At 68.5% G+C, this 56128-nt stretch carries 57 protein-coding genes and 1 riboswitch (2 of these 58 cut by a window edge); of the genes, 37 read left to right on the top strand and 20 right to left on the bottom strand.

Going from position 1 to position 56128, the window contains the following annotated elements:
- Positions 1–1419 carry the start of an ATP-binding protein gene (locus ACWDUN_RS11240; RefSeq protein WP_449928441.1) on the bottom strand. Its footprint begins 1599 nt before the window's first position, so only the first 1419 of its 3018 coding nucleotides appear in the window; it begins with the start codon at positions 1417–1419; its stop codon lies off the left edge, out of view.
- 171 nt (positions 1420–1590) lie between these two features.
- Here ACWDUN_RS11240 and ACWDUN_RS11235 point away from each other — a divergent pair, with 171 nt between their 5' ends.
- From ACWDUN_RS11235 to ACWDUN_RS11220, 4 genes are read left to right on the top strand one after another with little or no spacing between them, the layout of a single operon-like run.
- On the top strand, positions 1591–3183 hold the full coding sequence (locus ACWDUN_RS11235; RefSeq protein WP_449928439.1) for an aldehyde dehydrogenase (NADP(+)): 1593 nt from the start codon (positions 1591–1593) through the stop codon (positions 3181–3183).
- A gap of 40 nt (positions 3184–3223) precedes the next feature.
- Positions 3224–4153, top strand: a complete 930-nt coding sequence (locus tag ACWDUN_RS11230) for a 5-dehydro-4-deoxyglucarate dehydratase (RefSeq protein WP_449928437.1) — start codon at positions 3224–3226, stop codon at positions 4151–4153.
- 3 nt (positions 4154–4156) lie between these two features.
- Entirely contained in the window at positions 4157–5428 is a 1272-nt protein-coding gene (locus ACWDUN_RS11225) for a glucarate dehydratase family protein (RefSeq protein ID WP_449928435.1), read from the top strand.
- Positions 5429–5443: 15 nt separating this feature from the next.
- Entirely contained in the window at positions 5444–5917 is a 474-nt protein-coding gene (locus ACWDUN_RS11220; protein WP_449928433.1) for a hypothetical protein, read from the top strand.
- 22 nt (positions 5918–5939) lie between these two features.
- Here the strand turns inward: ACWDUN_RS11220 and ACWDUN_RS11215 are convergent, their stop codons facing one another.
- Entirely contained in the window at positions 5940–6566 is a 627-nt protein-coding gene (locus tag ACWDUN_RS11215; RefSeq protein ID WP_449928431.1) for a TetR/AcrR family transcriptional regulator, read from the bottom strand.
- Between the two features lie 82 nt (positions 6567–6648).
- Between ACWDUN_RS11215 and ACWDUN_RS11210 the strand changes: the two genes are divergently transcribed.
- Both ACWDUN_RS11210 and ACWDUN_RS11205 read left to right on the top strand, forming a co-directional pair.
- Positions 6649–7617, top strand: a complete 969-nt coding sequence (locus ACWDUN_RS11210; RefSeq protein ID WP_449928429.1) for an oxygenase MpaB family protein — start codon at positions 6649–6651, stop codon at positions 7615–7617.
- 53 nt (positions 7618–7670) lie between these two features.
- Positions 7671–8600: a LysR substrate-binding domain-containing protein gene (locus tag ACWDUN_RS11205; protein ID WP_449928428.1), complete on the top strand. Its 930-nt coding sequence runs from the start codon at positions 7671–7673 to the stop codon at positions 8598–8600.
- Here ACWDUN_RS11205 and ACWDUN_RS11200 read toward each other — a convergent pair.
- A complete protein-coding gene (locus ACWDUN_RS11200) occupies positions 8597–9586 on the bottom strand; it encodes a 2-hydroxyacid dehydrogenase (protein ID WP_449928426.1) in 990 nt (329 codons plus the stop codon). The two genes, ACWDUN_RS11205 and ACWDUN_RS11200, sit on opposite strands and share 4 nt — an antisense overlap.
- Positions 9587–9935: 349 nt before the next feature.
- Between ACWDUN_RS11200 and ACWDUN_RS11195 the strand changes: the two genes are divergently transcribed.
- The 10 genes from ACWDUN_RS11195 (at position 9936) to ACWDUN_RS11150 (ending at position 20094) form a co-directional block, all read left to right on the top strand.
- Positions 9936–11486, top strand: coding sequence for an ABC transporter substrate-binding protein (locus ACWDUN_RS11195; protein WP_449928424.1), 1551 nt, complete (start codon positions 9936–9938; stop codon positions 11484–11486).
- Between the two features lie 30 nt (positions 11487–11516).
- Positions 11517–12446, top strand: a complete 930-nt coding sequence (locus ACWDUN_RS11190) for an ABC transporter permease (RefSeq protein ID WP_449928422.1) — start codon at positions 11517–11519, stop codon at positions 12444–12446.
- 15 nt (positions 12447–12461) lie between these two features.
- Positions 12462–13445 carry an ABC transporter permease gene (locus ACWDUN_RS11185; protein ID WP_449928420.1) on the top strand — a complete coding sequence of 328 codons (984 nt, stop codon included), beginning with the start codon at positions 12462–12464 and terminating at the stop codon, positions 13443–13445.
- Positions 13445–14464, top strand: coding sequence for an ABC transporter ATP-binding protein (locus tag ACWDUN_RS11180; protein WP_449928418.1), 1020 nt, complete (start codon positions 13445–13447; stop codon positions 14462–14464). The genes ACWDUN_RS11185 and ACWDUN_RS11180 overlap by 1 nt, the downstream gene beginning before the upstream one ends.
- Positions 14457–15452: an ABC transporter ATP-binding protein gene (locus tag ACWDUN_RS11175; RefSeq protein WP_449928416.1), complete on the top strand. Its 996-nt coding sequence runs from the start codon at positions 14457–14459 to the stop codon at positions 15450–15452. Before ACWDUN_RS11180 ends, ACWDUN_RS11175 begins: the two co-directional genes overlap by 8 nt.
- Positions 15449–16177 (top strand): sulfite exporter TauE/SafE family protein, encoded by a 729-nt coding sequence (locus tag ACWDUN_RS11170; protein ID WP_449928414.1) that lies wholly within the window; start codon positions 15449–15451, stop codon positions 16175–16177. Before ACWDUN_RS11175 ends, ACWDUN_RS11170 begins: the two co-directional genes overlap by 4 nt.
- Entirely contained in the window at positions 16174–16983 is an 810-nt protein-coding gene (locus tag ACWDUN_RS11165; RefSeq protein WP_449928412.1) for an IclR family transcriptional regulator, read from the top strand. Before ACWDUN_RS11170 ends, ACWDUN_RS11165 begins: the two co-directional genes overlap by 4 nt.
- 96 nt (positions 16984–17079) lie before the next feature.
- The gene (locus ACWDUN_RS11160) at positions 17080–18429 is read left to right on the top strand and encodes an enolase C-terminal domain-like protein (RefSeq protein ID WP_449928410.1); all 1350 of its coding nucleotides are present in this window, start codon (positions 17080–17082) and stop codon (positions 18427–18429) included.
- 2 nt (positions 18430–18431) lie between these two features.
- On the top strand, positions 18432–19409 hold the full coding sequence (locus tag ACWDUN_RS11155; protein ID WP_449928408.1) for a 2-hydroxyacid dehydrogenase: 978 nt from the start codon (positions 18432–18434) through the stop codon (positions 19407–19409).
- A gap of 136 nt (positions 19410–19545) precedes the next feature.
- Positions 19546–20094 carry a hypothetical protein gene (locus ACWDUN_RS11150; protein ID WP_449928406.1) on the top strand — a complete coding sequence of 183 codons (549 nt, stop codon included), beginning with the start codon at positions 19546–19548 and terminating at the stop codon, positions 20092–20094.
- Positions 20095–20150: 56 nt separating this feature from the next.
- On the opposite strand, the gene ACWDUN_RS11145 is transcribed toward ACWDUN_RS11150, so the two are convergent.
- The 3 genes from ACWDUN_RS11145 to ACWDUN_RS11135 form a co-directional block, all read right to left on the bottom strand.
- Positions 20151–21317 carry a serine hydrolase domain-containing protein gene (locus ACWDUN_RS11145; protein ID WP_449928404.1) on the bottom strand — a complete coding sequence of 389 codons (1167 nt, stop codon included), beginning with the start codon at positions 21315–21317 and terminating at the stop codon, positions 20151–20153.
- A 34-nt stretch (positions 21318–21351) separates the two neighbouring features.
- Positions 21352–21867 (bottom strand): 2-oxo-4-hydroxy-4-carboxy-5-ureidoimidazoline decarboxylase, encoded by a 516-nt coding sequence (locus tag ACWDUN_RS11140; protein WP_449928821.1) that lies wholly within the window; start codon positions 21865–21867, stop codon positions 21352–21354.
- Between the two features lie 66 nt (positions 21868–21933).
- A complete protein-coding gene (locus ACWDUN_RS11135; RefSeq protein WP_449928402.1) occupies positions 21934–22422 on the bottom strand; it encodes an inorganic diphosphatase in 489 nt (162 codons plus the stop codon).
- Positions 22423–22489: 67 nt separating this feature from the next.
- Here ACWDUN_RS11135 and dacB point away from each other — a divergent pair, with 67 nt between their 5' ends.
- The 5 genes from dacB to ACWDUN_RS11110 all read left to right on the top strand — a co-directional run bounded on the left by dacB (position 22490) and on the right by ACWDUN_RS11110 (position 28113).
- Positions 22490–23869, top strand: coding sequence for a D-alanyl-D-alanine carboxypeptidase/D-alanyl-D-alanine endopeptidase (gene dacB / locus ACWDUN_RS11130; protein ID WP_449928400.1), 1380 nt, complete (start codon positions 22490–22492; stop codon positions 23867–23869).
- A complete protein-coding gene (locus tag ACWDUN_RS11125) occupies positions 23866–24921 on the top strand; it encodes a zinc-dependent metalloprotease (RefSeq protein WP_449928398.1) in 1056 nt (351 codons plus the stop codon). The genes dacB and ACWDUN_RS11125 overlap by 4 nt, the downstream gene beginning before the upstream one ends.
- Positions 24900–25850 carry a tRNA lysidine(34) synthetase TilS gene (gene tilS, locus ACWDUN_RS11120; protein ID WP_449928396.1) on the top strand — a complete coding sequence of 317 codons (951 nt, stop codon included), beginning with the start codon at positions 24900–24902 and terminating at the stop codon, positions 25848–25850. The genes ACWDUN_RS11125 and tilS overlap by 22 nt, the downstream gene beginning before the upstream one ends.
- A 13-nt stretch (positions 25851–25863) precedes the next feature.
- On the top strand, positions 25864–26439 hold the full coding sequence (gene hpt, locus ACWDUN_RS11115; protein ID WP_449928394.1) for a hypoxanthine phosphoribosyltransferase: 576 nt from the start codon (positions 25864–25866) through the stop codon (positions 26437–26439).
- Positions 26440–26784: 345 nt separating this feature from the next.
- Complete coding sequence (locus ACWDUN_RS11110) at positions 26785–28113, top strand: DUF222 domain-containing protein (RefSeq protein ID WP_449928393.1); 1329 nt, start codon at positions 26785–26787, stop codon at positions 28111–28113.
- A gap of 59 nt (positions 28114–28172) precedes the next feature.
- On the opposite strand, the gene ACWDUN_RS11105 is transcribed toward ACWDUN_RS11110, so the two are convergent.
- From ACWDUN_RS11105 to ACWDUN_RS11080, 6 genes are all read right to left on the bottom strand, one after another.
- Positions 28173–28913: an SIMPL domain-containing protein gene (locus tag ACWDUN_RS11105; protein WP_449928391.1), complete on the bottom strand. Its 741-nt coding sequence runs from the start codon at positions 28911–28913 to the stop codon at positions 28173–28175.
- A 148-nt stretch (positions 28914–29061) separates the two neighbouring features.
- Entirely contained in the window at positions 29062–30210 is a 1149-nt protein-coding gene (locus tag ACWDUN_RS11100) for a TDT family transporter (protein WP_449928389.1), read from the bottom strand.
- A gap of 68 nt (positions 30211–30278) precedes the next feature.
- Entirely contained in the window at positions 30279–31238 is a 960-nt protein-coding gene (locus tag ACWDUN_RS11095; protein WP_449928387.1) for a LysR family transcriptional regulator, read from the bottom strand.
- Between the two features lie 25 nt (positions 31239–31263).
- The gene (locus ACWDUN_RS11090) at positions 31264–32280 is read right to left on the bottom strand and encodes a zinc-binding dehydrogenase (RefSeq protein ID WP_449928386.1); all 1017 of its coding nucleotides are present in this window, start codon (positions 32278–32280) and stop codon (positions 31264–31266) included.
- Complete coding sequence (locus ACWDUN_RS11085; protein WP_449928819.1) at positions 32280–33461, bottom strand: LLM class flavin-dependent oxidoreductase; 1182 nt, start codon at positions 33459–33461, stop codon at positions 32280–32282. Before ACWDUN_RS11085 ends, ACWDUN_RS11090 begins: the two co-directional genes overlap by 1 nt.
- Before the next feature lie 26 nt (positions 33462–33487).
- A complete protein-coding gene (locus tag ACWDUN_RS11080) occupies positions 33488–34459 on the bottom strand; it encodes an alpha/beta fold hydrolase (protein ID WP_449928385.1) in 972 nt (323 codons plus the stop codon).
- A gap of 108 nt (positions 34460–34567) precedes the next feature.
- Between ACWDUN_RS11080 and ftsH the strand changes: the two genes are divergently transcribed.
- The 14 genes from ftsH (at position 34568) to clpC1 (ending at position 48853) form a co-directional block, all read left to right on the top strand.
- A complete protein-coding gene (gene ftsH, locus ACWDUN_RS11075; RefSeq protein WP_449928383.1) occupies positions 34568–36934 on the top strand; it encodes an ATP-dependent zinc metalloprotease FtsH in 2367 nt (788 codons plus the stop codon).
- A 17-nt stretch (positions 36935–36951) separates the two neighbouring features.
- Positions 36952–37569 (top strand): GTP cyclohydrolase I FolE, encoded by a 618-nt coding sequence (gene folE / locus ACWDUN_RS11070; protein WP_449928381.1) that lies wholly within the window; start codon positions 36952–36954, stop codon positions 37567–37569.
- A gap of 29 nt (positions 37570–37598) precedes the next feature.
- Entirely contained in the window at positions 37599–38402 is an 804-nt protein-coding gene (gene folP, locus ACWDUN_RS11065; RefSeq protein WP_449928817.1) for a dihydropteroate synthase, read from the top strand.
- Positions 38395–38775 (top strand): dihydroneopterin aldolase, encoded by a 381-nt coding sequence (folB, locus tag ACWDUN_RS11060; protein ID WP_449928379.1) that lies wholly within the window; start codon positions 38395–38397, stop codon positions 38773–38775. The genes folP and folB overlap by 8 nt, the downstream gene beginning before the upstream one ends.
- Positions 38772–39275 (top strand): 2-amino-4-hydroxy-6-hydroxymethyldihydropteridine diphosphokinase, encoded by a 504-nt coding sequence (gene folK, locus ACWDUN_RS11055; protein WP_449928377.1) that lies wholly within the window; start codon positions 38772–38774, stop codon positions 39273–39275. Before folB ends, folK begins: the two co-directional genes overlap by 4 nt.
- Positions 39275–39760 carry a DUF3180 domain-containing protein gene (locus ACWDUN_RS11050; protein WP_449928375.1) on the top strand — a complete coding sequence of 162 codons (486 nt, stop codon included), beginning with the start codon at positions 39275–39277 and terminating at the stop codon, positions 39758–39760. Before folK ends, ACWDUN_RS11050 begins: the two co-directional genes overlap by 1 nt.
- A gap of 58 nt (positions 39761–39818) precedes the next feature.
- Positions 39819–40982 (top strand): DUF6779 domain-containing protein, encoded by a 1164-nt coding sequence (locus ACWDUN_RS11045; RefSeq protein ID WP_449928373.1) that lies wholly within the window; start codon positions 39819–39821, stop codon positions 40980–40982.
- 79 nt (positions 40983–41061) lie between these two features.
- Complete coding sequence (locus ACWDUN_RS11040) at positions 41062–41979, top strand: Rossmann-like and DUF2520 domain-containing protein (protein WP_449928371.1); 918 nt, start codon at positions 41062–41064, stop codon at positions 41977–41979.
- Complete coding sequence (panC, locus tag ACWDUN_RS11035) at positions 41976–42911, top strand: pantoate--beta-alanine ligase (RefSeq protein WP_449928369.1); 936 nt, start codon at positions 41976–41978, stop codon at positions 42909–42911. The genes ACWDUN_RS11040 and panC overlap by 4 nt, the downstream gene beginning before the upstream one ends.
- Complete coding sequence (gene panD, locus ACWDUN_RS11030; RefSeq protein WP_449928367.1) at positions 42911–43318, top strand: aspartate 1-decarboxylase; 408 nt, start codon at positions 42911–42913, stop codon at positions 43316–43318. Before panC ends, panD begins: the two co-directional genes overlap by 1 nt.
- Positions 43319–43320: 2 nt before the next feature.
- Complete coding sequence (locus tag ACWDUN_RS11025; RefSeq protein WP_449928365.1) at positions 43321–44124, top strand: type III pantothenate kinase; 804 nt, start codon at positions 43321–43323, stop codon at positions 44122–44124.
- Between the two features lie 15 nt (positions 44125–44139).
- Positions 44140–45639, top strand: a complete 1500-nt coding sequence (lysS, locus tag ACWDUN_RS11020) for a lysine--tRNA ligase (RefSeq protein ID WP_449928363.1) — start codon at positions 44140–44142, stop codon at positions 45637–45639.
- 107 nt (positions 45640–45746) lie between these two features.
- The gene (gene lsr2, locus ACWDUN_RS11015) at positions 45747–46088 is read left to right on the top strand and encodes a histone-like nucleoid-structuring protein Lsr2 (protein ID WP_449928361.1); all 342 of its coding nucleotides are present in this window, start codon (positions 45747–45749) and stop codon (positions 46086–46088) included.
- A gap of 239 nt (positions 46089–46327) precedes the next feature.
- Positions 46328–48853, top strand: coding sequence for an ATP-dependent protease ATP-binding subunit ClpC (gene clpC1 / locus ACWDUN_RS11010; protein ID WP_449928359.1), 2526 nt, complete (start codon positions 46328–46330; stop codon positions 48851–48853).
- 59 nt (positions 48854–48912) lie between these two features.
- Here clpC1 and ACWDUN_RS11005 read toward each other — a convergent pair whose 3' ends face one another.
- The 6 genes from ACWDUN_RS11005 to mhuD form a co-directional block, all read right to left on the bottom strand.
- The gene (locus tag ACWDUN_RS11005) at positions 48913–49695 is read right to left on the bottom strand and encodes an energy-coupling factor ABC transporter ATP-binding protein (RefSeq protein ID WP_449928357.1); all 783 of its coding nucleotides are present in this window, start codon (positions 49693–49695) and stop codon (positions 48913–48915) included.
- Positions 49688–50431: a CbiQ family ECF transporter T component gene (locus ACWDUN_RS11000; protein ID WP_449928355.1), complete on the bottom strand. Its 744-nt coding sequence runs from the start codon at positions 50429–50431 to the stop codon at positions 49688–49690. Before ACWDUN_RS11000 ends, ACWDUN_RS11005 begins: the two co-directional genes overlap by 8 nt.
- Positions 50432–50440: 9 nt before the next feature.
- A complete protein-coding gene (locus tag ACWDUN_RS10995; RefSeq protein ID WP_449928353.1) occupies positions 50441–50788 on the bottom strand; it encodes an energy-coupling factor ABC transporter substrate-binding protein in 348 nt (115 codons plus the stop codon).
- Between the two features lie 2 nt (positions 50789–50790).
- Complete coding sequence (locus ACWDUN_RS10990) at positions 50791–51510, bottom strand: energy-coupling factor ABC transporter permease (RefSeq protein WP_449928351.1); 720 nt, start codon at positions 51508–51510, stop codon at positions 50791–50793.
- Between the two features lie 37 nt (positions 51511–51547).
- Positions 51548–51747: riboswitch (cobalamin riboswitch) on the bottom strand.
- 31 nt (positions 51748–51778) lie between these two features.
- Positions 51779–53131 carry a serine hydrolase gene (locus tag ACWDUN_RS10985; RefSeq protein WP_449928349.1) on the bottom strand — a complete coding sequence of 451 codons (1353 nt, stop codon included), beginning with the start codon at positions 53129–53131 and terminating at the stop codon, positions 51779–51781.
- The gene (gene mhuD / locus ACWDUN_RS10980) at positions 53112–53423 is read right to left on the bottom strand and encodes a mycobilin-forming heme oxygenase MhuD (RefSeq protein ID WP_449928348.1); all 312 of its coding nucleotides are present in this window, start codon (positions 53421–53423) and stop codon (positions 53112–53114) included. The genes ACWDUN_RS10985 and mhuD overlap by 20 nt, the downstream gene beginning before the upstream one ends.
- Before the next feature lie 42 nt (positions 53424–53465).
- Here mhuD and ACWDUN_RS10975 point away from each other — a divergent pair, with 42 nt between their 5' ends.
- On the top strand, positions 53466–54236 hold the full coding sequence (locus ACWDUN_RS10975) for an alpha/beta fold hydrolase (RefSeq protein WP_449928347.1): 771 nt from the start codon (positions 53466–53468) through the stop codon (positions 54234–54236).
- Here the strand turns inward: ACWDUN_RS10975 and ACWDUN_RS10970 are convergent.
- Positions 54210–54464, bottom strand: a complete 255-nt coding sequence (locus tag ACWDUN_RS10970; RefSeq protein WP_449928346.1) for a hypothetical protein — start codon at positions 54462–54464, stop codon at positions 54210–54212. The genes ACWDUN_RS10975 and ACWDUN_RS10970 overlap by 27 nt on opposite strands.
- Before the next feature lie 71 nt (positions 54465–54535).
- Between ACWDUN_RS10970 and ACWDUN_RS10965 the strand changes: the two genes are divergently transcribed.
- A complete protein-coding gene (locus ACWDUN_RS10965; protein ID WP_449928344.1) occupies positions 54536–55504 on the top strand; it encodes a GlxA family transcriptional regulator in 969 nt (322 codons plus the stop codon).
- On the opposite strand, the gene ACWDUN_RS10960 is transcribed toward ACWDUN_RS10965, so the two are convergent.
- Positions 55501–56128, bottom strand: partial view of an A/G-specific adenine glycosylase gene (locus tag ACWDUN_RS10960; protein ID WP_449928342.1) — the 3' portion only. 257 nt of this gene lie beyond the right edge of the window; only the last 628 of its 885 coding nucleotides appear in the window; its start codon lies beyond the right edge, outside the window; it ends in the stop codon at positions 55501–55503. The genes ACWDUN_RS10965 and ACWDUN_RS10960 overlap by 4 nt on opposite strands.

Below are 56128 nucleotides of genomic sequence, written 5' to 3'. Positions count from 1 at the left end.
GAGCAGGTCCAGCAGCTCGAAGGGCTCGACGCCCGCACCTGCGCAAACTGTCTGCGCCGCAACCAGATCAAAGCCGCCCATGAACACCGAGCAGCGGCGGAACACGATGCGTTCCGGTTCGGACAGCAAATTGTGTGACCAGTCCACCGAGGCGTGCAACGTCTGCTGGCGATGCGCGGCCGAGCGCGGCCCGCTGACCAGCAGCCGGAACCGGTGTTCCAGACCGTCGAGGATATCGGCGAGCGACATCGAGCGGACCCGGGCGGCGGCCAGTTCGATGGCCAGCGGCACCCCGTCGAGCCGTCGGCAGATCTCGGTGATGATCGACCGGGCCCGCGGGGTGGGGGTGAAACCGGGGCGGGCGGTGGTGGCGCGGTCGACGAACAGTTCGACGGCCTCATCGTCCACCGACAGCGACGGCACCCGCCAGATCACCTCGCCCGGGGTGCCGATGGGTTCGCGGCTGGTGACCAGGAATCGCAGGCCCGGGCAGCTGCTCAGCAACTCGACGATCAAATCGGCGCTCGCATCGAGCAGATGCTCGCAGTTGTCGAGCAGGACCAGCATCGACCGGTCCGAGACGGACTGCACCAGAGTGTCGATCGTGGACCGGCCGGGACGGTCGGGCGCACCCAGCACCCGGGCGACGGTGCTGGCCACCAGGGTCGGGTCGGCGATCGAGGACAGGTCCACGAACTGGGCGTCCTCGAAGCCGCTGACGACCTGCAGGGCGAGCCGGGTCTTGCCCGTCCCGCCGGCGCCGGTGAGGGTGACCAGCCGGCTCTCCTTGAGCAACCCGGCGACCTCTTCGATCTGCGGTCGACGCCCGACGAAGGTGGTCAGCTGCAGCGGCAGGTTCGGTGCGGCCGCGGGCACGGAGGTGCGCAGCGCGGGGAAGCTGAGTCGCAGGTCCGGATGGCAGAGCTGGTGCACGCGCTCGGGCCGGTGCAGATCACGCAGGGCGTGGGTGCCCAGGTCGGTCAGCCAGGTGTTCGGCGGCAGCACATCGGCGACGAGCGCCTCGGTGGCGCCGGAGAGCACCGTCTGGCCGCCGTGCGCGAGATCTCGCAGCCGGGCGCACCGGTTGATGGTCGGGCCTGCGTAGTTGACGGCGTCGCGCAGCTGGATCTCCCCGGTGTGGACGCCGACGCGCAGCGAGATCGGCTGCAGCGGGGCGAACTGCAGCGCCAGGGCGCAGGCCACCGCGTCCGACGGTCGCTGGAAGGCCACCACGAAGCTGTCGCCCTCGCCCTGTTCGAGCGGTCGGGCGCCGTGATGATCGGCGACGGCCCGCGACAGCGCGAGCTCCATTGTTGCGACCGCCGCGGTCATCTCCTCGGGTTGGGTCTCCCAGAGCCGCGTCGAACCCTGGACGTCGGCCATCAACAACGTCACGATGCCGGTGGGCAGTTCGGTCACGTGCGGCGCTCCCCATCAGGTCAGATGCGATCATGGTGACACGCCGAAACCGCAGGTGTGGCGGATGCATCGCGGTAGTTGATGCGCAGGCGGCAACTGATTCACATCCTGCATTAGTCGAGGCCGAATCGGTCTTGGACAGGAATGGATTGCGGTCATACCGTTGCTGATGTGACTGCGACTCTTCCCACCCAGTTGACCGGCCAGATGATCATCGCCGGAACGCCCGTGACGGGCACCGGCAAGGAGATCCAGGGCTTCGATCCGGCCATCGGCAAGCCCCTGGAACCGACCTACCGGCACGGTGGCGCCGAGAACGTCGCCGCCGCCGCTGCCGCCGCCGCCGAGGCGTTCCCCGTCTACCGGGCCACCACCTCCGAGCAGCGTGCCCAATTCCTGGAGGGCATCGCCACCCAGATCGAGGCCGTCAGCGAATCGCTGATCGCCCGGGCCTCCGCCGAGACCGGCCTGCCGACCGCCCGCATCACCGGCGAGGTGGGCCGCACCACCGGACAGCTTCGGCTGTTCGCCGGCGTGCTGCGTGAGGGCAGCTGGAACGGCGCCCGCATCGACACCGCGCAGCCCGACCGCGCCCCGCTGCCCCGCCCCGACATCCGTCAGCGCTTCATCCCGCTGGGCCCGGTGGCGGTGTTCAGCGCGTCCAACTTCCCGCTGGCCTTCTCCGTCGCCGGCGGTGACACCGCCTCGGCGCTGGCCGCCGGTTGCCCCGTCGTGGTCAAGGGTCACGACGCCCACCCGGGCACCTCCGAGATCGTCGCGCGCGCCATCACCGCCGCCGTCGCCGAGGCCGGGCTGCCCGCAGGCACCTTCTCGCTGCTGTTCGGCTCGGGCCCGGACCTGGGCGTCGCCCTGGTCACCGACCCGCGGATCAAGGCCGTCGGCTTCACCGGATCCCGTTCGGGCGGAACCGCTCTGGTCGCAGCGGCGGCCGCGCGGCCGGAACCGATCCCGGTCTACGCCGAGATGAGCTCCATCAACCCGGTGTTCCTGCTCGACGGCGCGCTGGCAAGCCACGGTGCCGATCTCGGCAAGGCGTTCATCGCGTCGCTGACGATGGGCTCCGGACAGTTCTGCACCAATCCCGGCCTGGTCATCGCCATCGACGGCCCCGGCCTGGACGCATTCGTCGCCGCCGCCAGTGAGGCCATCTCCGGCGCACCGGCCACCCCGATGCTCACCCCGAACATCGCGCGCAGCTACGCCGATGGTGTGGAGAGTCTCGGCGGGGCCGCCACGCTCGTCGCCCGCGGCGAGGCCTGCACCAGCGACACCGGATGCCACGCGGCGTTGTTCACCACCGACGCGCAGAGCTTCCTGGCGTCGGAGGTGCTGCAGGCCGAGGTCTTCGGATCGTCGAGCCTGATCGTGCGGTGCGCCGACACCGCCGAGGTGCAGACCGTCGCCCGCGGTATCGAGGGACAGCTGACCGCGACCGTGCACGCCGACGACTCCGATGTCGAGGCCGCGGGCGCTCTGCTGCCGCTGCTGGAACTCAAGGCGGGCCGGATCCTGTTCAACGGCTGGCCGACCGGTGTCGAGGTGTGCCACGCGATGGTGCACGGCGGCCCGTTCCCCGCCACGTCCGACTCGCGCACCACCTCCGTCGGCGCGCGGGCGATCGAGCGCTTCCTGCGCCCCGTTGCCTACCAGGACGTCCCGAAGTCCTTGCTGCCCAGCGCTGTTGCTGACGGCAATCCCGATCACCTGTGGCGGCGCATCGACGGCCGGCTCACACAGGACTGACACCTCCCACCCCACCACCTCATCTCAAGGAGCCATCCCGATGCGTCCCAACTTCCAAGGCGTGCTGTTCTTTCCCGTCACCCCCATGACGGAATCCGGCGCCGTCAACCTGGAAGCCCTGTCCCAGCACCTGAAGAAGGGCGCGGAGGCCGGACCCGGCGGCGTCTTCATCGCCTGCGGCACCGGTGAATTCCACGCACTGGAGCTCGAGGAGTTCCGCGCCGTGGTGCGCACCGCGGTCGAGGTGATCGCCGGCCGCGTGCCGGTCTACGCCGGCGCCGGCGGCTCGGTCGCCCAGGCCAAGGCGTACGCCGTGGCCGCGCAGGAGGAGGGTGCCGACGGCATCCTGCTGCTGCCGCCGTACCTGGTCGAGGTTCCGCAGGCCGGTCTGGTCGATTACGTGGCCGCCGTGGCGGGGGTGACCACGCTGCCGGTCATCGTCTACAACCGCAACAACGCCAAGTTCACCGAGGCGTCCGCGGTGGCCGTCGCCAAGATCGGCAATGTCATCGGATTCAAGGACGGCACAGGCAATTTCGATCAGGTCGCCCGCATCGTCGCCGCGGTCACCACCCAGGTCGACCCGGATTTCCTGTTCTTCAACGGGCTGCCCACCGCCGAGACCACCCAGCTGGCGTTCCGCGCCATCGGTGTGCCGCTGTACTCGTCGGCGACCTTCGCCTTCGCGCCGGATCTGGCGCTGGCGTTCTACAATTCGCTGGAATCCGGCAATGTCGAGCTGACCAACGCGCTGCTCAATGCATTCTTCATCCCGCTGGTGCAGCTGCGTGACACCGTCCCCGGCTACGCCGTGTCGCTGGTCAAGGCGGGCGTGACGATGGAGGGTGTGCCCGCCGGTGGAGTCCGTCCGCCGCTGGTGATGCCGACCGCAGAAGATGTCGAGAAGCTGGCCTCGATCGTGGCCGCGGGCCGCGCGGTGGTGGCCGGCGCGCTGAGCGGGGCCGTCTAGACCATGACTCGACATCCGACGGCGATCCGTGTCACCGGCGCACGGGTCACCCCGGTCGCGTTCGCCGATCCGCCGCTGCTGAACACCGTCGGCGTACATCAACCGTACGCACTGCGGGCGATCATCCAGCTGGACACCGATGCGGGTCTGGTCGGTCTCGGCGAGACCTACGCCGACACCCGGCACCTGGCCCGGTTGAACGCCGCGGCCGAGGCCATCACCGGCCTGGATGTCTTCGCGCTCAACGAGATCCGTGCCGCCATCGCGGTGCGGCTCGCGGGTGACGACGCGGCCGTCGGCACCGCAGGCATGATCACCACCGCGAGCGCGACCGATCAGGTGTTCTCGCCGTTCGAGGTGGCCTGTCTGGACGTGCAGGGCCATGTGCTGGGTCGGCCGGTCTCAGACCTGTTGGGCGGCAAGGTCCGCGATGAGGTGCCGTTCAGTGCCTACCTGTTCTACAAGTGGGCCGCCCACCCCGGTGCCGAGCCGGACCGGTTCGGTGCGGCGCTGGACCCGGACGGCCTGGTCGCGCAGGCCCGGCGCATCGTCGACGAGTACGGCTTCACCGCGATCAAGGTCAAGGGCGGGGTGTTCGCGCCCGAGGAGGAGATGGCCGGTATCGAGGCGCTGGCCAAGGCCTTCCCGGGGGTCCCGCTGCGACTGGATCCCAACGCCGCCTGGAGCCCGCAGACCTCGGTCAAGGTGGCCTCCGGTCTGGCCGGGATCCTGGAGTACCTGGAGGATCCGACACCCGGGCTCGACGGGATGGCCGAGGTGGCCCGGCAGGCTCCGATGCCGCTGGCGACCAACATGTGCGTCGTCGCCTTCGATCAGCTCAAGCCGGCCGTGCTCAAGGATTCGGTGAAAGTCGTTCTCTCCGATCACCATTACTGGGGCGGTCTGCAGCGCTCGCGGCTGCTGGCCGGGATCTGCGAGACCTTCGGGCTGGGTCTGTCGATGCACTCGAATTCGCACTTGGGCATCAGCCTGGCCGCGATGGTGCACCTGGCCGGTGCCACCCCGAATCTGACCTACGCGTGTGACACCCACTGGCCGTGGAAGACCGAAGACGTGGTCGCCGATGGTGCGCTGAGATTCGTCGACGGCGCCGTGCCGGTGCCGACCGGTCCCGGTCTGGGCGTGCAGATCGACGAGGACTCGCTGGCAGCCCTGCACGAGCAGTACCTCACCTGCGGTATCCGTGACCGCGACGACACGGGCTACATGCAGACCGTCGATCCGAGCTTCACGCTGGCCAGCCCGCGCTGGTAGCCCTAGGGTGAACCGATGGCAGACCGGCCGGCGGCCATCGATGTCGCCCATCCACCCGAGTTGATGCTCAAGATCGTCAATCCCACGCTGGGACTGGCGCTCAAGACCCCGCTGGGCCGTTTCGCCGGCGACTTCATGCTCGTCGAGTTCACCGGGCGCAAATCGGGCAGGCGGTACTCCACCCCGGTGAGTGCGCACCGCCTCGACGGTGATCTCTACGCCGTGCTCGAAGCGCAGTGGAAGTTCAACTTCAGCGGTGGTGCCGAAGCCGTCGTATACGTCGACGGCACGAAGTCGACCAGGCATGGCGAGCTCATCGGTGAACCCGCCGCCGTCGCCGCACTCGTCGAGCGCATCGCCACCGGCTACGGGCCCAAGAAGGCGCAACGTCAGATGGGGATGACGTTTCCCGGGGACCGGTTGCCGACCATCGCCGAGTGGGAAGAGGCGGTCGCGCGGTTGAAGATCGCGGCGATCAAGCTGAGCTGACGGGTTCGCCCGATCACGGGCCTCAGCCTGATCCCGCCGCGCGGATCGCCTCGAACAGGCTCACCAGGACGTCCACCAGATGATCGCGCTCGACCTCGACATCGCCGAGCAGCACCGCGCCGATGGTGGCGGTGACACCGCCGACCAGAAACTGGGACACCAGCCGCAGATCCGTCGGCAGCCCATCGGCCGCCAGGCCGGGATCGCCGCCGGCAGCGGTCGAGGCCAGCATGCCGGCGAACCGGCTCGACTCGGCCAGGCTGCGCCGGCCCAGCGCCGGCGACGCGGTGGCCTCCAGCACCAGGATCCGGCCCTTGCGCGGATCGCCGAGAATCAGATCGACCAACTCGCCCAGCACGGCTCGGGTGCGCGCGGTGTCGTCATCGGGCGCCTGTTCCAGGGCGCTGACCGACCGGCGCGCCGCCTCCTCGATGACCTCGGTGTAGACGGCCAGATGCAGGGCCTCGATATCGGTGAAGCTCTCGTAGAAGTAGCGGGCCGCGACCCCGGAGGCCTCGGTGACCCCGCGCACCGTGGTGCCGGCGATACCCCGGGTGCCCATCAGTTCCACGCCTGCGGCCAACAGCTTGGCGCGTCGTACGGCGACCCGGTCTCCCGCGGTCTGTCCGCCGTAGCGCCGGGTGACCATCGCACCATCTTGACACAGCCGGGAAGCGCTGATTTGCTCAAACTGCACACAGATGTTTCCTGTTTTGGGATGGGAGTCGGGGATGACGAGCACGGTGGTTCCGAGCGCGGCCGAAAAGGATCCTGAGCGGGAGCCCAAGCCCTGGGATCCGGGCCGACCGCACCGCGAGCTGGCCGCCGATGTGCGCTGGTGGATGGGGATGCCGCTGGCTTTCGGCCTGTTCGGCCGACTGGCCCTCGACCAGGTGGCCTACCGCCCGGTGGCCGCGGCCGTCGACGCCAGCGGACGGTTCGCGGCCAACTTCACCGACCGCGGCATCAACAGCTACCTGTGGAACGGACCGCTGGCGTTCAGCGACGAGGCCGACCGCCGGGCCGCCGCCGAGCGCCTGAAGAACAAGCACGGCGCGGTGCACGGGGTCGGCAAGGGTGACTTCGAGGGTGAACGGTTCAGCGCCCTGGATCCCAAGCTGTGGAAGTGGGTCGGCACCTCGTCGCTGCGCGTGTTCTACGCCGGCTATCTGGCGATCTACGGCAAGGACCTGTCCGCCGAACAGCGCGAGGTCGTGTGGCAGACGGTGTGTGCCATCGCCGATGTGGGCCTGCCGAGTTCGGCGGCCGACGTGGCCGAAACGGTGGCCGATATGCAGGCCTATTACGACGAGATCGCGGCCACCGAACTGGCTTCCAACCCGTTCCTGCAGTGGGCGGCCGACCAGTTCTCGGCCCCGCCGGTGCCGACGCTGTTCGGTCCGGCGTGGTTGCACCGGCTGGCTGCCCCGGCCTGGGCGCTGGCTGCGCCGGCTCTGGCCCGGCCGGCCCGCATCTGCGCCGAATCGACCACCCATCCCAAGATGATGGAACTGCTCGGAAGTCAATGGAATTCGCGCAAGCAGCTGGAGTTCGCCTGCTACCGCACGGTCATCCGGGTCGCCCGCCGCACACTGCCCAAGTGGGCGCTGTTGGAGCCGATGGCCTACAACCGCTACCGCTACGAGCAACTGCGCGCGTTTCACGACAAGTACGAGTTGGAGTCGTTCGCCGCCCGCTAGACTCATGCACTGGTGATGTCACGCAGCGGTGCGGTGATACGAGGAGTGCATCGATGTTCTCGCTGGCCAGGTTGTTCTGTTTCATCGCGGTCGCCGAGGAGCTGCACTTCGGCCGGGCGGCCGAACGGCTGCACATGACCCAACCTCCGCTGAGCCGACAGATTCAGCAGCTCGAGGCCGAACTCGGTGTGCAGCTCATCGACCGCACCACCCGCTCGGTCACCCTGACCCCGGCCGGGGTGGCATTCCTGCCCGATGCCCGGCGCATCCTGCAGCTGGCCGAGAGCGCGGCGCTGACGGTCAAGCGGGTGCCGGCGGGCGATCTCGGCACCGTCGTGGTGGGATTCACCGCGGCGTCGGCGCATGCGGTGTTGCCGCGGTTGCTGGAGCACACCCGCGACAAGCTGCCCGACGTCAAACTCGAACTGCGCGAGATGGTTTCGTCGGTGCAGCTGGAGGCGTTGATGAGCGGGGACATCGACCTGGGCATGGCCCGGCCACCGCTGAAGCGTCCCGGCATCGTGTCCCGCCCACTGCTGCACGAACAACTGGTGGCCGCGCTGCCCGCCGATCATCCGCTGGCCGGCCAGACCCGTCAGCTGACGCTCAACGACCTCGACGGCGAGGACTTCGTGATGTATTCACCGGTCCAGGCGCGGTATTTCAACGAGTTGCTGATCAGTACCTTCACCATCGCCGGGGCCACGCCGCGCTACGTCCAGTTCGTCACCCAGGTGCACACGATGCTGGTGCTGGTGCGCTCCGGTATCGGTATCGCCCTGGTGCCGGCCTCGGCGGCCACCCTGCATCCGGACGGTGTGGTGTTCCGGACGATCGGCGCCTTCCGTGAGCGGCCGGTCGAACTCGACGCCTGCTGGCGTCAGGACAGCACCAATCCGGCGCTGCTGCGGCTGCTGCGCGATGTGCTGCCGGCGCGGGAGTGGACCACCGACGATCTGCTGGACGGATTCGTCGGGGGTTAAACCCGGACCGCGGGCTGCACGACGGGTGTGACCAGCGACCCGTTGGCCAGGAACTCGTCGAGGTTGCGCAGGGTCAACGCCTCCATGGCCGCGCGGGTCTGCACGGTGCCGCTGCCGACATGGGGCAGCAGCACGACGTTGTCCAGCTCGAAAAGCTCGGCCGGAACCTCGGGTTCGGCGGCGAAGACGTCCAGTCCGGCGCCGGCCAGCCGGCCTTCCCGCAGCGCGGCCACCAGGGCGACCTCGTCGACGACGCTGCCGCGGGCGATGTTGATCAGATAGCCGTCGGCGCCGAGGGCCTCGAGCACCTCGGCATCGACCAGCTCGGCCGTCGAGCTGCCGCCGGCCGCGGCGACGACCAGGACGTCGACCTCGCGGGCCAACTCCACCGGGGTGCCGACGTATCGGTAGGGCGAACCCTGCACTTCGCGGCGGTTGTGATAGCTGATCGTGCAGTTGAAAGCGCTGAGCCGCTTGGCGATCGCGCTTCCGATGCGGCCCAGGCCGATGATCCCGACCCGGGTGTTGCTGACCTGTCGGGTCAGCGGGTAGTTGCCTTCGCGCACCCAGCGGCCGGCCCGCACGAAGCGGTCGGATGCCGAGAACTGGCGCATCGTGTCGATCAGCAGGCCGACGGCGGTGTCGGCCACACAGTCGGTCAGGACGTCGGGGGTATTGCTCACCCCGACGCCCCGAAGTTCAGCGGCCGCAACATCGGTGGTGTCATAGCCGACGCCGAAGTTGACGACGGCACCGAGGTTGGGCAGTGCGGACATCAGCGTGGCGTCCACGCCGGTGCGACCGGAGGTCACCGCGGCCGTGATGTCGGCACCGTGCTCGGCCAGGAAGTTGGCGCGTGCCGCGGCGTCATCGGGTAGCACCAGTGCGTCGTAGCGGGTGCGCAGGGTCTCGGCCAGGGATGGCTTGAGGGGGCCCACCTGCAGGACCGAGGCTTGTGCCGCCTGGGAAGGCGAGGTATCCGGCATTGTCGCTCCTTCGCTACGTGCTGCCACGGTAAGGAGACCTGCGGATACCTGTCCAACACGGAAATAGCATGGGTTGATGCAGAACCCGCATGGCTGACGATTTGGCGATTGCATCGCGGTATCAAAACCCCACCGTCGAGGTGATAACCGCAGTTCAACAGCATTTCCGCGATGACGCAAAGGTGCCGCGACCGTGCGCCATCCGGCTGTTTCCGCCGATTTCGTGCAGTTGACGCTGTCCAGAAAGCGCTCCTACGGTGTGTCTACCGTCACAGATGGTGTCCACATACGTAGACGTCTCATCCACTGACTCAGTTCGAACAGCCCACATCTCGATCTGGAGGTCCCCATGGCAGCGACGCGCACGCTCCTCATCCTCACCGGCGCCTGCGTGCTCAGTGCCGGGTGCACCGTCGCCAATTCCGGTGGCGGGGGGTATGACCCCGAGACGCTGCGCATCGTGTTGCAGCAGGAGCCGCCCACACTGGAACCCTGCGAGAGCTCGCTCACCTCCACCGGCATCGTGGTCCGGTCCAACATCACCGAGCCGCTGATCGAACGCGACGCCAACACCGGCGATCTGCAGCCGCTGCTGGCCACCGCCTGGGAACAGACCAGCCCCAACGAGTGGACCTTCACCTTGCGCGACGGTGTCACCTTCTCCGACGGCGCGCCGTTCACCTCCGAGGACGCCGCCTTCTCCATCGATCGCGCCGTGAACTCCGATCTGCAGTGCAACGTCGACGGATACGTCTTCGGTGACGAGAAGCTGGCGCTGCAGACCCCCGATCCCAACACCGTGGTGATCGGCACCACTGCTCCGGATCCGATTCTCCCACTGCGTATCTCGTTCGTGGAGATGGTTCCCCGCACCACCAGCTCGACCGAGAAGGTGCGCGAGCCCATCGGCACCGGCCCCTACGCGATCGCGGACTGGGAGTACGGCCAGAAGCTGACCCTGGCCCGCAACCCCGCCTACTGGGGCCAGCCGCCGGCATTCGCCAAGGCCGAATACCAGTGGCGCAGCGAGGGCAGCGTGCGGGCGGCCATGATCACCAACGACGAGGCCGATATCGCCGTCGGCCTGGGTCCCGAGGACGGCGCCGGCGATCTCGGGGTCCCGTTCCAGAACAACGAGACCACCGCACTGCGCATGCAGGCCACCGAACCGCCGCTGAACGACATGCGGGTCCGGCAGGCCATCAACTACGCCGTCAACCGCACCGGCATCGTGAAGGCCTTGTTCCGCGACCTGGGCAAGCCTGCGGCACAGCTCATCCCGTCGGGTGTGGTCGGATACAACGCCGAACTGCCACTCTGGCCGCACGATATCGACAAGGCCAAGGAACTGATCGCCGAGGCGAAGGCCGACGGCGTCCCGGTGGACACCCAGATCCGGCTGATCGGGCGCACCGCGCAGTTCCCGAAGATCACCGAGACCATCGAAGTGCTGCAGAGCGAATTCACCGAGATCGGCCTGAACGTCAAGATCGAGATGATGGACACCGCCGGCCAGTTGCAGTACCAGCTGCGCCCGTTCCCGGACAACACCGGGCCCTACCTGCTGATGATCATGCACGGCAACCAGGCCGGTGACGCCGCGTTCACCATGGACCAGTACATGCTTTCCGACGGACCGCAGGCCGCCTACGGCACACCGGAATTCGATGCCAAGATCCGGGCGGCCGAGGCGCTGACCGGGGACGCCCGCCAGGACGCCTTCGCCGAGCTGTTCGCCGAGGAACCGCAGGAGATCATGCAGATGGCCTACCTGGCGCACATGCAGGGCATCCTCGGCAAATCGCCCCGTATCGACTACACCCCTGATCCGGCGACCGGCGACGAGATGCGCCTGGCCGCGATGACCCCGGCCGCCAGCGACCGCACCGACCAGTCCTGACCCGACCGCACCCGAAAGAGGGCCCCAACCATGTTCGGATTCCTCCGGCGCCGGATGTACACCAGCACAATCCCTTTGATCATCGTGCTGCTCGGTGTCTTCCTGCTCGCCCGACTCACCGGTGACCCGACCAATCTGTACCTGCCCGAGTCCGCCACCCCCGAACAGCGCGCCGCCTTCGCCGAGGCCAACGGATTCAACGATCCGCTGATCACGCAGCTGTTCGACTACTTCTCCGGTGTCATCCACCTGGACTTCGGCACCTCGCTGCGCACCGGCGAGTCCGCCGCCGAGATGGCACTGCGCGCCTTCCCGGCCACCCTGCAGCTGGCCTTCGTCACGATGCTGCTCGCCATCATCGGCGCGGTCATCATCGGCTGCTGGGCCGCCTACCGGCCCAACTCGCTGGCCGACCGGTTCTCCAGCCTGCTGTCGATGACCGCGGCGTCCATCCCGGACTTCTGGTTCGCCATCACCGGCGTCTGGCTCTTCGCGGTGCTGATGGGCTGGCTGCCCACCTCGGGCACCGACGCCGGCATGCTGTCCTGGATCCTGCCGATCGCCACGCTGATGATCCGACCACTCGGTGTGCTGACCCAGGTGGTCCGCGGCGCAATGGTTTCCGCGCTCTCGGCACCGTACGTGCGGTTGGCGCGCAGCAAGGGCGCCGGCGATCTGCGGGTGGTCACCCACCACGCGCTGCGCAATGCCGCCGCCCCCGCGCTCACCGTCGCCGGTGATCTGACCGTCGCGCTGATCAACGGCGCGGTGGTGGTGGAGGCCATCTTCGGCTGGCCGGGTATCGGCAAGCTCATGATCGACGCGATCCTGCAACGCGACTTCGCGGTGCTGCAGGCGGCGGTGCTGCTCACCGCCGTCAGCATCTTCATCCTCAACATCGCCATCGACGCCTGCTACGCGCTGCTCGACGCCCGCGTCCGTGAACCCGCAAAGGTCTGAGGGAGCCAATCAAAGATGAGCACTCAAATCGATCTCGTCCCCGTCAAGCCCACCACCGCCATCGTCGGTGAACCGTCGTCCAAGAAGCGCTCCGCGGGCTCGGTCTGGTTCCGGCTGCTGATCAACGACCGGGTGGCCGCCGCCGCGGCCGTGGTCCTGAGCCTGGTGTTCCTCACCGCGCTCATCGGGCCGATGCTCGTCGGCGATCTGGCCACCCGTATCGACCTGGACAACTCCAATCAGGCGCCGTTCACGCTGGCCCACGGCTGGGCCAACGTCCTGGGCACCGACCCGCTGGGCCGCAGCATGCTGGCGCGCCTGATCGTGGCCTGCCAGACCACGCTGTCGGTGGCCATCCCGGCGGTCGTCATCTCGGCGGTGCTCGGTTCCATCATCGGCATGTGGGCCGGCTACTACCGGGGATGGCGGGAGACCGTGGCGATGCGCGTCGCCGACGTGATCATGAGCTTCCCGTCCCTGCTGCTGGCCGTCGTGGTGCTCTATGTGTTCTCGCCGAGCGCGGCCAACATCGTTGCCGTCCTGGCCATCACCCGCATCCCGGTCTATCTGCGCACCGCCCGCGCCGAATCGGCCGAACTGTCCAGCCGGGTCTTCGTGGATGCCGCGCGCACCTTCGGGGCCAGCGGACGGTCCATCATCACCCGCCACGTCGTGCCCATCGTGCTGCCCACCCTGCTGACCGTGGCCACCCTGGACTTCTGCTACGTGATGCTGGCCGAGAGCTCGCTGAGCTTCCTGGGCATCGGCATCCAGCCCCCCGATGTCAGCTGGGGCCTGATGGTCTCGCAGGGCCGCACCTACCTGCACACCGCGTGGTGGCTGTCGTTCCTGCCCGGCCTGGCCATCGTCATCACCACCGTCTCGGCGACCATCCTGGCCGCCTGGGCACGCATCGCGACCGACCCCGGTCAGCGGTGGCGCCTCACCGTCCCGCAGAAGCGTCTGTCCCGCTTCACCAAGTCCGGAAAGGCCATCTAATGACTGCTGTCGCAGAACATCTCCCCACGGACCAGGTGGACGCCGATCCCGCTCTGGAGGTCGATGGGCTCACCGTCGACATCCGCACCATCACCGGCACCGTCCGGGCCGTCGACCACGTCAGCTTCGCCGCCCGCAGCGGTGAGACCCTGGCGCTGCTCGGCGAATCCGGTTGCGGCAAGTCGATGACCGCCACCGCGCTGGTCGGCCTGCTGGAACCGGTCGCGCAGATCGCCGACGGCTCGGCGCGCATCGGTGATGTCGACATCCTGGCCGTCGACCGCAAGAAGCGTCGCGAGATGGCCGGCCCGGAACTGGCGATCGTCTTCCAGGACGCGCTGACCGCGCTCAATCCGCTGTACACCGTCGGCACCCAACTGGCCGAACCGTTCCGCATCCACCACGGTATGAAGGCCAAGGAGGCCAGGGCCAAGGCCGTGGAGCTGATGGCGCGCGTGGGAATCCCGCAGCCCGAGGACCGGATGAAGGCCTATCCGCATCAGTTCTCCGGCGGTATGCGCCAGCGCCTGCTCATCGCGATGGCCGTCGCGCTGAACCCCAAGGTGCTGATCGCCGACGAACCGACCACCGCGCTGGACGTGACCGTGCAGGCGCAGATCATGGCCCTGCTGAGCGACCTTCGTACTGAGTATCAGATGGCGCTGGTACTCATCACCCACGACCTGGCGCTGGTGGCCGAGGAGGCGGACCGGGTCGCCATCATGTACGCCGGTAGCATCGTCGAAACCGGGCCGGTGGTCGAAGTTTTCGCCAACCCCAGGCATCCCTACACCAAGGGTCTGCTGGATTCGGTTCCGGTGGACGCCGAACGCGGCGCCGAGCTGAAGTCCATCGGCGGTGCGCCACCGGATCTGCACTCGATCCCGGCCGGCTGCGTCTACCAGGATCGTTGCCCGCTGGTCGCCGACGTGTGCCGCAGCACCCGTCCCACCCTGGCAGCCGTCGGTGCCCGCCGGCAGTCCGCCTGCCACTTCCCCGAAGAGGTGTCCAATGACTGACACATTGCTCGAAGTCCGCGATCTCACCAAGTCCTTCCGGGTGGCCGGCGGCAAGAAGCTGACCGCGCTGGACGGCATCAACCTCGACCTCGCCCGCGGCGAAACCCTAGGGCTGGTGGGCGAATCCGGCTGCGGCAAGTCCACGCTGGCGCGCACGCTGATGATGCTCGAACGCCCGGACTCGGGGACGGTGAGCTTCGACGGGATCGACCCCTTCGCGCTGAAGGGCAAGGAACTGTTGAAGTTCCGCCGTCGCGTGCAGATGGTGTTCCAGGACCCGTACGCCTCGCTGAACTCCCGGATGACCGCCGCGGAGATCATCGCCGAGCCGTGGCGCACCCACCGGGGGCTGTACCAGAGCCGTGCCGACCGCGACATGCGGGTGCGCGGCCTGCTCGACCTGGTCGGGTTGGGCGCCAAGGCTTTCGGCAAGTACCCGCAGGAGTTCTCCGGTGGGCAGCGCCAGCGCATCGGCATCGCCCGCGCGCTGGCACTGAATCCCGAGGTCATCATCTGCGACGAACCGGTCTCGGCACTGGACCTGTCGGTGCAGGCGCAGGTGCTCAACCTGCTTAACGAGCTGCAGCGCGAGCTCAAGATCTCCTATGTGTTCATCTCCCACGATCTGTCGGTGGTGCGCCACGTCGCCGACCGGGTCGCGGTGATGTATCTGGGCCGCATCATCGAGAACGGCCCCACCGACGCCGTTTTCGACCGTCCCGAGCACCACTACACCGCGGCGCTGATGTCGGCGGCACCCAAGCTGCACGACGCGGCGCGCGGCGAGCGCATCCTGCTCTCCGGCGAGGTGCCCTCACCGCTGAATCCGCCCTCGGGCTGCCGCTTCCGCACCCGGTGCGCACACGCCACCGAGATCTGCGCGCAGCAGCGGCCACCCGTGGCCGTGGATCTCGTCGTGGCCGGACACTCCGCCGAATGTCATCACCCCATGCAACACGAGGCATCGGCGTTGTCCCACAGCGCATGAACCCCAGCTTGCCCGGATTCGTCGTCATCGTGATCGCGGTGATGTTGGCGTCCTGTCTGCAGGGCTCCATCGGATTCGGCATGGGCATGCTCGCCGCGCCGGTGGTCGCCGTCATCGATCCGGGCCTGGTTCCCGGCACCCTGATCATGCTGGCAACGCTGCTCACGCTGCTGGTGGTGCTGCGCGAACGCACCGCCATCGACCTGCGTGGCGCCGGGTGGGCGCTGCTCGGACGGGTGCCGGGCACCGTCGCGGGGGCGGTGTTGCTCACCGCGATACCCGAACGAGCGCTGGCGATCTTGATCGCGGCGGTCGTCCTGTGCGGGGTCGCGGTCACCAGCCTGGGGTGGATCCCCGAACCGCGGCGACGCAATCTCGTGTTGGCCGGCGCCACCTCGGGTGTGTTGGGGACGGCGACCTCCATCGGCGGACCACCGATGGCGCTGGTGTGGCAGCGCAGCACGGGCGCGCAGCTGCGCGCCACCATGAGCAGCTTCTTCCTGATCGGCTCGATCCTGTCGGTCGCGATGCTGGCCGTCACCGGTTCCGTCGATCGGCACACCGTGCAGATGTTCGCAGTGCTGATACCGGCGACCATGCTGGGATACGTATTGTCCCGCTATGCCAACCGCATCCTGAACCCGCAACGGCAGCGCTGGACCGCCATCACCGCGTCCACTGCGGGCGCGGTGGTGCTCGTCGTCCAACAGACAGGGCTGTTATGAGCGAATCGACCAGCCGGGCGGGCGTCAAATCGGCGGCGCGCACCGTGGAACTGTTGGAGTATCTCGCCGCCCGGCACGACAGGCCGGCCCGCATCCGGGAGATCAGCGAGGAGCTGGGCATGCCGCGCAGCAGCGCGCACGCGTTGTTGCGGACCCTGATGGCACAGGGTTGGGTGCGGGCGGTGGACACCGGACCGGACGAAGCAGGGACCATGTACGGCATCGGGATCCGGGCACTGCTGGTCGGAACCAGCTATCTGGACGGCGATCCCTATTTGCCGATGATCGCGCCGTTCCTCGACGATCTGCGCAGCGACTGGGATGAGACCTTCCATCTGGGCCGCCTCGACGGCACCGACATCGTCTACCTGGCCACCCGGGAATCCCCGCAGTACCGCCGCGCCACCAACCGCGTCGGCAGGCGACTACCCGCCTACGCCACCGCGCTGGGCAAGGCGCTGCTGGCCGAGCGGGTCGGTGCCGAGCGGCGCCGCCACCTGCCCACCGAACTGGAGGCACTGACACCGCGAACGCTGACCTCGCACGCCGTGCTGGATGAGGAGTTGGCCACCGTGCGCATCCGCGGGTACGCCGGTGACGACGAGGAGAACACCGAGGGGGTGCGGTGCTTCGCGGTGGCCCTGCGGTACTGCTGGCCGGCCCAGGACGCGATCAGCGCCTCGGTGCCGCTGGCCCGGCTCACCCCGGAGCGCGAACGCGGCATCATCGAGGCGTTGTGCGCCGTCGGCGACAAGGTCGGCCGGGTGCTGCGGCCCGTCGCCAACGGCGACAAGTGGTTCGCCTGACGACGACGTTCGGCCAGGTAAAGCATCCAATGTCTGAATCAATTGATGCCATATCAGTGTTGGACGTGCATCAACCGACGTTTATAGGCTGATGTCATGAGCTCGCCGAAGCGCACCCCGATCGTCACCGAGATGCGGGTCGTTCCCATCGCCGGACATGACAGCATGCTGCTGAATCTCAGCGGCGCCCACGGGCCGTTTTTCACCCGGAACCTTGTGATCCTCATGGACTCCGACGGCAACACCGGTGTCGGGGAGGTGCCCGGCGGTGCCGCCATCGAACGCACCCTGACCGAGGCCAAGGCGCTCGTGGAGGGCCGCGGCATCGGCGCCTACAACAACGTGTTGGCCGACATCCGGCGCACCTTCGCCGACCGTGACGCCGGCGGTCGCGGTGCCCAGACCTTCGATCTGCGTGTCACGGTGCACGCCGTGACCGCGGTCGAGTCGGCGATGCTGGACCTGCTCGGTCAGCATCTCGGCGTCTCGGTGGCCGCCCTGCTGGGGGAGGGCCAGTGCCGGGATCGTGTGCAGGCGTTGGGATATCTCTTCTTCGTCGGTGACCGCAGCAAGACCGACCTGGCCTACCGCAGCGGCGCCGACGAGGCCGCCGACGCCGATGACTGGATGCGGGTCCGGCATGACGAGGCGATGACCCCCGAGGGTGTCGTGCGCCTGGCCGAGGCCGCCCATGCCCGCTACGGGTTCGCCGACTTCAAGCTCAAGGGTGGTGTGCTGCCGGCGGCCGAGGAGGCCGCCGCCGTCACCGCACTGGCGCAGCGTTTCCCCGAGGCGCGGATCACCTTGGATCCCAACGGCGGATGGCTGCTCAAGGATGCCATCGCGACCTGCCGCGGGCTGACCGACGTGCTGGCCTACGCCGAGGACCCGGTCGGGCCAGAGGGCGGATTCTCCGGCCGCGAGGTGATGGCCGAGTTCAAGCGGGCCACCGGTCTTCCGACCGCCACCAACATGATCGCCACCGATTGGCGCGAGATGGGGCACGCCATCCGCTCCGGCGCGGTGGACATCCCGCTGGCGGATCCGCACTTCTGGACGATGAACGGGTCGGTGCGCGTCGCCCAGATGTGCGACGCGTGGGGCCTGACCTGGGGATCGCACTCCAACAACCACTTCGACGTCTCGCTGGCGATGTTCACTCAGGTGGCCGCCGCCGCACCGGGTGACATCACCGCCATCGACACCCACTGGATCTGGCAGGACGGACAGCGCATCACCAAGGCGCCCTACCGGATCGTCGACGGTTATCTGGACGTGCCCGCCGCGCCGGGCCTCGGGGTCGAACTCGATGAGGAACGGGTCGCGGCCGCCCACGAGCTCTACCTCTCCGAGGGTCTCGGCGCCCGCGATGACGCCATCGCGATGCAGTACCTGATCCCGGGCTGGACGTTCGACAGCAAGCGACCCTGCCTGCAACGCGGCTGAGCATGCAGATCTACGTCGCCGACCGCAATCTGGTCCCGCACCGCCGACGTTTCGAGGCGGCGCTGCCGCCGGGTGTCGAGGTGACCTGGGCCGGCCCGGGTGTCGACGCCGAGCGGTTGCGCGACGCCGCCGTGCACGTCGGCGGGCGGTTTCCCGCGGAGATGGCGGCGGTGGCCGAAAAGCTTGAGCTGGTGCACGTCGCCGGTGCCGGCACCGACCGGGTCGCCTTCGACGCGCTCGGCCCTGATGTGCTGGTTGCCAACACCTTTCACCACGAGCGATCCATAGCCGAGTATGTGCTGTCGGCGGCGATCATGCTGCGTCGCGGATTCCTCCGCCAGGATCACGCCCTGCGACGTGACACGTGGGCCAGTGCCGTCTACGACGACACCATCGCCCAGCCCCCGACGCTGCACGGTGCCAAGATCGGCTTCGTCGGGTTCGGGCACATCGGACAGCAGGCGTGGAAGTTGTTGCAGGCCTGCGGATGTGAGGGTGCCGCCGTGACCGGATCCGGCGGCGTCGCCGATGAGCACGGGTTGGCCTGGGCGGGTGCGGTGGACCGGCTCGACGAGCTGGCTGCGGCCTCCGATGTGCTGGTGGTGTCGGCGCCGCTGACACCGGCGACCACGGGGATGATCGGTTTCGCCCAGCTGGATGCGTTAGGCCCCGGCGGGGTGCTGATCAATGTCGGCCGCGGACCGCTGGTGGATCAGGACGCGCTCTACGGAACCTTGCTGACCGGTCGCCTCGGCGCCGCGGCGATCGACGTCTGGTACCGCTACCCCGAGGCCACCGGCCGAGGAGCCACCGGTGCACCGGCGGACCTGCCGTTCGCCGAACTGCCCAATCTGCTGATGACACCGCACTCTTCGGGAATCACCACCGACACCTTCGCGGGCCGGGTGGACGATATCGCGGCCAATATCGGCAGGCTGATGCGCGGCGAACCGCTGCAGAACGTGGTGTCGCGATCCTAGGGTCTCGATCCGCGAATTCGTCAGCACTATCATGTGCGTCCAGGGGACGACAGGCCTGCGAACCGGCCGCACCACAAAGATCGTAGGGAAACACCTTATTTAAGTCCGGCGTGCGGAACCCTAGCGTCCAAGCACTATGACCATCAAATTTGCTGTGACCGTGGCTGCGCCTATCTTGACGTTCGCCGCGTCGGTCCTGGGCGCCGGCGTTGCCCCGGTATCGGCACAGCCGTACGGGCCCGACACCTGTACTTCGGGGTTCGTATGGCGTGAAGCTCGCCCCGGCGACAGGGTTTGCGTGACGCCTGCTGAACGCGACGCCGTCGCGCAACAGAATGCCAACTTCGGGGCCAACCGGGACCCGAACGCCGGATACGGGCCGCTGGGCTGTGCGCAGGGATTCGTCTGGCGGGAAGCCTTTGATGGCGATGCCTTCTGTGTGCCACCGGGATTCCGGCAACAGATGTTCGGCGCCAATGCAGCGGCCAATTCCCGCAAAGCCGCCAACCAGGCCCCGGTGCCCCCTCCGCCTCCGCCTCCGCTGAATGCAGGTCCGTCGGAGCCCGGGCACTTCGGTTCAGGCCCGATCGAAGACATCCTCGAGCGCGACCCGTGCAGCATGGACGGCTCGCTGGCACCGCCGGGAGGGTATAACAAGGACCTCTGCTTCCTGCCTTACGAGTGACTCGACGTTGTGCGAGGTCGGGCGCCCACCAGCATGAACCCGCGGGCTGACCAGGTTCAGCATTCGGTGCCTGAAGTGGTGGACGGTCCCAGCGCGTCGTAGATGAGCCGGAAGTACCGGTCGGTTCGCGCCGACCCTTCGATGCCCGGTCCCATTTTGTTCATCACATAGGCGACGGTGGTCCGGGAGTCGGGATTCATCGACTCCCAGGATCCACCCCAGCCACCCCAGAAGCAGATCTTGCCGTCGGGGATGTGACCGATGGCCGGACTGGGCAGGCCGAAGCCCAGACCCATCCGGATCTGGTGGCCCGCCAGCACCAGATCGGGACCCTCAATCTGGGTGTCGAAGACACTCTCGATGATCGCCGGGGACAGCAGCGTGACCCCGTCGACCGTGCCGCCCAGGGAGATTGCCGACAGGACCTTGGCAAGCGCGCGGGCGTTGGTGTGCCCGTTGGCCGCACTGATATCGGCGGCCCGCCAGCCCGGTGTGTTCGCGATCAACGGGTCGGGAGCCGGCCCGGTGAACGTCTTGTACATCTGCTCGGTCCACTGGTCCGCCGGAGGTATGCCCTCGAAAGGATCTGCCGGAGCGATGATCTCGGCGATCCGATCATGGTCCTCGGGCCGTGCGCCGATCTGGAAATCTGCACCCAGCGGCTCGGCGATCTCCTCGGCGATGAACTGCTTCAGTGATTTCCCGGTGACCCGTCGCACCACCTCACCGATGAGATGACCGTGAGTGAGTGCGTGATAACCGGTAGCGGTCCCCGGCTCCCACCACGGCGCCTGCGCCGCCAACATGGCCGTCGACCGATCCCAATCCAGGATGTCCTCCGGCGTCACCGGTTGCTCCCAGCCGGACAGCCCTGAGGAGTGGGTGAGCAGATGCCGGAACTCGATGCGCTCCTTGCCTGCGGTGCCGAACTCCGGCCAGATTTGCGCCACCGGCGTGTCAGGGGTGATCAGGCCGCGGTCGATCAGCATCAGTGCGGCCAGTGCGGTGACGTTCTTGGTCGAGGACCACACGTTGACGATGGTGTCTGCGGTCCACGGTCGGGTCCCGGCCGCGTCGGCGTACCCGCCCCAGATGTCGACCACCAGCTCGCCGTCGACATCGATGGCGATCGCGGCGCCACATTCCTCGCCGTCGTCGATGGCTCGGCCGAGTGCGTCGGCCACCCGATCGAACCCGGAGTCGCAGAACCCGTCAACGGTCATGCCGGTCATCATGAACGATGATCGGCACCCGCAACTACCAGTTGTGGAAGCCGCCCTCGGGGCCCAGCATGCGCTCCACCCTGCTGCGTCCGATCTTGGCCAGTTCGTTGCGCAGGATCTTGCGCTCCATCTCGACATCGTGGTGCATGCGATTGGTCACCGCCGCCAACACCTCGTTGGCGCAGTGACCGTCGACGTACATCACGAACGCGAACCCGTAGCGCTGCGCGTAGCGGTGCGATGCCGACCGCAGCTCGTTCATCAGTTCCGGGTCGTCATCCCACACCGAACAGTGCTCGGCCTGCGATCTGGTGCTGCGGGGCCGTCGGCCGATATCCGGGCAGGCATCCAGGATCTGGTCGATCGCGTCCTCGGGCAGCGCGAACAGCAGCGTGTCGAGCCGGCGGTACAGCGCGTCGTGGTCGGGGTAGGCCCGGCCCCGGCACAGGTCGGCAGCCAGCGCGTAACTGTTACAGCACTCGTACAGTGCGTGCACGGCCTTGCGTGCGGGCAACGCGTTGAACGCGTCCAGGCCGATTCCCTGATGCATCAACACGCATCAATCATCAAAGGCGCAGGACACGCCCGGGTTACTCCGTGTTACAGCGGTGCTAAATCAGTGGCCGGAGCTCTTGAAGCGTTCGATGGAGCGCTGCAGCTCGGCCTCGGCTTCTTCGCGACCCACCCAGTCGGCGGTCTTGACGAACTTGCCCGGCTCCAGATCCTTGTAGTGCACGAAGAAGTGCTTGATGGCGTCCAGCTCGAACTGGGAGACGTCACCGACATCCTGAATGTGCTCCCAGCGCGGATCGTCGGCCAGGACGCACAGCAGCTTGTCGTCGCCACCGGCCTCATCGGTCATCTTGAACATCGCGACCGGGCGGGCCTCGACGGTGCAGCCGGGGAACACCGACTCCGGCAGCAGCACCAGCGCGTCCAGCGGATCGCCGTCCTCACCAAGGGTGTTCTCGAAAAATCCGTAGTCGGCGGGGTAGCCGAAGGAGGTGTACAGATAGCGATCCAGCTTGACCCGGCCGGTCTCATGGTCCACTTCGTACTTGTTGCGGGACCCCTTGGGGATCTCGATGACGACGTCGAACGACACCGGCGTTGCTCCTTCGGCTGGCTTGCTCTGGCGGGGTCCACCTTAAAGGAGCGATACGCTGCACGTTATGCGGCCCGGTCGATGGCGCCGATCCACCCACCTGGTGATCGGTCTGGCGGTTCTGGTACTCGTCGCCGCCGTGGTCGGGGTGGCCGCGGTGGTCACCTCGTCGCGCACGGCCGCCAACAGTGCCCTACCGCCGCAGCCCGCCGCGGTCACGTCCGAGCCGGGGGTGCACCCGCTGGGCGAGGCCACCACCGAACCCACCGCCAAGGGGCTGTCGGCGATGCTGGCCACCGCGCTGGCCGACCCCAACCTCGGCATGCTGACCGGCCGGGTCACCGACGCGGTCACCGGCGAGGAACTGTGGGCGCAGGGGGAGAACATCCCGATGCAGCCCGCGTCCACGAACAAGTTGCTCACCACCGCGGCCGCCCTGCTGACCCTGGACCGCGACGCCCGTCTGACGACGACGGTGCACGAGGGCCGGCGGCCCGGCGTGGTGGTGCTGCGCGGCGGTGGAGACCCGACGCTGTCGGCGTTCTCCGGTGACAAGCGCACCTGGTATAAGGGGGCGGCCCGGATCAGCGATCTGGCCGAACAGGTCAAGAGCAGCGGGGTGCGCGTCACCGGCGTGCAGGTCGACCTGAGCGCCTACAGCGGGCCCACCATGGCGATCGGCTGGGATCCGCTGGACATCGACGGCGGCGATATCGCGCCGATCGAATCGGTGATGCTCGACGGTGGCCGCACCCAGCCGGTGTCCTACGACTCGCGGCGCTCGCGCACCCCGGGCCTGGACGCCGGCCGCGCACTGGCCGTGGCGCTGGGAGTCGATCCCGCCGGCGTCACGGTGGCAGACGAATCCAGCGCCGACGCCACCGAGCTGGCATCGGTGCAGTCGCCGCCGCTGATCGAACGGCTGCGGCAGATGATGTACGAGTCGGACAACGTGATGGCCGAATCCATCGGACGCGAGGTCGCCGCCGCGCTGAACCGGCCGCAGAGTTTCGACGGTGCCGCCGCGGCCGTGCTGGGGCAGTTGCGTGGCGTCGACATCGACACCACCGGTGCCAAACTGCTTGATTCCAGTGGGCTTTCGGTCGACAACCGGCTGACCGCGCTTACCCTGGACGAGGTGATAGCTGTAGCCGTCGGAGACGACCAGCCCAAACTGCGCCCGCTGGTCGACGTGCTGCCCATCGCCGGCGGCAGCGGCACGCTGTCGAACCGGTACCTGGACACCGAGGAGGGTCGGGCCTCGGCGGGGTGGTTACGCGCCAAGACCGGTTCTCTGACGGGCACCAACACCCTGGCCGGCATTGTCACCGACTCCAGCGGCCGGGTACTCACCTTCGCGCTGCTGTCCAACAACGCCGGACCCACCGGTCGGACCTCGCTGGACGCGCTGGCCGCCAAGCTGCGGTCCTGCGGGTGCGGCGGATGAGCCCGAAGACTGGTCTGAGCGTCGGCTCCGCGGTGGACTGGGCGGCGGCCGCCACCGTCGGGGTGAAACTGTCGAGGCCGGGTCCGGCCACCACCGCCTACACCCGCGACCAGGCCATCGCGCAGCTGGCCGAATCGGCCCGCACCGCCGAGCTGCCGGTCCGCGAGGTGACCCGCCTCAACGAGGGCGCCGCGATACCGGAGTCGCGAGTGGTGGACCGCCCGCAGTGGGTGCGGGCCGCCACCGAATCCATGCGCGTGATGACCGGTGGATCGGCCGACGGTGCACACGGCACGGCGGCGAAGTTGGGCGCCAAGGTGACCGGCGCGCAGACCGGAGCGGTGCTGGCCTTCATCTCCGGCGGCATCCTCGGGCAGTACGACCCGTTCTCCGGTGACGGTGAGCTGTTGCTGGTCTATCCCAATGTCATTGCGGTGGAACGCCAGCTGCGGGTCGACCCGGCGGACTTCCGGTTGTGGGTGTGCCTGCACGAGGTCACCCACCGGGTCCAGTTCCGCGCCAACCCGTGGCTGGCCGAGCACATGTCATCGTCGTTGGAGACGCTGACCGGTGACGCCGGTGATCAGGTCGGCGATATGGTCGGCCGGCTGTCCGAGTACGTCCGCAACCAGCGCAACGGCACTGCCGAGGAACCCAATTCGGCCGGTGTGCTGGGGCTGCTGCGGGCGGTGCAGGCCGAACCGCAGCGCCAGGCGCTGGATCGGCTGCTGGTGCTGGGCACCCTGTTGGAGGGCCATGCCGAGCACGTCATGGATGCCGTCGGTCCGGCGGTGGTGCCGTCGGTGGCCACCATCCGGCGTCGATTCGACGAACGCCGGCAGCGCAAACAGCCACCGCTGCAACGGATCATCCGCACCCTGCTGGGTTTCGACGCCAAACTGAGCCAGTACACCCGCGGCAAGGCGTTCGTCGACGATGTGGTGTCCCGGGTCGGCATGGAGCGCTTCAACGTCATCTGGACCGATGCCGGGACGCTCCCGATGCCCGAGGAGATCGAGGAACCACAGCGATGGATCGATCGGGTCCTGTAGCGCAACTGCGTTCGGCGGTCCGGTCATTCGGTGATGTCCAGCTGCCCGCTGCTCAGCCGTGGGCGGTGGCGCTGTCCGGGGGTGCGGACTCGTTGGCGCTCACGGCGGTGGCCGCGTCGCTGCGGCCGACCACGGCGCTGATCGTCGACCATGGGCTGCAGGCCGGGTCGGCAGATGTTGCCGAGACCGCGCGTGTCCAGGCAATGGCATTGGGTTGTGTTGCCGCGCAAGTGCTTCGGGTCCAGGTCGGATCCACGGGTGGGCCGGAGGCCGCGGCCCGCCGGGCCCGGTACACGGCGTTGGAGGCGGCGCGCGCCGGGGCGCCGGTGCTGCTGGCGCACACCCTGGACGATCAGGCCGAGACGGTGCTGCTGGGTCTGGGCCGCGGGTCGGGGGCGCGTTCCATCGCCGGGATGCGCGGCTACGACGACCCCTGGTGCCGGCCGCTGCTGGGTGAGCGGCGCGCCACCACGGTGGCCGCCTGCGCCGCGCTCGGTCTGAGGCCATGGCAGGACCCGCACAATGCCGACCCGCGCTTCACCCGGGTGCGGTTGCGCACCGAGGTGCTGCCGCTGCTGGAGGAGGTGCTCGGCGGCGGGGTGGCCGCGGCGCTGGCCCGCACAGCGGCCGCGCTGCGGGAGGACACCGACGCCCTCGACGCGGCGGCGGCCGAGTTGGTGGCCGATCCGATGGCGACCGCCGCCCTGGCGGCGCTGCCGACCGCGATCCGGCGTCGCGTCATCCGCGGCTGGTTGCTTGCCGGTGGCGCATGCGACCTCAACGACACCCAGATCCGCGCCGTCGACGCCCTGATCACCGACTGGCGAGGTCAGGGCGGTGTGGCGGTGCCCAGCCCGTTGACGGCCGAGCGGCTGTTCGCGGGCCGTCGGGACGGGGTCCTGGTGCTCTACCGCGAGCCTGTCCGGTGAACCCCGCTACGCTGTGTTCGTGACCGCGGACCTGTATCCCGGCGACATCAAGTCGGTGTTGCTGTCCGAAGACGAGATCAAAGCCAAGACTGCCGAATTGGCGGCCCAGGTGGCCGCCGATTACCGCGCCGGCGGCGGTGATCAAGATCTGCTGCTGATCACCGTGCTCAAGGGCGCGGTCATGTTTGTCACCGACCTGGCCCGCGCCATCCCGGTCCCGACGCAGCTGGAGTTCATGGCCGTCAGCTCCTACGGCTCCTCGACGTCCTCCTCGGGCGTCGTGCGCATCCTCAAAGATCTCGACCGCGATATCGCCGATCGTGACGTGCTGATCGTCGAGGACATCATCGACTCCGGCCTGACGTTGTCGTGGCTGCTGCGCAACCTCGCCACCCGTAACCCGCGGTCGCTGCGGGTGTGCACGTTGTTGCGCAAGCCCGACGCCGTGCGCGCCGACGTCGACGTGACCTATATCGGCTTCGACATCCCCAACGAGTTCGTCGTCGGCTACGGCCTGGACTACGCCGAGCGTTATCGCGATCTGCCCTATATCGGGACGCTGGAGCCGCGGGTCTACGAGACTCCGTAGTGTGTTGAGCTCGTCGGTCCGGGCCGCATCAGCTATTCAGGGCGTTGGACGCATCAGGGTCATCTCGCGCGCACTTTCTCTACCGAGACAATGCAAAGTGTTACCGATGTCGTGATGCAGAAAGCCGCAGATTCTTGTGTCGGAAATCTGTTGCACGGTGCTCAGATTCGGCGTATGATCGAACACAAGTTCGAAGCGAAGTGGCTCCCACTCTCCAGGTGAGCCCGTGTCGGCGGCTACGGGTCGTCGAGGGGTTCGACAACCCTGACGAGGGTTCGGTTGAGCTGTGGTGCCCCTTATGGGGCGTGTGTGTGTTTGGCCTTGTCCGAAAGGTTGGGTCCCGTTATGGACGCCACCCATTTCAGTTCTTTCATCGATGCGTTGATCGACGATCTCGCACCGTCTGTTCCACCCGATGATGACGTCGGTGAGCGCACGTTGTTTCATCTGCTGGACTGTCCGCGGAAGGTGGTCGACGAGGCGCCGCTGTTGGCGGTACTGACGGCTGCGGTGACCATCCGCAACCTCAGTGATCACGTCATTGCTTCTGCGGTGGCGGCTGCGGAGCGTTTGGGGGTGCCGGCGCGCAAACGCCTGCGCAGCGGGGCGGATCTGCTCACCGCGTTGGGGATGTCCCCGGGTGCGGCGCAGCGCGCGGCCCGGGTCGGGCGGGTGGCGTCGTCGTTGCCGGCGTTGACGCGGTCGCAGCGTTTGGGTGGGTTGGGCATCGAGTTCGTCGACGCGGTCGGCAAGGGCGTGGCCCATATCGAGCGCCGCGTCGAGCTGTCCGAGGCAGACCGCGCGGCGGTGGTGACCACGCTGATGATCCAGACCACCCCGGCCCAGGTGGACTCGAAGGCCCGCGCGATCGCCATCGACCGCGCAGCGAGCCTGCCGCCGGAGCAGCGTGCGGTGCCGGTGGCCGAGGACACCGACCTCAACGAGATGACCCTGGCCCAGAACAGTGAGGGCCGGTTCGAGGCCACGTTGGATCTGGATGTGGGCACCGGGGAAGAACTGTGCGCGGCGTTGGATCCGTTGTGCCGGCCCGTCCCGCTGCCGGACGGATCCCCGGACCCCCGGCCCATCGGTAGGCGTCGCGGTGATGCGGTCGGGCAGATCTTGCGCACCTACTTGTCGCAGTCGACACGACCGACCTCCGGTGGTGTGCTGCCGCATGTCACCCTGATCCGGCCCGCCGGGAAGGTGTCTGGTGACACGGGCGTGGACACCCTCGGGTTCGGTGGGCCCGTCAGTGCCGCGACCGCGGATCTGATCGCGTGTGACTCCACACTGACCTCGGTGATCGTGGATCACACCGGGGTACCGCTCGATCTTGGGCGCAGCGAGCGCCTGTTCTCCCCTGCGATCCGTAAAGCGTTGGGGATACGGGACAAGGGCTGTGCGCATCCGGGGTGTGGTCGGCCGGTGTCGTGGTGCGACGCCCACCACATTAAGCCGTGGGGCGCCGGGGGCGAGACGAGTTTGGACAACGGGGTGCTGCTGCTGTGCCGCTACCACCACACCCAGATCCACCACGGTGGCTGGCAGGTCTACCTCGGCCCCGACCGGCACCCCTGGTTCATCCCACCCCACGAACCGACCGGACCCGAGCCAGCGCACCTGCGCTCGCACGCCCGCCGCACCATGACCGACCTACCGGCCGCCGCATAACCCAAAGCCTCAGTGCACCTTGAAAACTACACAGTGAACCGGCGGTGCCGCTCGGGATGCTAGGTCAGCTCCCACACGGCGGTGACGGTGAAGCCGACAGTCTGCTCACCGGGTGACAGCGGCACCGCCTCGGCCATCGCACTGCGCGGCATCGGCACCGGCGGCGGTGGCGTCGGGCCGGTGGCCTCCGAGATCGACACCACCTCGCCCAGGTCCAGGCCGGACAGTTCGGCGTACTGCTGGGCGCGGTCCCGGGCGTCTTCGAAGGCGCGGGCCCTGGCGTCGCGCACCAGTTGTGAGTCGTCGGCGATGGAGTAGCTCACCGAGTTGATCCGGGTGGCATCGCCGCCGGTGTTCACGATCAGCGCCAGGATGTCCGAGGCCCGGTCCGCGTCACGGATCTTCACATCGACGCCGTTGCTGGCCCGGTAGAAGTCGATGCGGGTGCCATCCGAGTTGTACTGCGGCTGCAGTGATACCTCGGTGGTGCTGATGTCCTTGGCCTCGATACCGGCTGCGGTCAGCGCATCGGTCACCGCGCGCTGACGGTCACTGGTCTGGTTCAGCGCCGTCGTCACATCGGGGGCGATGGCCTCCATCGCCGCCGACACCGTCAACGTGTCCGGGGTGCCCTGCACCTCGCCGGAACCGACGACGGTGACCTGACGGCCGGGGGCGGTCGCGGAATCACCGGCCGGGGCGGGGCCGGACGTCGAATCGCAGGCGGTCAGCCCGACCGCGAGGGCGGCACCGGCCACCGCAAGACTGACACGGACCGGCAATCGTTGCGCGTGGGTCATGATCGCACCCTAGCGTCTCCGGACGCCCGTCCACGGTAACCCGCGGTCGATCGGCCCGTGTTCGGCCGCACTGGCTCGGATGGATGATCGGTCGTCCGGCGAGAACCCGAGCGTCCCCATTCCCCCTGCCCTACATGATCTTTCGCTGTCACGAAGATTCTGGGACCAACAAAGGTCGGGCGGTGGCACTGCGAACGGCGGCCGGCATGCCAACCCGTATCGGTGCCGGCCTGAGCAGCTCGCCCCATAGGCTTCCGTGGGCGGTCCGCACCGCCACCAGGCACCACGTGCCCAGCAGGGCGATATAGGCAAGCACAGCCGCGATCCGCAGCGCGGGCAGGCCCGTGTGCAGGGCAAGTTGGGTGGTGCCGGTGACGAAGGTGCCCACCGGGAAGGTCAGGCTCCACCAGGTGAGCGCGAACGGCATGCCCCGGCGCAGGGTGCGCACCGTCAGTGCGGTGGCCAGGACGATCCACAACATCGCGAAGCCCCAGACCGGTACCCCGAACAGCACCGCCAGCACGCGCATCCCCGCGGCGATCTGCGGATCGACCGCCTGCGCGGCGCTGCTACCCAAAAGACCGGCTGCGGTGATGGCTTGACCCAGGGGGCCCAGCACGATCCACAGCGTGGCTACCCGCGCGGTACCGGATGTCCCGTAGTGGACCAGTCGGCTCCAGATCATGGTCGTGATGATCAACGCGGCGATCATCGACAACCCGAACATCGCCACACAGGCGTAGAACATGGTCGCGCGGCCGGTACCCGGAGCCATGTGCGGTATGAGCAGCGCGCCCGTGGCGGCGGACACCATCGGCGGGACGACGGGCATCAACCATCCGCCGAACGCGGCGTCCGGCCCGACATCGTGCTGGGTGAACATCAGGAACGGGATGGTGGTGGCGGTGAACAAGCCGCCGGCGGTGCCGAGGATCCACAGCGCCCAGTCCAGGCGCAGGGCGGCCTGCGCGCCGATCAGGTCGCCACCGAGCAACAACGCGCCGGCGCCCACTGTGAGCAGCGCCATCGGCGCGGCACCGTAGAAATGCGCCATCTGGGCGTTGCGTGCATGGCTGCGCGCGACGGTGGGGTGGCGCAGCCAATGGGTGCCGACCACCAGGACCAGCACCGCCAGCAACATCGCCGCGAGCACCCAGACCACCTGCGCGAAACCGCGCAGCCCCGGCCACTGGACCGGTAGGCCGGCCGCGGCGGTGGCAACGATCCCGGTACCCATCACCGAGGCGAACCAGTTGGGGCCGACATCGTTCAGCAGGCGGGTGGCGTGTTGTTGCATATTGCCAAACTAGAACCGCCACGAACTGGGCAACACCCGTCGGGACACAAGCAATGCTTGTGAGGTGATCAGCTGTGGCGATCGGCGCGGGCGCGGGCCCTGGTGACGACTGCGATATGGCTCAACAGGTCACGCACCGCGCCGGCGGGCGGGGTTCGAGCGCCCAGCCACACGGCGCGCAATGCGCGGCGCAGATCCATCCCGTCCACCTCGACGGCCCGCAGCCGGCCCAATTCCAGATCATCGGCCACGGCCAACCGGCTCAGTACGGCAGGGCCGGCATCGGCGAGCACGGCGGCGCGCACCGCGGCGGCCGTCGACAACTCCAGCGCGGCAGGCACCTGCGGTGCGTCCGTGCTCTTCGACAGGGCCGAGATCAGGAAACTCCTGGTGCCCGAACCCTTCTCGCGGGTCACCAGGGGTGTTGTGGCCAGCTCCTCGGGACGAACCGGCGCGGACCGACGTGCCCACCTGTGCATCGGCGGCACGACGACCACCAGCTCATCGTGAGCGACGACGCTGCTGCGCAGGCCGCGCGGGACGCCGGGACTCTCGATGAAACCCAGATCCGCCTCGTCGGCGCGCAGGGCGGCGATCACGTGCTCGCTGTTGGCCGCGCTGAGGATGACATCCGGTGGCGGGGCGCCCTGGCGGGTGACGGCGTCGCGCCAACTGACCAGCCAGCGTGGCAACAGTTGCTCGGCGATCGTCAGGCTTGCCGTCAGTCGTAGCCGGGTCTTGCTGTCATCGCGCAGGGTGGCCAGGCCCGCGTCGACTTCGTGGGCGACGCCGAGCAACCGGTCGGCCCACTGTGCGGCGACCACACCGGAGGAGGTCAGCCGGGAACCGGTTTTGGTGCGGATGACCAGGCGCACCCCGGTCTGGCGCTCCAGCGCGGCGATGCGGCCCGAGACCGCCTGCTGGGTGAGTCCGCACTCGCGTCCGGCGGCGCTCAGGCTGCCGGTCCGGGCGATCGCGAGGAGCACCTCCAACGACGTGAGGTCGGGCATCCTCGCGCTCAGTCGCACGCAGACGACTATAGGGTCGCCGGCGCTACGGCGTCACCAGGATCTTGCAGTGCCGGTCCGGGTCGGCCAGTTCGCCGAAGGCGCCGGCGACACCGTCCAGGCCGACCTCGCCGGTGATCATCGGTGCGACGTCGATATCGCCTTCGGCGATGGCGCGCAGCGATTCCGCGAACTCGGCTGGGTCGTAACCGAACACGAAGTGCAGGCTGAGTTGCTTGGCGCTGGCGAAGAACGGGTGCACGGTATCGGGTTGCATGCACACCCCGGCCACCACCACGCGCGCCCCCGCGGGTGCCCGGCGCATCACGTCGTCGAGGATGCCGGGTGCCCCGACTGCCTCGAACACCACCGTCGGGGTGCTCTGATGAAACGGCGAGCCCCGAGCCGGGTCGACCGTCACGTGCGCGCCGACCTGGCCGGCCAGCGCGCGGCGGGTGGACGAGAAGTCGGCCGCCACAATCGTTTCCACACCGCGGTAGCGCAGCGCGGCGATGATCGCGATGCCGATCGGGCCGCAGCCGATGACCAGGGCGGTCTCGCCGCGCTCGATCGCGGAGACGTTGACCGCGTGCAGGCCGACGGCCATCGGTTCGGTCAGCGCGGCGTGGCGCGGATCCAGGCCGTTGGGCACCGGCAACAGCAGCGGCGCCGACAACAGCATCCGTTCGGCGTATCCGCCCACGGTCGTGTTGCTGTAGACGATCATCTCCAACCCGGTGGCCGACACCAGCACGGGCACCGAGGTCACGATCGTGCCGGCGGTCGGAGCGTCGGTGCCCGGGCCGGCCTCCAGGATCTCGGCGCTGAACTCGTGACCCATGTAGATGTCGGCGCCCAGGTCGATACCCGACATGGTGTCGGGCATGCCCTCCATCTCGGCGCCGGCGGCCAGCATCTCGTCACCGTGGGCGGCGAAATGCAGGTCGGATCCACAGATTCCGCAGGCCTTGACCGCCACCAGCACCTGTCCGGGCCCGGGCACCGGCTCGGGAAGGTCATCGCGCACGACCATGGCGCCGTCGCGCAGCACGGCGGCGCGCATCAGCTCTTTCCCTCGGCCGTGTGCTCGGTGATGGCATTCACGATGGCCTGCCCGGCGCGGCCGAGCAGCTGATCGCGCATCCCCTTGGCCCATTCGTGCGAGGCGTGCGGGGCGGTGAGCTGTCCCTTGAAGTGTGGGATCACCTCGCGGGCGAACAGTTCGTAGGAGTGATACGTCGCCGCCGGGGAAGCCCAGTCGTGGCCCAGCATCAGGAACGTGCCGAACCCGCCCGAGCGGTCCAGCAGATCCTGGATGTAGGCGATGGCGTCGGCGGTCGTACCGATGCAGCAATTGCCCTTGGCGGCATAGTCTTCGACGAACTGGCGGGCATCGCTACCGTCACCGTCGGCCGTGTTGGACAGCGGGACGAACCCGGCGGCACCGAAGTAGTTCGCGAAATCCTGTAACCCGTAGGTGCAGTCCTCGATGGCCTGCTCCCTGGTGTCGGCGACGTGCACGATGCCCAACACCCGCCAGTCATTGCGGTCCGGTGTCGGGCGGCCCGCCTTGGCGGCCTGATCCTCGACGATGCCCCACGTCGTCTCCACCGCGGCCGCCCCGCCGGGTACCGACATCGACAGCGACAGCAGCGAGGTGCCCAGCTGACCGGCCAGGCGCGGACCCGACGGGGAAACCATTGCCGCGCTGGAGATCTCCGGATGCGGCCAGGTGTAGGGCCGGATGTGCAGCGCGGCGTCACGCAGGGTGAACCAGTCGGTCTGACGGTCGATGCGCTCATCGGGCGCCGCGCGGAACAACGCCAGGATCGCCTCGAGTGACTCCTGCATCATGCGGCGCTGGTCGACCGGGTCGATGCCCATCATGTACGCATCCGAGGGCAGCGCACCGGGACCGGTGCCGAACATGACGCGCCCGCGGGTCAGGTGATCGAGCAGCACCCACCGGTCGGCGACCATCAGCGGATGGTGATAGGGCAGCGACACCACCCCGGTGCCCAGCCTGATGTGCCGGGTCCGCTCGGCCGCGGCGGCGATGAACACCTCGGGGCAGGCGATGAGTTCGTAACCGCCGGAATGATGCTCACCGAACCACGCCTCGTCGTAGCCGAGCCGGTCCAACGCCCCGACGCGGTCTATGTCGTACTGCAGGGCCAGGGTGGGGGACTGGCCGGTCGGGTGGAACGGCGTGATGAACACACCGAAGTCCAACGGGCGGCTCACCTGTTGATCCGCTCCGCGAACGTCGCTCATTGCAGACCTCCGAGGAACTTCAGCAGCACCTCGTTGACCTCCTGCGGCCGTTCCTGCTGCAACCAGTGCCCGGCCCCGTCGAGCAGCACCTCGTAGTAGTGGCCGGTGGCGACATCGCGGACATGGTCACGCGGGGTGAAGCTCAGCACCGGGTCGGCGCTGCCGGCCAGAAACAGCACGGGCGCAGTGATGGTGGTGGTCTTGATGTGTCCGGCCGCCGGATCGGTCAGCTCCCAGTTGCGGTCGAAATTGCGGTACCAGTTCAGCGGACCGGTGAACCCGGACTGCTCGAAGGCGCGGACGTACTCCTCGAACTCGTCGGCACTGATCCAGTCCGGCAGCGCCGGTAGCGGTTGGGCCGTCATCTCGTCGACCGGCCCGGTGAACCCCTCCAGCGCCACCATCCGCTGCAGGGACGCCCGTCGGTCCGCGTCGAGCGCCTTGTCGGCGACGCCGGGCTCCTGGAAATACAGGATGTAGAAGAAGTTGTCGCCGAAGATGTGCCGCCAGATCTGGGTCGGTGGAGCGGACGCTCGCGGGATCGGGGGCACGCTCAACGCGGCCACCGCCGTCACCCGGTCGGGATAGAAGAGCGGGAAGTTGGTCACCACCGGAGAGCCCCAGTCGTGGCCGATCAGCACCGCGTTGTCGGCACCCACATCGTCGAGCAGCCCGGCGATGTCGGCGGTCAGTTCGATGATGTTGTAGCCCTCGATGGCATCCGGGCGCGATGAACCGCCGTATCCGCGCTGGTCGGGGGCCAGAACGTGGTAGCCGGCCGCGGCCAGGGCGGGGATCTGGTGCCGCCACGAGTGCGCCAGTTCGGGGAAGCCGTGTGCCAGCACCACGACCGGGTCGCCGCGCTCACCCGCTTCCGTCACTCGCAACGTCACGCCATTGGTTTCGACTAACCGTTCGGTCGGTGTGAGCACGGTCTCACCCAAGCACAACGCGTCCGCCCTGACCATGGTTGGGCGGGGAACTGCCGATCGTTGGTCAAGCGGTAGCCTTGAGTTTCCCAACTGCGTATATCGGAAGGACCGGGCCGGCCTCGCACCCGCGAGCCGGAGACATCGATGAACCGTAAAAACGTCATCCGCACGCTCACCGCGATTGCCGTGGTGCTGCTGCTGGGTTGGTCTTTCTTCTACTTCAGTGACGACACCCGCGGGTACAAGCCCGTGGACACCTCGGTCGCGCTGGCCCAGATCAACAGCGACAATGTCGAGAGCGCCCAGATCGACGACCGTGAGCAGCAGCTCCGGTTGGACCTGAAGTCCGGCAACGGCGACACCGAGAACAGCGACAAGATCCTCACCAAGTACCCGACCGGGGTCGGCGTGCAGCTGTTCGACGCGCTGACCGCCAAGAACGCCAAGGTCAACACCGTCGTCAACCAGGGCAGCGTGCTGGGCACCCTGCTCATCTACATGCTGCCGCTGCTGCTGCTGGTCGCGCTGTTCGTGATGTTCTCGCGCATGCAGTCCGGTGGCCGGATGGGCTTCGGCTTCGGCAAGTCCAAGGCCAAGCAGCTGTCCAAGGACATGCCCAAGACGACGTTCGCCGACGTCGCGGGCGCCGACGAGGCCGTCGAAGAGCTCTACGAGATCAAGGACTTCCTGCAGAACCCCAGCCGCTACCAGGCCCTCGGCGCCAAGATCCCGCGCGGTGTGCTGCTGTTCGGCCCGCCCGGCACCGGTAAGACCCTGCTGGCGCGCGCCGTGGCCGGCGAGGCCGGGGTCCCGTTCTTCACCATCTCCGGTTCGGACTTCGTCGAGATGTTCGTCGGCGTCGGCGCCTCCCGCGTGCGCGACCTGTTCGAGCAGGCCAAGCAGAACAGTCCGTGCATCATCTTCGTCGACGAGATCGACGCCGTCGGCCGTCAGCGCGGCGCCGGCCTGGGTGGCGGGCACGACGAGCGCGAGCAGACGCTCAACCAGTTGCTGGTCGAGATGGACGGTTTCGGCGACCGCCAGGGCGTCATCCTGATCGCCGCCACCAACCGGCCCGACATCCTGGACCCCGCCCTACTGCGTCCCGGCCGCTTCGACCGCCAGATCCCGGTGTCCAACCCGGACCTGGCCGGCCGCCGCGCCGTGCTCAAGGTGCACTCCGCCGGTAAGCCGATCGCCCCCGATGCCGACCTGGACGGGCTGGCCAAGCGGACCGTCGGCATGTCCGGTGCCGACCTGGCCAACGTCATCAACGAGGCGGCGCTGCTGACCGCCCGCGAGAACGGCACCGTCATCACCGGCGCCGCGCTGGAGGAGGCCGTCGACCGCGTCGTCGGCGGACCGCGCCGCAAGAGCCGCATCATCAGCGAGCAGGAGAAGAAGATCACCGCCTACCACGAGGGTGGGCACACGCTGGCGGCCTGGGCGATGCCCGATATCGAGCCGATCTACAAGGTCACCATTCTGGCCCGCGGCCGCACCGGCGGACATGCCGTGGCGGTGCCGGAGGACGACAAGGGCCTGATGACCCGCTCGGAGATGATCGCGCGGTTGGTGTTCGCGATGGGTGGCCGCGCCGCCGAGGAGCTGGTCTTCCGGGAGCCCACCACCGGCGCGGTCTCCGATATCGAACAGGCCACCAAGATCGCCCGCGCGATGGTCACCGAATACGGCATGAGCGCCAAGCTCGGCGCGGTGCGCTACGGCACCGAGCACGGTGATCCGTTCCTCGGCCGGACGATGGGCACCCAGGCCGATTTCGGCCACGAGGTCGCCCGCGACATCGACGACGAGGTGCGCAAGCTCATCGAGGCCGCGCACACCGAGGCCTGGGAGATCCTCACCGAATACCGCGATGTGCTGGACACCCTGGCCGGCGAACTGCTGGAGAAGGAGACCCTGCACCGCGTCGAGCTGGAGGCCATCTTCGATCAGGTCAAGAAGCGCCCGCGGCTGACGATCTTCGACGACTTCGGCGGCCGGGTGCCCTCGGACAAGCCACCGATCAAGACCCCGGGCGAGATCGCCATCGAGCGCGGCGAACCCTGGCCGCCGCCGGTGAAGGAACCCGCCTACAAGGCCGCCATCCTGGAGGCCAGCCGCGCCGCCGAGGCGAGCCGCGGCAGCGACGCCGCCAACAACGGTGGCAACGGTGCGGGCTCCAACGGTGCGCCCAACGGCCACGCCCAGCCCGACTACGGCGCGCCCGCCGGCTGGCACGCGCCCGGCTGGCCGCCGCGCGACAATGCCGGCCAGTACGACAATGCCGGCCAGTATCCGGCCGGCCGGCAGCCCGCCGGTCCGCCGCCGGGGCACTACCCACCGCCGGGGCAGTACGGTCCCGGCCAGGGGCAGTACGGTCCGCCACCGGGTCAGTACGGCGGACCGCAGCAGGGTCAACCTGGCGGCCCTCCGCAGGGTCAGTACGGTCCGCCGCCGGGACAGTACGGCGGTCCGCCGCCGGATAATCCGCCACCATCACGAGGCTGACCAGAAACGGAGCGTCGATGACGACGTCGGGCAAGAACGGTGAGAGCACGGCCGGTTTCATCCAGGCGGCGTTCGACCAGCCGCGCGCCGAGGCCGCGGTGCGGGAACTGCTGATCGCCGTCGGCGAGGATCCCGACCGACACGGGCTGGTGGACACCCCCGCCCGGGTGGCGCGGGCCTTCAGGGAGATCTTCGCCGGGCTCTACACCGATCCCGACGATGTGCTCAACACCAGCTTCGACGAGCAGCACGACGAGTTGGTGCTGGTCAAAGAGATCCCGATGTACTCCACCTGCGAGCACCACCTGGTGTCCTTCCACGGGGTGGCCCACGTCGGTTACATCCCGGGTCTCGACGGCCGGGTGACCGGCCTGTCCAAGATCGCCCGGCTGGTCGACCTCTACGCCAAGCGTCCCCAGATCCAGGAGCGGCTGACCGCACAGATCGCCGACGGGCTGATGCGCAAGCTCGATCCGCGCGGCGTGATCGTGGTGGTCGAGGCCGAACACCTGTGCATGGCCATGCGCGGCGTCCGCAAGCCCGGTGCCACCACCACCACGTCGGCCGTGCGCGGACAGTTCAAGACCGACAAGGCGTCCCGGGCCGAGGCACTGGAACTGATCCTGCGCAAGTGAGCGTCATACGCACGGATGTGCCGGTGGTGATGGGGGTCCTCAACGTCACCGATGACTCGTTCTCCGACGGCGGCCGTTTCCTCGACCGTGACCGGGCGCTCGAGCACGGGCTGGCCCTGGTGTCGGCCGGTGCCACCATCGTCGACGTCGGTGGCGAATCGACCCGTCCCGGCGCCGTCCGCATCGAGGCGCCGGTGGAAACCGCCCGGATAGTGCCGGTGGTGCGCGAGCTGGCCGCCGCCGGCGTGACCGTCAGCATCGACACCATGCACGCCGCGGTGGCCGCGGCCGCGCTGGAAAACGGTGCCCGGATCGTCAACGACGTGTCCGGCGGGCGCGCCGATCCCGCCATGGCCGGTGTGCTGGCCGATGCGAACGTGCCGTGGATCCTCATGCACTGGCGATCGGTGAGCGCCGAGCATCCGCACGAGGTACCGGCCTACGGCGATGTCGTCGCGCAGGTGCGCGCCGAACTGCTGCACAGCGTCGACGCCGCGGTCGGCGCGGGGGTGGACCCGCAGAATCTGATCATCGATCCCGGGCTCGGTTTCGCCAAGACGGCACAACACAATTGGCAGCTGCTGCGCGCGCTGCCGACCTTCGTCGACACCGGGATCCCGGTGCTGGTGGGGGCGTCGCGCAAGCGTTTCCTGGGCACCCTGCTGGCCGGTCCGGACGGCGAGCCGCGCCCGCCGTCCGGTCGGGAGACGGCCACCGCGGTGCTGTCCGCGCTGGCCACCCAACACGGCGCCTGGGGCGTGCGGGTGCACGATGTGCAGGCCTCGGTTGACGCGCTGAAGGTGCTGCGAGCATGGGAGGACGGGCATGGCTGACCGAATCGAACTGCGCGGGTTGAAGGTTCGCGGTAATCACGGCGTCTTCGACCACGAACGCCGCGACGGCCAGGACTTCATCATCGACATCACCGTCTGGGTGGACCTGCACACCGCGGCGGCCTCCGACGACCTGGCCGACACCCTGGATTACGGCGCGCTGGCAAAACGGGCCGCCGCGGTGGTCGCCGGACCGCCGCGCAACCTGATCGAGACGGTGGCCGGTGAGATCGCCGAGGACGTGATGAGCGACGAGCGGGTGCACGCGGTCGAGGTCGTCGTGCACAAACCCGCGGCCCCGATTCCGCTCACCTTCGACGATGTCGCGGTGGTGGCGCGCCGCTCACGCCGCGGCGGGCGGGGCGGCACATGAGTGTGGCGGTGCTTTCGATCGGTTCCAACATCGGAGACCGGTTGGCCCATCTGCAGTCGGTTATCGACGGTCTGGACGACCGGGTGCGCGCCGTGTCGCCGGTGTACGAGACCGACGCTTGGGGCGGCGTCGAACAGCAGGCATTCCTCAACGCGGTGCTGATCGCCGAGGACCCCGGCTACACAGGCCGCGACTGGTTGCGGCACGGGCAGCGGCTGGAGGCAGCCGCGCAGCGGGTGCGCGAAGTCCACTGGGGCCCACGCACCCTCGACGTCGACGTCATCACCTGCCGTGACGGTGCCACCGAACTGCGTTGTGCGGACGCCGATCTCACCCTGCCGCACCCGTACGCCGGGCAGCGGGCGTTCGTGTTGATCCCGTGGCTGGCCGCCGACCCCGAGGCCACCCTGTCGGGACGTCCGGTGGCAGAGCTGCTCGCCGGTATCTCCGCCGAGGAACGCGATGGTGTCCGCCGCACCGACCTGGTGCTGACGACCTGATGGGACTGACCCGCAAACGCGACCTGGCCGCGGCCACCGCGGTCACGGCCGTGCTGGCCTACCTGCTCGTCACCGGTCTGTACCGGTGGTTCCCGCCGATCACAATGTGGACCGGGGTGTCGCTGTTGGCGATCGCCGTGGCCGAGGCGGGCTGGGCCTACGTCGTCCGGGGCCGCATCGAGGACGGCAAGATCGGTGTCGGAGCGGGCCGGTTGGATCCGTTGGCGGTGGCCCGCTCGGTCATCATCGCCAAGGCCTCGGCCTGGGTCGGTGCGTTGGTGCTCGGCTGGTGGATCGGTGTGCTGGGCTACCTGCTCCCGCGCCGGGACACCATGCGGGTCGCGGGGGAGGACACCGCCGGTGCCGTCGTGGCCGCGCTGTGCGCGCTGGCCCTGGTGGCGGCCGCGCTGTGGCTGCAGCACTGCTGCAAGTCACCGGATGATCCCGACAACAACGCCGATCACCTCGGCGGGGCGGCGGATTAGCCGAATCGCCGCGGCGGTCGACACGCGATCTGACCTGCGACCGGTACAGTCGGAGCCCATGACCGATCCGTCCCGCGGCATGCGCGTCAGGCGCGTCAACCGCAGGCCGGGCTGGGTCCTGCTGACCGCCCTGCTGGTGCTCGCGATCGTGTCCAGCACGGTGCTGGTGTTCACCAATCGCGTCGAATTGTTGAAGCTGGCGGTCGTATTGGCGCTCTGGGCGGCCGTGGCGGCGGCCTTCGTGTCGTTCATCTACCGGCGGCAGAGCGATCTCGACCAGGCCAAGGTGCGCGACCTCAAGTACGTCTACGACCTCCAGCTCGACCGCGAGATTTCGGCGCGGCGCGAATACGAGCTTGCCGTCGAGACCCAACTGCGCCGCGAACTCACCGCCGAGCTGCGCGCCCAGTCCGCCGACGAGGTCGCGGCCCTGCGCGCCGAGCTCGCGGCGTTGCGCGCCAACCTGGAGATTTTGTTCGACACCGACCTTGATCAGCGGCCCGCGCTGGAGACCGAGCGCCCGGCGGGACGGGTGATCGCCAGCCGCCTGGACAGCCCGGTCCGCAGTGAGGCCGACCCGCGCACCGAGGAAAGCCCGATCATCGACGTGCCGGCCGAACCCACCCCGCCCGAGCATCAGTGGGGGCCACCGCCGGAGCCCTTCGGCGGTGCGCACCGCCGTTCGTCGGGCAGCGAGCAGCCCGCGCCGTGGCAGGCTCCCGCCCCCGAACCCACACCGCCGCCGCGAGTACAACCGGTGGCACCGTCCGAGCCGCTGGCCGCCCAGTGGAATCCGGCCCCGGCCGAGGGACAGTGGATCCCGGTCGGCACACCCGGCAGCAACTGGGCCCAGCCCGAGCCGCAGGCACCGCCCGCACCGCCGGCACAGCCGACGCCCCCGCCGCCCCCGCCCCCGGCCACCCAGGCGCAGGCAACACCGAGTGCCGAGCAGCGCCGCGGCCGCCACGCCAATCCCGACGCCGAGGCGCCCGAGCCGCGCCGGGCCCGTCACGCGGTACCCGCCGAGCCTGCCTCCGCCCCGGCCACGCCGCCACCGACCACACCGCCACCGGCAGCCGCGGCGCGGCACCGCAGCCCCGACGAGCCCGAGCCCGAACCGGCCGGCGGTCAGCACACCGGCGGCCAGCCGGTCTCGGAGCTGCTGTCGCGGTTCCAGGCCGCCCCCAGCGGAGGTGGCCGGCGTCGCCGCCGGGAGGAGTGAGCTAGGCTCACCGGAGACCGTCCGGTACCCGCAGTGCGGGACCGGAACGAACATCAGCGAATCTGCGAGGTCGTCTGTCATGGTCGACGGACTCCGTCCGGCCCGGCTCTCCGTCGGGGTGATCTCGGCCGGCCGGGTGGGCACCGCGCTCGGCCTCGCGCTCGAGCGCGCCGAACACGTCGTGGTCGCCTGCAGCGCGGTCTCGGCCGCCTCCCGCGATCGGGCCGCCCGGCGGCTACCGGATACCGCGGTGCTGCCGGTGGCCGATGTCGCGGCCCGCGCCGAACTGCTGCTGCTGACGGTGCCCGACGCCGAACTGCCGGGGCTGGTATCCGGGTTGGCGGCCACCGGGGCGGTGCGCCCGGGCACCATCGTCGTGCACACGTCGGGGGCCAACGGGATCGCGATCCTGGCACCGCTCACCGAGCAGGGCTGCCTGCCGCTGGCCATCCATCCGGCGATGACGTTCACCGGTTCCGACGAGGACATCACCCGGCTGCCGGAAACCTGCTTCGGTATCACCGCCGCCGACGAGATCGGGTACGCCATCGGCCAGTCGCTGGTGCTGGAGATCGGCGGGGAGCCCTTCCGCGTCCGCGAGGACGCCCGGACGCTGTATCACGCGGCGCTCGCGCACTCGGGCAACCACCTCATCACCGTGGTGCTCGACGCGGTCGACGCGCTGCGTGACGCGCTGCGCGGCCAGGAATTGCTCGGCCAGGAACTCGTCGTCGACGCACCCGGCGGGCTGGCCGAGCGCATCATCGCGCCACTGGCGCGAGCCTCACTGGACAACGCCCTGCAGCGTGGCCAGGCCGCGCTGACCGGACCGGTCGCCCGCGGTGACGCCGCCGCGGTGGCCCGCCACCTGAGCGCGCTCACCGAAGCCGATCCCCAACTGGCTCAGGCTTATCGGGCCAATTCACTGCGTACCGCCCAGCGCGCGCATGCACCCGCGGATGTGTTCGAAGCACTCGTCGACAAGGAGACACCGTGACCGATCGCCGACCGCCGGCGTTCAAGGCCGGAGAACTCAACATCTACCGCAGGCCGGCCGATATCGCCGACGTGACCAGGGCGCTGCGCACCACGGGGCGTCGCATCATGCTGGTGCCCACCATGGGGGCACTGCACGAGGGCCACCTCACGCTGATCCGGCGCGCCCAGCAGGTGCCCGGTTCGGTGGTCGTGGTGTCGATCTTCGTCAACCCCACCCAGTTCGGCGCCGGTGAGGATCTCGATGCCTATCCGCGCACGCTCGACGAGGACCTGGCCGCACTGCGCGGTGAGGGCGTGCAGATCGCCTTCACCCCGACCGTCGCGGATATGTACCCGGCCGGCCCGCGCACCTCGGTGCATGCCGGCGACTTGGCATCCCAGCTCGAAGGTGCTTCGCGGCCAACACATTTCGCCGGGATGCTGACCGTTGTCATGAAACTTCTGCAGATCGTCCGGCCGGATCGCGCCTTCTTCGGTGAGAAGGACTATCAGCAGCTGGTGCTGGTGCGGCAGATGGCCGACGATCTGAACCTGGACACCCGCATCGTCGGGGTGCCGGTCGTGCGCGAGGCGGACGGGCTGGCGATGTCCTCGCGCAACCGCTATCTCGACGAGCTGGAACGCGAACAGGCCTGTGCCATCCCCTCGGCGCTGCTGGCCGGGATGTACGCCGCCGGTGAGGGTGTCGAGGCCGCCCTGGATGCGGCGCGCGCCGTGCTCGACGAGGTGCCCGCCATCAGCGTGGACTACCTGGAGGTCCGGGACAACTGGCTGGGGTCCGCGCCGCGGACCGGCTCGGCCCGGATGCTGCTGGCGGTGCGGCTCGGGCGCACCCGGCTGCTGGACAACATCGCGATCGATCTCGGCACGCCCTCGGGCAACGGTCCCGACGTCGCCTACGACGAGCACGAATTGCCCTGGAGGAACTGATGTTACGCACGATGCTCAAATCCAAGATCCACCGCGCGACCGTCACCCAGGCCGATCTGCACTATGTCGGCTCGGTGACCATCGACGCCGATCTGATGGATGCCGCCGACCTGCTGGAGGGCGAGCAGGTCACCATCGTCGACATCGACAACGGCAACCGGTTGGTCACCTACGCCATCACCGGTGAGCGCGGCAGCGGCGTGATCGGGATCAACGGTGCCGCTGCGCATCTGGTGCATCCCGGTGATCTGGTCATCCTCATCGCCTACGGCACCATGGAGGACGCCCGGGCACGCGAGTACCGGCCGCGCATCGTGTTCGTCGACGCCGACAACAAGCAGATCGATCTCGGGTCCGATCCCGCCCACGTGCCGGCCGATGCCTCCGGCCTGATGTCGCCGCGCTGACCGTGCTGCTCGCCATCGACGTCCGCAACACCCATACCGTCGTCGGGTTGATCTCGGGTACCGGCGACCACGCCAAAGTGGTGCAGAACTGGCGGATCCGCACCGAGTCCGAGGTCACCGCCGACGAACTGGCGCTGACCATCGACGGTTTGATCGGTGACGATTCCGAACGCCTCACCGGTGCCACCGCGCTGTCGACGGTGCCCTCGGTGCTGCACGAGATCCGGTTGATGCTCGATCAGTACTGGCCCTCGATCCCGCAGGTGCTCATCGAACCCGGTGTCCGCACCGGCATCCCCCTGTTGGTGGACAACCCCAAGGAGGTCGGGGCGGACCGCATCGTCAACTGCCTGGCGGCCTTCAACAAGTACCACTCGCCGGCCATCGTGGTGGATTTCGGTTCGTCGATCTGTGTCGATGTGGTGTCGGCCAAGGGGGAGTTCCTCGGCGGCGCGATCGCCCCCGGGGTGCAGGTGTCCTCCGATGCCGCCGCCGCCCGATCGGCGGCGCTGCGCCGGGTGGAGCTGACCAGGCCACGCTCGGTGATCGGCAAGAACACCGTCGAGTGCATGCAGTCCGGCGCGGTGTTCGGATTCGCCGCGCTGGTCGACGGGCTGGTCGACCGGATCCGCGCCGATGTGTCCGGATTCGGTGGTGCCGACGTGGCCGTCGTGGCCACCGGCAACTCGGCACCGCTGGTGCTTCCCGACCTGCGCACCGTCGGTCACTACGACCGGCATCTGACGCTGGAGGGGCTGCGCCTGGTCTTCGAGCGCAACCGCGACAACCAGCGCGGTCGCCGCTGATTAAGCTGGCATGTCGTGAGTTCTGATGTCGACGACACCCCCGAGCAGTACCGGATCCGCCAGGCCAAGCGCGAGCGGTTACTCGCCGAGGGGCGTGATCCGTACCCGGTGCAGGTGGCGCGCACCCATTCGCTGGCCGAACTGCGGCAGGCCTACCCCGACCTGCCGGTGGACGCCCAGACCGGCGACATCGTCGGGGTGGCGGCGCGGGTGGTGTTCGCCCGCAACACCGGCAAGCTCTGTTTCGCCACGCTGCAGGACGGTGACGGTACCCAGCTGCAGGTCATGATCAGCCTGGCCGAGGTGGGCCAGGAGTCGCTGGACGCCTGGAAGGCCGATGTCGACCTCGGCGACATCGTCTTCGCGCACGGCCAGGTGATCAGCTCGCGACGCGGTGAACTGTCTGTGCTGGCCGATTCCTGGCAAATCGTGTCCAAGGCGCTGCGGCCGTTGCCGGTGGCGCACAAGGAGATGAGCGAGGAGTCGCGGGTCCGGCAGCGCTATGTCGACCTGATCGTGCGTCCAGAGGCGCGCAGCATCGCCCGCCAGCGCATCGCCGTGGTGCGCGCAGTGCGCTCGGCGCTGGAGCGGCGTGGCTTCCTGGAGGTCGAGACCCCGATGCTGCAGACATTGGCCGGCGGCGCGGCGGCCCGACCGTTCATCACGCACTCGAATGCGCTCGACGCCGATCTCTACCTGCGCATCGCGCCGGAGTTGTTCCTCAAGCGGTGTCTGGTCGGTGGATTCGAGAAGGTTTTCGAGCTGAATCGCAACTTTCGAAACGAAGGCGCCGATTCCACGCATTCCCCGGAATTCGCGATGCTGGAGACATATCAGGCTTACGGTACGTACGACGATTCCGCCGTGGTGACGCGTGAACTCATTCAGGAAGTCGCCGACGAGGCGCTCGGAACCCGCCAAGTGCCACTAGCCGATGGCACTGTCTATGACCTCGACGGCGAATGGCAGACGCTGGAAATGTATCCCTCGCTGTCGGCCGCCCTCGGTGAAGAGATCACCCCGGAAACCACGCTGGAACGCCTGTTGTCGATTGCCGACCGGCTCGGTGTCGAGATTCCCACCGACCGCGGTTACGGACACGGGAAATTGGTCGAAGAACTGTGGGAACACACCGTCGGTGAGACGTTGTGGGAACCGACGTTCGTGCGTGACTTCCCGGTCGAGACCAGCCCCTTGACCCGCGCGCATCGCAGCATTCCCGGTGTCACCGAGAAGTGGGATCTTTATGTGCGCAAGTTCGAATTGGCCACGGGTTACTCGGAACTGATCGATCCCGTCATTCAGCGTGAACGTTTCGAGGCGCAGGCCCGGGCCGCCGCCGCCGGTGACGACGAGGCAATGCGCCTCGACGAAGATTTTCTCGCCGCATTGGAGTATGCGATGCCACCGACAACCGGTACCGGAATGGGTATTGATCGTCTGCTGATGGCTTTGACGGGCCTGACGATTAGAGAGACGGTTTTGTTCCCGATTGTGCGCAGGAACTCAAACTGACTGCATTCACCGATGTGGTTGTTGAATGAATTCCTTCGGTATGTAAGCATTGCTGCAGGGGTTCGGGGTGAATCTACGAGTGGCCACAGAAGGGTCAGTGTGAGCTAATGGCGAAGAAAGTGACCGTCACGTTGGTCGACGATTTCGACGGTGAAGCCGCCGCGGATGAGACCGTCGAATTCGCCCTCGACGGCGTGAGTTACGAGATCGACCTTTCTTCCAAGAACGCCGCGAAACTGCGTAATGACCTCAAACAGTGGGTGGAGGCCGGCCGCCGGGTCGGTGGCCGTCGTCGGGGGCGTTCGGCCGGCACCGGGCGCGGGCGCGCCGCCATCGATCGCGAGCAGAGCGCGGCCATCCGCGACTGGGCCCGCCGCAACGGCCACAATGTGTCGACGCGGGGCCGGATTCCGGCCGATGTGATCGACGCCTTCCATGCGGCAACGTAGCCGCAGGTTGCCCTGATCCGTCGATTCGGCGGCGATTCTGAACTTCGCTGACGGCGAACTGTTCAGCCGCGTTTTCCGGAAACGTTCGGCCGTTGCTGTGCGTTATGTCTTCGACCCCGCCATGTGGGCTTGGCACCAGCGGGGCAGCTATGGGCCCAGCCCACTAGAGTGGATGGCAGGTGCGGCGAGTTGTACAGCGCACGTTGCCGACCTACGTGAGGAAGAGCAGGTAACCACGGATGTTCGAACGATTTACCGACCGTGCCCGTCGGGTCGTCGTCCTGGCTCAGGAAGAAGCCCGGATGCTGAACCACAACTACATCGGCACCGAGCACATCCTGCTGGGCCTCATTCACGAAGGTGAGGGCGTAGCGGCCAAGTCGCTCGAGTCGCTGGGCATCTCCCTGGAGGGTGTGCGCAGCCAGGTCGAAGAGATCATCGGCCAGGGACAGCAGGCCCCGTCGGGCCACATCCCGTTCACCCCGCGCGCCAAGAAGGTGCTGGAACTCTCGCTTCGGGAGGCCCTGCAGCTCGGCCACAACTACATCGGCACCGAGCACATCCTGCTCGGCCTGATCCGCGAGGGTGAGGGCGTGGCCGCTCAGGTCCTGGTCAAGCTCGGCGCCGAACTGACCCGGGTGCGCCAGCAGGTGATCCAGCTGCTGAGCGGCTACCAGGGCAAGGAGGCCGCCGAGGCGGGCACCGGAGGCCGCGGAGGCGAATCCGGCAACCCGTCGACCTCGCTGGTCCTCGACCAGTTCGGCCGCAACCTGACCGCCGCCGCCATGGAGGGCAAGCTCGATCCGGTCATCGGCCGTGAGAAGGAAATCGAGCGGGTCATGCAGGTGCTGAGCCGGCGCACCAAGAACAACCCGGTGCTGATCGGTGAGCCCGGTGTCGGCAAGACCGCCGTCGTCGAGGGCCTGGCGCAGGCCATCGTGCACGGCGAGGTCCCCGAGACGCTGAAGGACAAGCAGCTCTACACCCTGGACCTGGGTTCGCTGGTGGCCGGCAGCCGCTACCGCGGTGATTTCGAGGAGCGCCTGAAGAAGGTGCTCAAGGAGATCAACACCCGCGGCGACATCATCCTGTTCATCGACGAGCTGCACACGCTCGTCGGTGCCGGTGCCGCCGAGGGCGCGATCGACGCCGCCAGCATCCTGAAGCCCAAGCTGGCCCGCGGTGAGCTGCAGACCATCGGCGCGACCACGCTCGACGAGTACCGCAAGTACATCGAGAAGGACGCCGCCCTGGAGCGCCGCTTCCAGCCGGTGCAGGTGGGCGAGCCGACCGTCGAGCACACCATCGAGATCCTCAAGGGTCTGCGCGACCGCTACGAGGCCCATCACCGCGTCTCGATCACCGACGGTGCGCTGGTCGCCGCGGCGACCCTGGCCGACCGGTACATCAACGACCGGTTCCTGCCGGACAAGGCCATCGACCTGATCGACGAGGCCGGCGCCCGGATGCGTATCCGCCGGATGACGGCTCCGCCGGACCTGCGCGAGTTCGACGAGAAGATCGCCGACGCCCGCCGGGAGAAGGAGTCCGCGATCGACGCGCAGGACTTCGAGAAGGCCGCCAACCTGCGCGACCGCGAGAAGCAGCTGGTCGGTCAGCGTGCCGAGCGGGAGAAGCAGTGGCGCTCGGGTGATCTGGACGTCGTGGCCGAGGTCGACGACGAGCAGATCGCCGAGGTGCTGGGCAACTGGACCGGTATCCCGGTGTTCAAGCTGACCGAGGCCGAGACCACGCGCCTGCTGCGCATGGAAGAGGAACTGCACAAGCGGATCATCGGCCAGGAGGATGCCGTCAAGGCCGTCTCCAAGGCGATCCGCCGCACCCGTGCCGGCCTGAAGGATCCCAAGCGTCCGTCCGGCTCGTTCATCTTCGCCGGTCCGTCCGGTGTCGGTAAGACCGAGCTGTCCAAGGCGCTGGCGAACTTCCTGTTCGGCGACGACGACGCGCTCATCCAGATCGACATGGGCGAGTTCCACGACCGCTTCACCGCCTCGCGGCTGTTCGGTGCGCCTCCGGGCTACGTCGGCTACGAGGAGGGCGGCCAGCTCACCGAGAAGGTGCGCCGCAAGCCGTTCAGCGTGGTGCTGTTCGACGAGATCGAGAAGGCCCACCAGGAGATCTACAACACCCTGTTGCAAGTCCTGGAGGACGGTCGCCTCACCGACGGTCAGGGCCGCACGGTCGACTTCAAGAACACCGTGCTGATCTTCACCTCGAACCTGGGCACCTCCGACATCAGCAAGGCGGTCGGGCTGGGCTTCACCCAGGGCGGCGGCGAGAACAACTACGAGCGGATGAAGCTCAAGGTTCACGACGAGCTGAAGAAGCACTTCCGTCCGGAGTTCCTCAACCGCATCGACGACATCATCGTGTTCCACCAGCTGACGCAGAACGAGATCATCGAGATGGTCGATCTGATGATCGGCCGGGTCGGCAATCAGCTGCGGGCCAAGGACATGGAGATGGAGCTCACCGATCAGGCCAAGGCGCTGTTGGCCAAGCGCGGTTTCGATCCGGTGCTGGGTGCCCGGCCGTTGCGCCGCACCATCCAGCGCGAGATCGAGGACCAGCTGTCCGAGAAGATCCTCTTCGAAGAGGTCGGACCGGGCCAGATCGTCACCGTCGACGTCGAGGGCTGGGACGGCGAGGGCGCCGGCGAGAACGCGAAGTTCACCTTCTCCGGTCGGCCCAAGTCGGCCGGGTCCACCGAGGACGCGGACCTGGCGGCCACGGTCGCCGAATAGCGCACACCGTGAGACGGGCGGTCACCTGACACAGGGTGGCCGCCCGTTTTGCGTGCCGGTCAGAGCTGATCGGGTCGGGTCACGATGCGACCCAGCGTGCGCGAGACGGCCGCGCCCCACCCGATGCCCAGCCGCGCGCCGGTGAGCACCGCCTCGTCCAGCAGCAACTCGTGGGTGCAGCCGCGCGACAACCCCGTCGCGCCCAGGACCAGGCTTTCCTGCGACCAGGTCCACGCCACGTCGACCTCGTGGGTCGCCAGGACGATCGCCGTGCCGCCATCGGCCAGCGCGCTCAGCGTGGCCAGCAGATCCTCGACCGCCCGCGGGTCCAATCCGGCGGTGGCCTCGTCGAGCAGCAGCACCCGCGGCCGCATGGCGACCGCCCCGGCGATCGCCACCCGCTTGCGCTGCCCGAAGGAGAGCAGATTCGGGGTCCGGTCGGCCAGATCGGCGATACCCAGCGCGTGCATCGCCTCGTCGACCCGGTCGATCACCTCGGCCCGGCCCAGGCCGAGATTGGCCGGGCCGAACGAGACGTCGGCCCGCACGGTCGCGGCGACGATCTGGTCGTCGGGTTCCTGCAGGACCATCTGCACCCGGCTGCGCAGCCGGGTCCGGTCGGCGCGTGACCGGGTCAGGACGGTGCCGTCGAGGCGGACATGACCCGCGGTCGGCTCGGTCAGACCCACCAGGATCCGCAACAACGTCGTCTTACCGGAGCCGTTGGCGCCCAGCAGCGCGATCCGTTGCCCGGGCCGCAACGAGAGGTCGACACCGTCGAGCACCCGCGGTCCCCGCGGGTAGCTGAACCCGACACCGGCCAGGGCGAGGACCTCATCCATTCCAGAGTCTCCAGGACAGCAGGGATACGACCGCAATCACAGCAAGCAACGCGGTGGACAGCGCCAGCCGGGCCGGACGCACCGGCCGGTCGGCGGTGAGGACGGCGGTGCAGCCGGGTTCGGCGCGCAGCGACATCGCCTCCGACATCGCCCGGGCCCGGTCGGTCGCGCGGACGAAGATCAGCGCGGTCTGCGAGCCGATGGCCGCGATGGCATCCCGCGGATTGCGCAATCCCAATCGCAGCCCGACCGCCTCGCGGGCGCTGCGCGCCGACTGCACCAGGATCCCCACCAGCCGATAGGTCAGGTCGGCGACATGGCACAGCGGGGCGGGCACCCCGGCGCGGCGCGCCAGGTCCAGCAGGTCTGCCATCAACGTCGTCAACGCCAGTCCGATGGTGGCCGCCGAGGCCGCCATCGAGCGCAGCGCGGTGTCCACGGCCAGATCCACACCGCCGGGTTCCAGGTGCGCTCCGCCGCGCAGGCTGACCGCGATGGGCACCGACCCGATCGCGATGAACAGCACCGGACCGAGCAACACCAGCAGGAACAACCGCACCCGCACCCGGGCCAGCACCAGCGTCACCACCGCGGTTGCGGCGAGAACCAGCGGTGCTGCCGTGCGCGGTGGCAGCACCATCGCGCACAGCAGCAACCCCGCGAACAGGAACAGTTTCTCGGCGGCGGGGTCACGCGCCCACCGGTTCTGGGCGGCGCTGATCTCGAGCGGATTCACGCGGGCGGCTTACCGCTGGGCGGTGGCCGCTTCTTTCCGTCCCCGGTGCCGGCCGGCGTACCAGCCGATCGCAGCACCCAGGATCAGACCACCCGCACCGGCCTGGATGGCGAACAGACCGGATTCGACCTCGCCGGGCAGTTCGCCGACCAGCGGGGAGAACCACGGCTCGTAGTCCGCGTGGATCTCGGTGATCACTTCCTCGGCCTGTCCGTCGGCGCCACCGAACTCCGCGTCGGAGTCCTGCGAGTAGCCGTACAGCAGCGAGCCGATGGTGATGATTGCGGCCAGCCCCAGCAGCGCGATCGTCATCATCACGACCGAGCGCCCGGTCGAGGTGGTGTTGGCGGTGCTCACGTTCAGACCTCCTTGCGATCGCCGACGGGCAGTTCGTCATCGGCGCCGGCCGGCATGTCGGCGCGCCGCAGGAAGCCCAGCCGCACCAGTTCCGAGGACGCCACCTGCATCAGCACCCGCACCACGACGACGGTGACCAGGCCCTCGACGATGGCCAGCGGTACTTGGGTGGCCGCGAAGACGGCCATGAACTCGGCGAAGCTCTCCCCGAAACCGCCTTCGGCGGCCGGGAAGGCCAGGGCCAGCTGGAAGCTGGTGACGATGTAGGTGAACAGGTCGGCGACGAAGGCCAGCGCGAACACCGCCGGCAACACGCCCACCCCGGCCTTGCGCAGCAGGTAGAAGACGCCGAAACCGGCCCACGGTCCGGCGATCGCCATCGAGAACGCGTTCGCGCCGAGGGTGGTGATGCCGCCGTGGGCCAGCAGCAGCGCCTGGAACAGCAGCACGATGGTGCCCAGGAACGCCATCACGGGTGGTCTGAAGATCGCCGTGCCCAGGCCCGTGCCGGTCGGATGCGAGCTGGAGCCCGTCACCGACGGCAACTTGATGGCCGACATGACGAACGAGAACGCGCCGACCGCGGCCAGCAGCGGACCCGCGGACGGGTGCTTCCTGACGGTGACGACGACCTGTCGGGCGCCGTAGACGACGAATGGGGCCGACGCGACGGTCCATCCGATCGCGTGCGCCGCAGGTAGGAATCCCTCTGCGATGTGCATATGTCTGACGTGCCTTTCCGCCCAGCACCTCGTGGGCATCGATATCGGTGCTGCGGCCGGTCTCCTGGCTCACGGGTCCACCGGACCACCGTGGTGGTCCGCAACGCCGGAGTCCGCCTTCCCGCCCGCACGACGTGCGAGCAGTGGCACCGATGGACGCCGACTTCCCGTTTACAGTGGCGAGGGCCGCCCCGGTTTCACACCGGGTTCCCGAACGCCGCAGCAGGGCGAGCATACATCGCGGTATGCGCATGAGTCGGCGATGTGGTCAGCTGCCCACCGGGATCAGACCGAATGACTCGGTGGCGACCGACAGCAACCAGGTCGCCGCGGTCAGGCTGCGATACTGCGGCCAGTTGAGCTGATAGCTGACCACCCAACCCTGCCCGGTGCGGTCCTCGGCGTACCAGCTGAACGTGAGGTCGCCGGGCAGGTTGCCGCCCTTGGCGCCGACATAGCCCCACCGGGATTCGTCGAGTTCGATGCCGGGGGTGGCCGACAGGATGTCGCGTACCGGTGCCGCCGGCCCGGTCGCGGCGGCCTGCAGCGCGGCGTGCACCCGGCAGATGTCCATCGGGGTGCCGTACCACTCGATGCCGTACGGCGAGGCCGGGACCCGGGTGAGCATCGGATCCGGTTCGTAGGGAAGGGCTCTGGTGTCCGCGAGCATCTGCGCGCGGCGCTGCGGGGACGCGTTTTTCCACTCGGCGCGCACATCGGGCTTGCCCCAGCCGATGGAGAACAACTCGTGCGCGGTGGGGAAAGGCGTCATCTTCGACGGGTCGTGATGGCCTGCGGTGACCAGCGCCCGTTCCACCGCGCCGGGACCGAGGCGGGCCATCAACATGTCGGTGGCCATATTGTCGCTCGCCGAGATCATCTGCTGCGCAGCATCTCTCACCGATACCGTGGATCCGGGCTCGAGCTCGTCGAAGCCCGCCGAGCCGACGGCCTTGTCCGCCTTGGTGATGGTCAACCGCTCGTCCCAGTCGACGGTTCCGGCGTGGACCGCATCGGCGAGCGCGAGCAGCACGTACAGCTTGAAGATCGACGCCAGCGGCATGGACTTGTCGACGTCGGTGCCCGCGACCTGCACGCACTTGCCGTCGTCGACCTTGGACACCTGATAGGCGTAGGCGGCACCGGAGCGGGCGATCGCGGCGTCCACATCCGACCACTGCCGGATCCGGGGTTTGTCGACGGTGACCTCGAAGCGGTCGACGAGACCGCCCGCACCGGTGCGCATCTCGATCATCTGCTCGATGCCGTAGGAATTGCGCACGTGCAGGGTGGCCTGCCCGGCGCCCAGTGACATGGCGGTGACGGTGATGGGGCGGTCGGCCCAGAGCCGGTCCATCGCCCCGGCGACGTATTCCACCTGTTGCGGCGCGGCCAGCGTGGCCACCGGCACGACCCCGATCGGCCAGTCGGAGTTGACCATGTCCAGCAGTTGCTTGGCGCGCAGCCCCTGCGGGGTGTTGGTCTCGATGTGCATGCCGTACGCCGCATCGGCCACCGGCGGGCCGGTGTGGGCGCAGCCGGATGCCGCGAGGACGGCAGCGGTGGCCAGGGCGGCTATCTGCAGCGCGCGCCGCGGCGTGTTACTTACCGGTCCCCGCAACGTCCAACACAACCTCGAACTCCAGCAGTGAGGCACCGGTGGCGACCGGCTTGTTCTGCTGGCCGGCGTGCGCCTCCACGGCGGGGCCCTGGGCCCAGGCCTGGAACGCCTCTTCGGACTCCCACTGCGTCACCACGAAATAGCGGTCCTCGCCCTTGACTGGGCGCAGCAGCTGGAAGCCGAGGAAACCGGGCTGGTTGTCGACGGCGTGGGCGCGATGTGCGAACCGCTTCTCCAGTTCCGGGCCTGCGTCGGCCGGGACCTCGATGGCATTGATCTTCACGACGGGCATGTGCATGAGGCTACCCGGGCCGGCCCCCGGCAGGATGTCGGCATGCGAAGCGATCTTTTGACCGCGCGCGGTGGCACCGGTGCGCCGCTGGTCCTGGTGCACGGGCTGATGGGACGCGGCAGCACCTGGTCGCGTCAACTGCCGTGGCTGACCGCGCTGGGGACGGTGTACACCTACGACGCGCCGTGGCACCGGGGTCGCGATGTCGCCGATCCGTACCCCGTCAGCACGGAGCGTTTCGTGCAGGATCTGGGCGACGCGGTGGCCGGACTCGGCTGCCCGGTGACGCTGATCGGGCATTCGATGGGCGGCCTGCACTCGTGGTGTCTGGCCGCGCAGCGCCCGGATCTGGTGACGGCCGTCGTCGTCGAGGACATGGCGCCGGACTTCCGCGGCCGCACCACCGGGCCGTGGGAGCCGTGGCTGCGCGCCCTGCCGGTCGAGTTCGATGCGGCCGAGCAGGTGTACCGGGAGTTCGGCCCGGTGGCCGGGCAGTACTTCTTGGAGGCCTTCGATCGGACCCCGACCGGCTGGCGGCTGCACGGTCACACCGATCGATGGATCGAGATCGCCGCGCAGTGGGGCACCCGCGACTACTGGCAACAGTGGCGCGATGTGCGCGCCCCGGTGCTGCTGCTGGAGGCCGGCGGCACCGTGGCACCGCCGGGGCAGATGCGCCAGATGCATGAAACGGGTTACCGCACAACCTATCTGCAGGTGCCGGGGGCGGGACATCTGATCCACGATGATGCTCCCGACGCCTATCGCGACGCCGTACACGGCTTTCTAACGACGCTCGCCGGAGGCGCTTGAGGCGGGCCAGACGGGGTGCTCGGAGAACCGGCTGCGGATGGCGTCGAGTTCGTGCTGGGTGCGCAGCCCGTCGCGGTCCTCGGCGTGGAAGCTACCGGCCAGTGGTGCGGCGATGCGGAACTGATCCAGGGACAACCGCAGGATGCCCTGGCGGTGGGCGGCGCGGATCAGGAACGCGCCCAACAGGAACGGCGCGAGTATGGCGAGGGTGATCAGTGCTGTGGTCATGGCAGTAATACTCCGTTGATAAATATCCAGCCAACAGTGGCAGGAATGACACCTTGAGATAAAATGCTGCCATGGCGATATCGAGCGTATCGGTGCTGGTGCTGGACGGTCTAGCGATTTTCGAGTTCGGCGTGATCTGCGAGGTGTTCGGCATCGACCGATCCGCCGACGGGGTGCCGAACTTCGATTTCAAGGTGTGCGGACCGCGGGCCGGCGAGCCCATCCGCACCTCGGTGGGCGCGACGCTGACTCCCGACCACGGCCTGGACGAGCTGACCGGCGCCGACCTGGTGGCGATCCCCGCCATCAGCGGATCCGACTACCTACCCGAGGCGCTGGATGCGGTGCGCCGCGCCGTCGACTCCGGGTCGACCGTGCTGACGGTCTGCTCGGGCGCCTTCCTGGCCGGTGCGGCCGGACTGCTCGACGGCCGGCCGTGCACCACGCATTGGATGCACGCCGACGACCTGGCCGCCGCGCACCCGACCGCACGGGTCGACCGCAACGTGCTGTTCGTCGACGACGGCAACCTGATCACCAGTGCGGGCACCGCGGCCGGTATCGATGCCTGCCTGCACCTGGTGCGCCGCGAGTTGGGCGCCGAGGTCACCAACAAGATCGCCCGCCGGATGGTGGTCCCGCCACAGCGCGACGGCGGTCAGCGCCAGTACATCGATCAGCCCATTCCGGCTCGCTACTCCGAAGGCTTTGCCCCGCAACTGGACTGGATTCTGGCCAATCTGGACAAGCCGCACACGGTGGCCTCGCTCGCCGCGCGGGCGAACATGTCGGCGCGCACCTTCGCCCGCCGCTTCGTCGACGAGACCGGGCGCACCCCGATGCAGTGGGTGACAGATCAGCGGGTGCTCTACGCGCGCCGACTGCTCGAGGAGACCGACCTGGACATCGACCGGGTCGCCGACCGCTGCGGATTCGGCACCGCGACGCTGTTGCGCCACCACTTCCGGCGGATCATCGGGGTGACACCGTCGGATTACCGTCGCCGGTTCTCCTGCGACTCGTGCGAGGAGAGCGCCTAGTCACCCTCGCCCGCGAGCGCGAACAACCCCGCCGCGGTCTGCTCCACCAGACCGTCGGTCAGCAGCGAATCCAGCGCGCGGTCGCGCTGGGCGGTATCGGACAACCAGGCCACATCGAGCTGGGCTCGCGTCACCGGCGCCGCGCTGGCGCGCAGCACGTCCAACAATCGCCCGCGGGCCTGACGATCGGTGCCGGCATAACGCTGCACCCGGCGCGCCGGAGTGGTCGCCGGCGGGTGGCCCGCTGACTTCCACCGGCACGCGGGCAGCGGACACAACCCGCAGCGCGGGTTGCGCGCGGTGCACACGATCGCCCCGAGCTCCATCAGCGCCGCCGAAAACCGCGGCGCCGCAGCACCTTCGGGCAGCAGGGCGGCCACCTCGGCCAGATCGCGAGTGCTGGCCGGGGCCTCGGCGCAGCCGTGCACCACCCGCGACACCACCCGGCGCACATTGGTGTCCACCACCGGGACCCGTTGCCGATAGGCGAAGCACGCGACCGCCCGTGCGGTGTAGGCGCCGATACCGGGCAGGGTCAGCAGGGTCTCGACATCGTCGGGCACCACATCGTCGTACTCGGCGGCGATCACCGTCGCGCACTCGTGCAGCCGTTTGGCGCGGCGC

The sequence above is a fragment of the Mycobacterium sp. NPDC003323 genome (assembly GCF_053589535.1).
The sequence above is the reverse complement of the archived record's forward strand: the minus strand, read 5'-3'. Positions and strand labels throughout refer to the sequence as shown.

What these genes read in the sequence shown, in the direction of transcription:
- ACWDUN_RS11230 (WP_449928437.1), top strand. Translation starts at nt 3,224, where the DNA reads ATGCGTCCCAACTTCCAAGGCGTGCTGTTCTTTCCCGTCACCCCCATG.
- ACWDUN_RS11225 (WP_449928435.1), top strand. Translation starts at nt 4,157, where the DNA reads ATGACTCGACATCCGACGGCGATCCGTGTCACCGGCGCACGGGTCACC.
- ACWDUN_RS11220 (WP_449928433.1), top strand. Translation starts at nt 5,444, where the DNA reads ATGGCAGACCGGCCGGCGGCCATCGATGTCGCCCATCCACCCGAGTTG.
- ACWDUN_RS11215 (WP_449928431.1), bottom strand. Translation starts at nt 6,566, where the DNA reads ATGGTCACCCGGCGCTACGGCGGACAGACCGCGGGAGACCGGGTCGCC.
- ACWDUN_RS11210 (WP_449928429.1), top strand. Translation starts at nt 6,649, where the DNA reads ATGACGAGCACGGTGGTTCCGAGCGCGGCCGAAAAGGATCCTGAGCGG.
- ACWDUN_RS11205 (WP_449928428.1), top strand. Translation starts at nt 7,671, where the DNA reads ATGTTCTCGCTGGCCAGGTTGTTCTGTTTCATCGCGGTCGCCGAGGAG.
- ACWDUN_RS11200 (WP_449928426.1), bottom strand. Translation starts at nt 9,586, where the DNA reads ATGCCGGATACCTCGCCTTCCCAGGCGGCACAAGCCTCGGTCCTGCAG.
- ACWDUN_RS11195 (WP_449928424.1), top strand. Translation starts at nt 9,936, where the DNA reads ATGGCAGCGACGCGCACGCTCCTCATCCTCACCGGCGCCTGCGTGCTC.
- ACWDUN_RS11190 (WP_449928422.1), top strand. Translation starts at nt 11,517, where the DNA reads ATGTTCGGATTCCTCCGGCGCCGGATGTACACCAGCACAATCCCTTTG.
- ACWDUN_RS11185 (WP_449928420.1), top strand. Translation starts at nt 12,462, where the DNA reads ATGAGCACTCAAATCGATCTCGTCCCCGTCAAGCCCACCACCGCCATC.
- ACWDUN_RS11180 (WP_449928418.1), top strand. Translation starts at nt 13,445, where the DNA reads ATGACTGCTGTCGCAGAACATCTCCCCACGGACCAGGTGGACGCCGAT.
- ACWDUN_RS11175 (WP_449928416.1), top strand. Translation starts at nt 14,457, where the DNA reads ATGACTGACACATTGCTCGAAGTCCGCGATCTCACCAAGTCCTTCCGG.
- ACWDUN_RS11170 (WP_449928414.1), top strand. Translation starts at nt 15,449, where the DNA reads ATGAACCCCAGCTTGCCCGGATTCGTCGTCATCGTGATCGCGGTGATG.
- ACWDUN_RS11165 (WP_449928412.1), top strand. Translation starts at nt 16,174, where the DNA reads ATGAGCGAATCGACCAGCCGGGCGGGCGTCAAATCGGCGGCGCGCACC.
- ACWDUN_RS11160 (WP_449928410.1), top strand. Translation starts at nt 17,080, where the DNA reads ATGAGCTCGCCGAAGCGCACCCCGATCGTCACCGAGATGCGGGTCGTT.
- ACWDUN_RS11155 (WP_449928408.1), top strand. Translation starts at nt 18,432, where the DNA reads ATGCAGATCTACGTCGCCGACCGCAATCTGGTCCCGCACCGCCGACGT.
- ACWDUN_RS11150 (WP_449928406.1), top strand. Translation starts at nt 19,546, where the DNA reads ATGACCATCAAATTTGCTGTGACCGTGGCTGCGCCTATCTTGACGTTC.
- ACWDUN_RS11145 (WP_449928404.1), bottom strand. Translation starts at nt 21,317, where the DNA reads ATGACCGTTGACGGGTTCTGCGACTCCGGGTTCGATCGGGTGGCCGAC.
- ACWDUN_RS11140 (WP_449928821.1), bottom strand. Translation starts at nt 21,867, where the DNA reads ATGCATCAGGGAATCGGCCTGGACGCGTTCAACGCGTTGCCCGCACGC.
- dacB (WP_449928400.1), top strand. Translation starts at nt 22,490, where the DNA reads ATGCGGCCCGGTCGATGGCGCCGATCCACCCACCTGGTGATCGGTCTG.
- ACWDUN_RS11125 (WP_449928398.1), top strand. Translation starts at nt 23,866, where the DNA reads ATGAGCCCGAAGACTGGTCTGAGCGTCGGCTCCGCGGTGGACTGGGCG.
- tilS (WP_449928396.1), top strand. Translation starts at nt 24,900, where the DNA reads ATGGATCGATCGGGTCCTGTAGCGCAACTGCGTTCGGCGGTCCGGTCA.
- ACWDUN_RS11110 (WP_449928393.1), top strand. Translation starts at nt 26,785, where the DNA reads ATGGACGCCACCCATTTCAGTTCTTTCATCGATGCGTTGATCGACGAT.
- ACWDUN_RS11105 (WP_449928391.1), bottom strand. Translation starts at nt 28,913, where the DNA reads ATGACCCACGCGCAACGATTGCCGGTCCGTGTCAGTCTTGCGGTGGCC.
- ACWDUN_RS11100 (WP_449928389.1), bottom strand. Translation starts at nt 30,210, where the DNA reads ATGCAACAACACGCCACCCGCCTGCTGAACGATGTCGGCCCCAACTGG.
- ACWDUN_RS11090 (WP_449928386.1), bottom strand. Translation starts at nt 32,280, where the DNA reads ATGCGCGCCGCCGTGCTGCGCGACGGCGCCATGGTCGTGCGCGATGAC.
- ACWDUN_RS11080 (WP_449928385.1), bottom strand. Translation starts at nt 34,459, where the DNA reads ATGGTCAGGGCGGACGCGTTGTGCTTGGGTGAGACCGTGCTCACACCG.
- ftsH (WP_449928383.1), top strand. Translation starts at nt 34,568, where the DNA reads ATGAACCGTAAAAACGTCATCCGCACGCTCACCGCGATTGCCGTGGTG.
- folE (WP_449928381.1), top strand. Translation starts at nt 36,952, where the DNA reads ATGACGACGTCGGGCAAGAACGGTGAGAGCACGGCCGGTTTCATCCAG.
- folP (WP_449928817.1), top strand. Translation starts at nt 37,599, where the DNA reads ATGGGGGTCCTCAACGTCACCGATGACTCGTTCTCCGACGGCGGCCGT.
- folB (WP_449928379.1), top strand. Translation starts at nt 38,395, where the DNA reads ATGGCTGACCGAATCGAACTGCGCGGGTTGAAGGTTCGCGGTAATCAC.
- folK (WP_449928377.1), top strand. Translation starts at nt 38,772, where the DNA reads ATGAGTGTGGCGGTGCTTTCGATCGGTTCCAACATCGGAGACCGGTTG.
- ACWDUN_RS11050 (WP_449928375.1), top strand. Translation starts at nt 39,275, where the DNA reads ATGGGACTGACCCGCAAACGCGACCTGGCCGCGGCCACCGCGGTCACG.
- ACWDUN_RS11045 (WP_449928373.1), top strand. Translation starts at nt 39,819, where the DNA reads ATGACCGATCCGTCCCGCGGCATGCGCGTCAGGCGCGTCAACCGCAGG.
- ACWDUN_RS11040 (WP_449928371.1), top strand. Translation starts at nt 41,062, where the DNA reads ATGGTCGACGGACTCCGTCCGGCCCGGCTCTCCGTCGGGGTGATCTCG.
- panD (WP_449928367.1), top strand. Translation starts at nt 42,911, where the DNA reads ATGTTACGCACGATGCTCAAATCCAAGATCCACCGCGCGACCGTCACC.
- lsr2 (WP_449928361.1), top strand. Translation starts at nt 45,747, where the DNA reads ATGGCGAAGAAAGTGACCGTCACGTTGGTCGACGATTTCGACGGTGAA.
- clpC1 (WP_449928359.1), top strand. Translation starts at nt 46,328, where the DNA reads ATGTTCGAACGATTTACCGACCGTGCCCGTCGGGTCGTCGTCCTGGCT.
- ACWDUN_RS11005 (WP_449928357.1), bottom strand. Translation starts at nt 49,695, where the DNA reads ATGGATGAGGTCCTCGCCCTGGCCGGTGTCGGGTTCAGCTACCCGCGG.
- ACWDUN_RS10990 (WP_449928351.1), bottom strand. Translation starts at nt 51,510, where the DNA reads ATGCACATCGCAGAGGGATTCCTACCTGCGGCGCACGCGATCGGATGG.
- mhuD (WP_449928348.1), bottom strand. Translation starts at nt 53,423, where the DNA reads ATGCCCGTCGTGAAGATCAATGCCATCGAGGTCCCGGCCGACGCAGGC.
- ACWDUN_RS10975 (WP_449928347.1), top strand. Translation starts at nt 53,466, where the DNA reads ATGCGAAGCGATCTTTTGACCGCGCGCGGTGGCACCGGTGCGCCGCTG.
- ACWDUN_RS10970 (WP_449928346.1), bottom strand. Translation starts at nt 54,464, where the DNA reads ATGACCACAGCACTGATCACCCTCGCCATACTCGCGCCGTTCCTGTTG.
- ACWDUN_RS10965 (WP_449928344.1), top strand. Translation starts at nt 54,536, where the DNA reads ATGGCGATATCGAGCGTATCGGTGCTGGTGCTGGACGGTCTAGCGATT.